The following is a 57671-nucleotide window of genomic DNA, read 5'->3' as shown; positions in this document are numbered from 1 at the left end:
AAAAAATGAAAAACAATATCCAACTACCACTTTAGAAGCTAATACCAAATTAACATCTAATACGAAAACGGGACTTTTTTAATACGACAAACAAAATACATATAATCACAAAACTATAGGGTTGAGAACAAAATACACCAATGAAAAAAAATTAATTATCCGTTTAAAAAAATGAAATATTAATACTTTATCGAATCGCAAAAAATATGGATGTTTATGTGAATCATGCAAGAATTTTTGATTTTTGATATAGATAATAAATTAACTATTAGTCCGTTTATAAATACTTAAATTTTACATTCTTTGCAGAACACAACTTGATTAAGATGCTATAATTAATCAATATATTACATTTAGCAATGTAATGGTGGCATTAATGTGAAATACAAACTTATGGATATTACATTAAAGATTCACTCAAGCATTACCCTAACAAAAGATAATTTGACGATATCCCAAACTAATTACAAGAAAAACCAGCATAAGGTAAAATCAAATCATATAGTGAACAGTTTAAATATTAGACTTAAAAACAATTTACTAATTCTCCTTCAATTGAAGTAAGAGTTCAATTGCAAAAATGTGGTTCCGTAGCTTCTAATATAAACATGAAGATTAACTTTGGCTATCTTTTCTAATCAATCATAACTAAAAAGGGATTATCAAAGAGCAAGCGGTTTCTAAGAATTGAATTGTTATTTCAACAAGGATTGATTTCGTTATTATATTGGATTCAGTCCCTTTAGTTTTAAAGTATCTACTGTATCGTAGTAGCGAGCATAATCATATTTTACTCGTTCCCCGTCTTCAATTTTAACAAAATTACGTTTATAAAAACATTTTATTTTTAATCCTCCAACAAGTCTTCATCACATCATATCCAATCAAAGATAGAAATAATAAATTTTACGTCCTACTATTTTACTTTAAACTTAGGAATATCGACTACTCATTTAGGGAACTGTTCCATTGCTCTAACATCCTATTAGATAAAGTTTTTTTCAACCTTACAATCTCTAACTTTATAATACTCAAATTTCCTTTTTCAAGTGAACTGCTCAACTCATTAATTAAATTAATGTTGTATTCGTTTTACCTCTTTAAACAAAGCTGCTACTCAATGAAAACTATAATTTCCATCTTGTTTTAATTTATCGAACTTATTACTTTCTTTGTGCTTCTTTATCTACTTTGAATTTAAAACAATAAAAGAATATACAACAAGACGAGCTAGCCATCCCAAGTTAAATGCTCAGGGAATAATCTGCTTTTCAAAAATCGAATTCCGTCTTTCTCCTTATCGCTTTCAATTGAAATTCTTTCAACTTTATTTAAACCAGCGCCCTCCGCACATAAATTTAATAATTTAAGTTCTCTCACTTCTATATGATTAGTCAATTTTAGAGATATTTTAACATATTTGATTCACTCTTCGACGAGCATTAGATTGAAGTAATAGTCCATTTATGCCTTCTCTATCAAAGAGATTAAACTATTTTTTATTAAAATAAACACAATACGTTTTCTTGATATATGAGACAACAAGCAGTAAAAAAGGCGATATAGAAACCTTACTCAACCAAAATCAGAGCCCCAAATATTAAAAATCACTTTGATGAAAAAATTGAAAAATCAGTGATAAAATTCCCATTAAATCATCTCTCTTATAGACAAGTAAAATTAAATAATTAGCTGTGTAAACAAGAGATATTAGTATTAGATATAATGTTTTTTCTATTTGGCTACGTCATAATCTTGCTAACTTTAAATAACGTTTAGTAACCCTAACAAAGAAATGACAGAGAAAAGGACTATCTTAACAGAACAACAAACTCGAGATCTAAAACTTAAGTAAAGAAAACAATATTACTAATAGTGCAATTAATACGGTATCCCTACCACGAACACAGGATACTTTCTATGTAAGTATCCAAGAAGAAGTAAAATAGATTCATACTAACCTAGACAAATAACAAACTTACTTAGATTGGTAGTTAATCTATCGTAACTATCATTGAATCCTTCAAGGAAAAATTGATGTTAAAGAACACTGATAGATATATTACTTGATAGAAAACAAATTTGAGCATAGAGTAACCTATGCTCAATAATCCGACATGCTCCTGTTTTAAATGAAAGCCTGTCAGATTAAGATTGCTCCTCTACATCTTAATTAATTATAATACATCAATACAGTTTAAGTCTTGGAACGATTTTTCTAAACGCTTAGACATAGACTCTTCTGATTTACGTAACCAAACACGTGGATCATAGAATTTTTTATTTGGTGAATCAGGACCTTCAGGGTTACCTAATTGACCTTGAAGATAAGCTTCATTAGCTTTATAGAAGTTTAAAATACCTTCCCATGCAGCCCATTGCGTATCAGTATCAATATTCATTTTCACTGCACCATAGCTAATTGCTTCGCGAATTTCTTCTGTTGAAGAACCAGAACCACCGTGGAATACAAAGTCTAATGATTTAGCTGGAAGATTACGTTCTTTAGACACAAACTCTTGTGAAGCACCTAAAATTGATGGTTTTAATTTTACATTACCCGGTTTATAAACACCATGTACGTTACCAAATGCAGCAGCAATAGTGAAGCGAGGGCTTACTGGATTTAACTGGTCATACACATAAAGTACATCTTCTGGTTGAGTATATAATTTAGATTCATCAACATCTGAGTTATCTACACCATCTTCTTCACCACCAGTGATACCAATTTCAATCTCTAATGTCATACCAATTTTTGACATACGAGCTAAATATTCACGACAAATTGCCATATTTTCTTGCATTGGCTCTTCGGAAAGATCAAGCATATGAGATGAGAATAAAGGACGACCAGTTTCAGCAAAATGTTTTTCACCTGCTTCTAATAATCCATCAATCCAAGGCAATAATTTCTTAGCCGCGTGGTCAGTATGAAGAATTACAGGCACACCATATTCTTCGGCTAATGTGTGGACGTGTTTTGCACCAGCGATGGCACCTAAAACATCAGGGCGAATACCACTTGTTGGTTTAATTCCTTTACCTGCATAGAATTGTGAACCACCATTTGAAAATTGAACAATTACTGGTGAGTTTACACGAGCAGCTGTTTCCAATACGGTATTTACACTATCAGTACCAACACAGTTTACCGCAGGAATTGCGAAGTTATTTGCTTTTGCATAAGCAAAAACTTTTTGAATATCATCTCCATATAGAACGCCTGGTTTTACGATGTCTAATAATTTTGCCATTTTTAATTTCCTATTTGTTGTTTAAACAATATATTAAGTACGAATTTTTCGTCCTTACATAATTCATTAATTATCCGTTAGCACGTTTCTCTAAAATTTCTACGGCTGGCAATACTTTGCCTTCAACAAACTCTAAGAATGCTCCACCGCCTGTTGAAATATAAGAAATTTTATCTTTGATACCAAATAGATCAATTGCAGCTAATGTATCGCCACCACCTGCAATAGAGAATGCACCATTCGCTGTTGCTTCCGCAATAGCATTGGCCACAATTTCAGTCCCTTTGCGGAAATTAGGGAACTCAAATACACCAACTGGTCCATTCCAAAGAATCGTTTTTGAATTACGAATAATCTCTGCCAATTCTTCTGCTGATTTATCCCCAATATCAAAAATAGATTCATCTGCTTGAACCTCTGAAACCGCTTTTTCAGTAGCAACTGCAGTTTCACTAAATTCAAGACCAACTCGAACATCTACTGGAACTGGAATATTCGTTACTTTAGACAAGCGTTGTGCTTCAGGAATTAAATCAGCTTCATAAAGCGACTTACCTACATTATGTCCCTGTGAAGCGACAAAAGTATTTGCAATTCCACCTCCAACAATTAATAAATCAGCAATTTTAGAAAGGGAATCCAATACAGTTAATTTAGTTGAAACCTTTGAACCACCAACGATTGCAAGCATTGGGCGTTGTGGCTCTTTTAATGCTTTACCTAATGCATCAAGTTCAGCTGCCAATAAAGGACCTGCACAAGCAATAGGAGCATATTCTGCAACCCCATGGGTTGAACCTTGTGCACGGTGAGCAGTACCAAAGGCATCCATTACAAACACATCGCAAAGTGCTGCATATTTTTTAGCTAATTCAGGATCATTTTTCTTTTCGCCTTTATTCACGCGAACATTTTCAAGTACCACAATTTCACCTTGATTAACCTCAACACCTTCAAGGTAATCACGTACTAAACGGACAGGGACATCTAACACTTCATTTAAATAATCAACAACAGGTTGTAACGAATCTTTTTCTTCAAATACCCCTTCTGTTGGACGCCCTAAATGAGAGGTGACCATTACTTTAGCCCCTTTCTCTAAAGCTAATTTTAATGTTGGAATAGTTGCACGAATACGTGCATCTGATGTAACCGTACCATCTTTTATTGGCACATTAAGATCTGCACGAATAAAAACACGTTTACCTGTTAAATCTAAGTCGGCCATTTTGATTACTGACATAATTTACCCTCTATTATTAATATATTAGTTAAAATCCTATAAATATAGTTGCATTATACTCATATATCATTATGTTGTAACTGGTTTAGATCAATTTCTATTTACAAATATTCCATCGATAAACTTATTCATTTACCAAAATCACTACACAAATCTATAATATTATATTAACGAGCGGGACAATCCATTACCTTCCAGTCTAACCCATAACAAATAAACAACTCATTGTGGCTCGCACCTAAATGATGATTTTTTAATTGAGGATTATTTTTCTTTAACCAAGAAAAAAGTGCATTACGAGAACCTAAATCTTCTGCTGGTAACACTAAAGTGCGGTATAATTCACGCTGTTTTTCAAAATATTGCTCTGCTTTCTCAAATGCACAAGCACCATGTTTCTCCCATTCCCCTTGTAACAAATTAGGACTTGGACTTTCAGATAAATATTTTTTCATAATATTGGCATCAACCATTGGCAAATCCCCCTGACAAAAGCGAGGATGCTCAGATACACTTTTTGCAAATTGATTCTGTGGCCATAAACCATGAATAATCCAACCAAAGTGTTTACCTTGTCCACATTGAGCCTCTAAAGAATTAGGTAAATTATTTCCAAAACGTTTTATTTGTGATTCACAAAAACCAGGAGACCAAGAAAGTGCCAAAGTATAATAATGCGTTTCTCCCGCTTTATTCTGACCAATAGGATCATTACGCATATTATAATCATAGTTACCAACTAAATCTTGACTAACTTGTTTAGGCATGGATTGAATATTACTATGCTGAGAGGTATTCTTAGACTCTTTTTTGGAAGACGTATTATTATCAGAAAGGTATTGCCATCCCATAAAACCAAGCAAGATAATCATTGATAATACGCTTGATAACGTAAATTTATTTTTTTTCATAGTAATCCTATTTTATTTTCTTATTTGATTTTAAATAAGTATTCTTTATAATCTCCGATTTCATATAATAATCAGAGGTAAATTATGGCACTTTTAATTACAGATAAATGTACAAATTGCGATATGTGCCTACCTGAATGTCCGAATGATGCCATCTCAATTGGTGATGAAATTTATGTTATCGATCCTATTCTTTGCACAGAATGTATCGGTCATTATGATACACCCACTTGCCAAAAAGTTTGCCCAATAAGTAATTGTATAAAACAAGATCCTTTGCATATTGAAACAGAAGAGCAATTATGGGAACGCTTTGTATTAATTCATCATCCAGACCAGCTCTAACAACATCTATTAACACTATAATAAAAAGCAAGTCTAACTTTCTAATGACCATTTCGATAATAAAACACCTGCAGCCACTGAAATATTTAGCCCGTGCTTTAATGGATTAGCATAAGATAAATGTACCCTATCATCTCCTTTTTTAAACAGACTATCCGTAGATATCTCACTCAAAATAAAAACAACTTTTGATTTTAAGGATAATTTATCAAAAGAGCTCACAGATTTATCTGTTGTTAAATGAATAACTTGATAACCTAAAGAACGTAATTTTTCTAGTGCTGTTTCAGTATTTACTATCTGTAATGGATGAATATATTCCATTCCGCCTTCTGCAACCCTCATTGCCGACGCTGAATTCAATAATTCAACATCATCAATAATAACACCACTTATTCCATAAAAGGCACAAGTACGCATAATACCGCCAATATTATGAGAATTACGGACGCCCTCAAGTAAAAGCAAACAATTTTTTTTACGAGGAATATCTAAATAACCATCTAATGTAAAAGGGTGGCGTTTTTTCACTAACATACAAATACCACCATGATGGGTCGTTCCACTGACTAAATTTAATTCTTGAGAATCAACCACATGATAAGCTTTTTTATTGGTCGCAAGATAACTAAACATATCACCAATACGATGAGCCATTTCTACGGTAGCCCAAACTCGCACGATACTTTCTGGACGCTTTTGAAATAATGTTAAACAAGCATTCTCGCCATATACTTTCATCTCTTCTGAGCGATTTTTCTTAATTTTTTCTGGAGCCCGAGGTGATAAAGGTCCAGTCTTTTTAACATAAGATTGATTATTATCACTATGACTTTTAACTATAACCTTAACTCGTCCCGTTCCACTTGCATTTTCCATTAAGCTCTCTGTAACTTGTAATTCCTTTTTCACTGGTTGATATTTTTGAGAGTTTTGATCGGATTTATAAGTATTTCTACGTTTATTAGACGGTGTTGCTGATGAAAAATTTCTATGATTTTCTTTTTGAGATTGCTCAGAAAAATGCGATCTTTTTGGAGATTGTTTATCCCCGACAGAACGCTCATTAAAAGATTTTTGATTATCTGTTTTTTGAAAACTTGTCTTTTTTGTATTCATTTTATAGCCATTTATATGTGTATAAGTAATAAAATAGCGGAAAAATAACCGCTCTTTATTAAAAGTTACACGCATTATAACGAAAATACACCTTTTTTCTACCAAGTTACGGGGTAAATATTGTAAACTACTACAATAATGGCTCTTGTAGAGTAAAAATATAGAGAACAAACTATGTCTATTGAGAAAAACACACAAGCACAGCAATTTTTAAAAAGTTTGCCATATTTTCCATTACAAGCTAAGCAAATAGAATTCATTTGCACTTCAACAGGCTTTAAAAAACAAATTATTGAATTGATTCGCCAAGCAAAATCTCGTATTTATATGACTCTTCTCTATTGGCAAAATGATGAAGCTGGTCAAGAAATTTTAGATGAGATATATCATGCAAAAATAAACACGCCTTCTCTCGATGTAAAAATATTTGTTGATTGGCATCGAGCACAACGTAATTTATTGGGTGCAGAAAAAAACGCTGAAACTAATGCAGATTGGTATTATGAACAACGTAACAAATTGAATGAATTGAGTGGTGAAAATATCTTTTTTGGTGTACCTATTAATACCAGGGAAATATTTGGAGTATTACATATTAAAGGTTTTGTATTTGATGATACTGTACTTTACAGTGGCGCAAGTATCAACAATGTCTATTTAAATCAAAACAATAAATATCGTTTTGATCGCTATCATAAAATTACCCATCCCGCCCTTGCTGAAAGTATGAGTAACTTTATTATTGAGTACTTATTTAACTCAGATGTTGTGCGACCATTAGATAATCAAATCAGAACTAAGACCAAAGAAATACGTTCAAATATTCGTGCATTTCGTAAATATTTAGCGAATAATGCAACCTATTCTGTTAATAATGCAATAACAGAAAAAGAACAACTAAGCATTTCACCATTGTTTGGTTTATCTAATAAAAATAATCAATTAAACACAGTCATAGAGAATTTGTTCGACTCTGTTCAAGAAAAACTTACAATTTGTACTCCTTATTTTAATTTTCCAAATAAATTGCAACAAAGTCTTGCTAACCTACTTGAATCAGGAAAAAAAGTAGAAATTATTGTTGGAGATAAAATAGCTAATGATTTTTATGTTTCGCCTTCTGAACCTTTTAAAATGGCAAGTGCCTTACCTTATTTATATGAAAGTAATTTACGTGCATTTAGTGAAAAATTTGATGCACAGATAAAACAACAACAATTAATAATTAGAACTTGGAAAGATGTAGATAATACTTATCACTTAAAAGGTGTGTGGGTTGATAACCATTATATATTACTCACAGGAAATAATCTTAATCCTCGAGCATGGCGACTAGATGCAGAAAATGGTTTATTCATTTATGATCCAAAACAAGAATTATTACAACCTGTCAACGAAGAGCTAGAAGCTATTCGGAAAAATACGGTTATTTTAGGTTGTTATACCGAAATAGAAGAATTATCACAATACCCAGAACCAGTTCAAAAATTATTGAAGAAATTTTCAAGATTAAAAGCCGATAAATTGGTAAAAATGATTTTGTAATAAAATAATAGAATAAACTTTAATTACTCAAAAATGAAAATCGAAGTTTGTATCGACAACATAGAGTCTTTATTCATTGCTCAACAAGCAGGAGCAGATCGTATTGAGCTTTGTGGTTCATTAGCGCTGGGTGGTGTTACCCCACCTTATTCACTCATTGAAAGTGCGGTCAAAAATTCCACTATTCCGATTAACCTAATGATTCGTCCTCGAGCTGGAGATTTTCTATTTAATCAATATGAAATAGATATGATGATTGCAGACATACAAATGGGCAAATCTTTAGGTGTAAGCGGAGTAGTAATTGGTACATTAACAAAAAATGCCGAAATAGATCTTGCTATATTAGAAAAGCTTATTGATTCTGCGTATAATCTAGACATCACCTTTCATCGAGCCTTTGATCTTTGTAAAAATCCCCATGTTGCATTAGAACAATTAATTCAATCAAGTTGTAAACGAATACTTACATCAGGACAAGCAAACAACGCCTATTCAGGTAGAGAAATGATTACTGCTCTTGTAAAACAAGCCGATAACCGTATTAGTATTATGGCAGGAGCAGGAATAAATATTAAAAATGCCCAATCTCTAGCTGTAGCAACAAACGTTCAAGAACTCCACCTTTCCGGCACGACTTATCGAAAGAGTTTAATGAAATGGCAATCTAATGCCGTAATGGGAAAAAATCAACATCAGGATCAACAAATAAACATCACCGATTTCAATAAAATTCAGCAAATAGTTCAATTATTTACACCGCACTTTTAGCACTTCTTATAAAAATCTATTACAATAGTAAAAATTCTTGTTAATAAAAGGGATAGATTATGATTATTGTAACAGGTGGTGCGGGATTTATTGGTAGTAATATTATTAAAGCACTTAATGAAATCGGTCGTAAAGATATTTTGGTAGTAGATAATCTAAAAGATGGAACTAAATTCATTAACCTAGTCGATCTTGATATTGCGGATTATTGTGACAAAGAAGATTTTATTGCCTCTATCGTAGCGGGTGATGATTTTGGGAAAATTGAAGCAATTTTCCACGAAGGCGCTTGTTCCGCAACAACAGAATGGGACGGTAAATATATTATGCATAACAACTATGAATATTCAAAAGAGTTATTGCACTATTGCTTAGATCGTCAAATTCCGTTTTTCTATGCCTCCTCTGCGGCGACCTATGGTGATAAAACAGAATTTGTGGAAGAACGTCAATTTGAAGGTCCGCTCAATGTTTATGGCTATTCCAAATTCTTATTTGATGAATATGTTCGCAAACTTTTACCAGAGGCACAATCCCCTATTTGTGGCTTTAAATATTTCAATGTATATGGGCCTCGTGAACAACATAAAGGAAGTATGGCAAGTGTTGCATTTCACTTAAATAACCAAATTCTAAAAGGTGAAAATCCTAAATTATTTGCTGGCAGTGAGCATTTTTTACGTGATTTTGTGTATGTGGGAGATGTAGCAAAAGTAAATATTTGGTGCTGGCAACAAGGCATTTCAGGCATCTATAACTGTGGTACAGGTAACGCTGAAAGTTTTGAAGAAGTAGCTAAAGCCGTATTGAAATATCATGGCAAAGGCGAAATTGAAACGATTCCATTCCCAGAACATTTAAAAAGTCGTTATCAGGAATATACTCAAGCCAACTTAACTAAATTGCGAGAAACTGGTTACAACGAACCTTTTAAAACCGTTGCAGAAGGTGTGGCTGAATATATGGTATGGTTAAATAAGAAATAAAGACACACAATAAAGCCATACTCATCGTAGTATGGCTTTATTATTTAAGTAAGACTTTCATTCTAAATCTTTTTAAAATTTAAAAACTTTGTATCCTTTCTTTTAGTGCGCTCTAAATTTTTATAAATTTATTCTTTTGGTAATCTTAAAAAAGAAATAACCAACCCGCCCCAAATAATAGTCAATGCAATTGACATCATAATGATTGCGCTAGTACTCATTATTTTTCTCCTTTATTAGCTGAATCTAAATACTTCCAAGGTAATCTTGATAACAGAAAAGCAATAACTAAAATACCAATAGCCATTCCCCACCCAAATGTATTTACAAACCAAGTAGGATAACCACCGTAACCTTCCGTCACGACTTTATGAACTTCCGTAAATAGCATATAAACAAGAACAATCGGTGTAACCGCACCAACAAGAACTCGCCATACCATTCCTAATTTAACAGAAGAAGTTTCATTGACGTGATCAGCTAATTTTGATAAAGACTCACTTAGTAAAATCGCATAAATTACAAATAATCCAACAGCAACAATACCAAAACTATTAACAAATTTATCCAATACATCAAGTACAGGTAGCCCAGTTGTTGTACCAAATAAAAGAATAGAAATAATTGCCATAGGAATACAAGTAAGAGCCGTAGCAACTTGACGTCTTATTCTTAATTTATCCTGTATTGAAGCAATAATAACCTCTAAGATCGACATTAATGAAGTAATACCAGCGAATAGCAATGATCCAAAAAATAAAATACCAACAAGTGCCCCGAAAGGTGCTTGATCAATAATTGCAGGGAAAGCGATAAACGCTAATCCAATACCAGACGTTGCAACTTCGCTGACCTCTTTGCCACCAGCTGTCGCCATAAAACCTAATGCGGCAAACACACCAATACCCGCAAGTAATTCAAAACTACTGTTTGCAAAACCAACTACCAATCCAGAACCAGTCAAATCACTATCTTTCTTTAAGTAGGATGAATAGGTGATCATAATTCCAAAGCAAATAGATAATGAGAAGAAAATCTGTCCATAAGCTGCAACCCAAACTGTCGGCTCTAATAATTTAGACCAATCTGGTGTAAACAATGCATCTAAGCCTTTTGCCGCACCAGGTAAAAATAATGCACTAATCACCAAGATAATAAACATTATTGTAAGTAAAGGCATAAAAAATGTCGCAGACTTACCAATTCCCTTTTGCACACCTAACGCAAGAATAACAAGTATAAATGCCCAAACACCGATCAATGGACCAACTATGTTACCAACAAAATCAAATCCTACTGAAGCACCTTCAGCCATTTGTAAAAAATCTTTAAAGAAGAAACTTGCAGGATCCGCTCCCCAAGCACTATTAAATGAAAAATAAGTATAAGATGCAGCCCAACCTAAAATAACCGCATAATATATAGCAATAATGATATTAATCATCACTTGCCACCAACCAAATGTTTCAAACCCTTTAGATAATTTGCGAAAAGCTAACGGAGGAGCTGCACGATATTTATGCCCAATGGCATAATCTAAAAATAACAGGGGAATACCAGCTGTTAAAAGTGCAATAAGATAAGGGAAAATAAATGCACCACCACCATTTTCATAAGTAATATAGGGAAAACGCCAAATATTCCCTAAACCCACTGCCGATCCTATGGCAGCAAAAATAAACGCTTTTCTACCAGAAAAGGTTTCTCGTTTATTTTTTATAGACTGTTTCATTGTGTTTACCTTTTGTTATAAATTTAAAGAGATTTAAAAATAACAAAAAACATAACTAACAGTCAATAGATGAAAAATCTAATAATTAGTATTAAATTAAAAATAAAAAGATAATAAATCCATATATAAAACAAAAAACAGAATTAAGCTTCAAAAACATAACCAAAATAACATTTATCACTATGATATCAAATAAACTTAATATTAAAAATATTTTACAAAAATGTAATATTTATACAAAAAAGCTATACCTTGAATATTCAAGATATAGCTTTTAATTCCGTCAGAAACAAAATTTACTTTTGCTCTAATAATATTTTGCTATCTTCAGCTAATTTAGGCGTACTATCTAATAATAAATCAACCTCTTGATCTTTAGCAAACATCGCTAATTTTACGCTTTCAAGACGAGTTTGTTGTGCCAGCTCTAGCTCACCATTTTTCTCGAATGCATAAATTGCCATTGTCGTATCATTACTTTGTAAACATTCTTTATTCGCAAGTACCTTCTTAAATAATTCACTCGCTTTTTCAAAATTACCTTTACGAATATATAAATAACCCAATGCACGATAAATACAACAACATTTACCATCATCATTTTTGACGCGTTTTTCTAATAATTTTAATAATTTCTTATTATCAGAGGCCTGCAGTCTCGTTAGTTGTAAGCATAAATCATTTTCAAGCTCACTACCTTTTTCTACTTTTTTCAAGGTTTCAATAACCAAGTCATAAGCACTATCATGGTCATCACTATCAATTAAACGACGAATCATACCAATTTTTACATACAAATCATTACGACGTTGACGAGGCTGATCTCCCCACCATTTTAATAATCCGTCTACGCCTTCTTCATTCATTTTTTCATCTAATAGCCCATCTTCCACTTGGCGTTGAAGAGTACTAAAATCTTGCGATGTATATAATCCTGATTTCTCAATACGATCTAGAATATCATCCAATGCTTGGTAAGCATGAGATTTGAGATAAATTTTGACTGCAAGCTTTAAAACTTCCTTATTCCGACTTGTCATTACTAACAAACTGTCAACGGCACTACGTGCGGCAGGTAATTTATTTTGTGCCAACAAGATTCTTGTACGAGCAATTTCAACAATTAAACTATCTTCTCCAGCAATTTCAGTCGCCTCAATTAAATAGCGATTGGCTGATAATTCATCACCTTGCTTTTGAGCAGCCGTTGCCGCTTTAATTAGATTAAGAACTGGCTCATTAGAATGTTTAGCACTCTTACCGATCAGTTTTTCTGCCTTTGAATAATCACCCTCATCCATTTTCATCAAACCTTGTAATGTCTGACGCTGAGCTTTCTCTCTTTTACGTTTTGAGAACCAAGTATAACTATTGCGACTTGCTCGTAGAAAACGAGTAATAATCCATTCAATACCATAGACTACAGCCATCAAACAAACAAAAATAACTACCAGCATAGTAATTGACAATTCATATCTATACCCAGCAGTTTCGATTAAAACATAACCTTGTTTACCAGACAAATAAGGTCCTGCGACTAAGCCAGCAAGTAACACTAGCATTAAAAATAGCACTCTTAACATACTCTATTTCTCCTATTGCTGTGTTTCATTTACTGTTTTAGGCGATATTTCAGAATTTTTTATAGTTTCAGATTCTTTTTTTAAGATCTCTGAGTTTTTCTCTGACAATAACTTATCTACTTTAATCTCAGGCTTATAAATTCCCTTTGATGATTTTCCAGACAATTTTTCCAAAACCGATAAACTGGTTAACTCTGTAGGTAAATCAACATAAATACTTTGTTCTGTAAGTTCATCAATTTCCTTTAAAAATACCTGTGTTGCTTCAGAATTAGTGTCAAAATAACTTCTTACCCAAGTTGCAACAAGATTTAGTGACTGCTTATATAAATCATTTTGTTGTCTAGGAATTGCCATAATTGCAATCTGTAAACGTAAACGAATATTTTCTCTTAAATAAATTTCTTGATTTGGAGCTAAAAGCTCTTTTACATCAGCATTCTTAGGCGTAATTCGAATAAAATGATTGAGGAATGAAGTCGCTGCTTTTGTCGCATTTTCTTTCCAATCATCAATAGATTCACTTATCTTACCATTATCTTCCGTTGAAAAATCTGTATTTAATATCACTAAATTATCAACTGCGTTAGCCAACTCTGATAAACGTTGCATTAACGCATTTTCATCAACAGAATTAATTGAAAGTAACTGTTTAATATCATCATTAATTGCTTTACGAACAGATATCATTTCTGGGTTAGATGATTTAGCTAATACTTTATCCGCTTCTTTTAATGAAGCTACGGAAGTATCAATATCATTATCTAATGCTAATTTTTGTAATGCGTGATTTAACAAAGAAACACTTTCAGATAATAAAATATCATTCGATTGTGTTGCAGCTTGAGCACCTGCTCCCAGCTGATTCAATTTAACTTGTAACGCTGAAATCGCTTGTTCTTTAACTGAAATATCTTTTTCTAAAAAAGAAATTTTTTCATTATTTTTATTTAAAATATCAGAAAGTGCGGTTAATTTAGAGGTAATATTTGCATAATCAGTGCTTGAATTTGATTGCGTAACGACATTTGTTTTATTTTGTATTTGTTGCTCAAGTTGTGTAAATTTACTTTGAAATTCAGCAATTTGTTTCTGTCCGCAGTAATAACCAACACCACCAATACCTAAAGCAATTAAAATAGCTAATATTGCCAGTGCTGTACCGCCTTTTTTAACAACAATCTTTTCTTCTGTTTTTTCTACAGATTTATCCATATTATCAGCTACCATATCTTTCTCATTGATGTCTTTTTCCTCCTTTGAACTCATTTGTTCTGAAGGATTTAAGGTTTCTTTCAGTTCCTCTGCACCTTTAATCTCTTTCTTGATATTTTCCACGTTAGGTTTTTCCTTGTTATTAATTACATTCTCTACATCAGAATGAATCACTCGCTTATTTTTTATTGACTGTGATTTTTTTGTCTGGTGATAATTTTTTTTCAATTTATTAGACTCACTTTCCGAATTTTTTGAAGGGAGTACATTATTCTCAACCATAATAATTGTTCCTTATGTTAATATTAATATAATAATTGCAATGTATGTAATAATGTCGAATTATCTGATTTATTAGAAATCACAGTGTCATTCCAACCATTACATTTAGCAACAGATGCAATTCTCTCACTTACAGTGATTAGTTGACAGTTTTTTAGCCAAAAATTTTCCTGTTCAAAAACAAAATACATCAAACAATTCAATGCTTCTAAGCTTGTAACTACTATTTTATCAATACCTGAACGTTGATATAAACTGATTTTTTCTCTATCATAATGAATAGGAATCCTTTGATAGCACTCAACAAAATTTACATTCGCTCCACGTAATTCGGCTTGCTCAGCAAATAAATCACGCCCACCATTTCCTCTAAGCACAAGTATATTTTTGTTCTCTATCTCCTGCATAGCTTGCATAGCCAACAAACCTTCAGTATTTTCTTCTAAAATTGGATATTGTACTTTTTGTGATATTTGTGAAGAAAAATACTCTGCTGTTCTATGCCCTACTGCAAAATAGTTGAGATCGGCTCGCCAAAGAAATCCTGTATTTCTTAATGCCATAGCAGCATACTGAACGGCATTTTTTGATACGGCGAAAACACAATCTGCAGAATCAAGTGCATTAAGTTGTAAAGGAAGACTATTTAGCTCTCGACCAGACTCAATGGAAAACAATGGTAGATGAATCGCAACAATGCCAATCTCATTTAACATATTAACCAACTGAATCCCTCGTTCATCGGGGCGAGTGACCAAAACTGTCATCAATAATAACCTTCTATGAATGATAAATTTCTCTTAAAATTTTATCTGCACCTTGCTCTAACAAACCTTTTGCAAGCTGAATTCCTAAATTTTCAGCATTAGAAACCGTACTTTTGCCTTCAACCTTAATAATATGCGAACCATCTAATTCCCCTACCAAAGCTCTCATATAAAGCTGATCATTTTCCTGAATCGCATATCCAGCTATGGGGACTTGGCAACCACCTTGTAAAAAATTATTCATTGCTCTCTCAGCAACAACACAATTTGTTGTTTCTTCATCAGATAAAGGGGCAAGTAGTGATTTAACTCTCAAATCATTTACCCTACATTCTATACCAATAGCACCTTGCCCAACGGCTGGCAATGAGATATCCACATCAATAAAAGAGGCAATTCTTGACTTTAATCCTAAACGGATCAGCCCTGCTCCAGCCAAAATGATAGCATCATAATCCCCACTATCTAATTTATTTAACCGAGTTCCTACGTTGCCACGTAAAGAGCGAATATCTAAATCTGGACGTAAATTTTTAAGCTGACACTGACGGCGTAAACTTGAAGTTCCTACAACACTACCTTGAGGTAATTCATCTAATGATCGGTATGAATTAGAAACAAATGCATCTCGAGGATCTTCTCGTTGACAAATAACTGATAGCTCCAACCCATCGGGAAAAACCATTGGAACATCTTTCATTGAATGAACGGCAATATCTGCTGTATGATTAAGTAAAGCCGTTTCTAGCTCTTTAACAAACAAACCTTTTCCACCTATTTTGGCTAAAGGAGTATCGAGAATAACATCTCCTTTTGTTACCATTGGAATTAGCTCAATAAGTAAATTAGGGTACAAATCTTGTAAGCGTTGTTTAATATAATTAGCCTGCCACAAAGCCAGTGGACTTTGGCGTGTTGCTATTTTTAAGGTATGTTTATTTTCCATAAAATAAGTATCTCTATTGTAACTGAGAGTTATCCTAACATTGTTAATTAAAAAAGTCAGTTTTCATTTAAAATTTTCACGTTTTTTTTGATTTATAATACTTCAAATGATAGAGTAATTGAGGTTAATTTTAGGTTGGAATATAGTTTGAAAAATAATCTAGACAATGCAAAAAAAAATGTAGAATACTTGGATAGATTACGCTTTAATCGTGCGATATCAAGTTCTTCTAAAGAGTTTCAACAAGTACTACAACTTATCACTTTATTACTACATATTAATCACCCATCTCTTGATGGCTATGTGGAAAATGTACCTTGTGGTATCGACAAGTTTCAACTGTCTATTTACCAACAGAAGTATCTACAAAATAATCTACCTGTAGATGTCTATTCGGAAATTCTACATAAACTAAATAGTAAACAAAAAAAGCCAACTATTTTAGGCGTTTATATTATGGGTAGTGTAGCTTCAATTAGCCAAACCCCTAGTTCTGATCTAGATATTTGGATATGTCATCCAAATAATTTATCTATAGCAAAGAAAAAGTTACTTTCTCAAAAAATGATGTTGCTACAAAAATGGGCAAATAATCTTGGTGTAGATATAACCCTTTACCTAATGACGCAACAACATTTTAAAAATTTTCGTAATACCGAGCCATTAACTATTAACAATAGTGGTTCTGCACAACATATGTTATTACTGGATGAATTCTATCGTTCTGCTATCCGTATCGCAGGTAAACCACTATTATGGCTACATCTAGATGTCGAAAATGAACAAGAATATGAACAAAGTGTTCAACAGCTCGTTGATAACAAGGTAATAAACTTAAATGATTGGGTGGATTTTGGGGGATTAGGTGCTTTTTCTGCTAACGAATATTTTGGCGCTAGCCTCTGGCAACTCTATAAAGGGATCGATGCACCTTACAAATCGGTTTTAAAAATTTTACTATTAGAAACCTATTCTTCGGAATATCCTAGAACCCATTTAATTGCTAAGGAATTTAAACAAAAATTACTACATAATAAATTCGACTTTCATTTTGATCCTTATCTCACTATGTTAGACAGGGTAAGTCAATACTTAACAAGTCTTAATGAAAAGAAACGATTAGATTTTATTAGACGTTGCTTCTATATGAAGGCAAATGAATTTGTAGAAAATACGGAAATAGAGCTAAAGTTAAATTGGCGATTTAACTATTTAAAAAAACTGACAAAAGAATGGGAATGGTCAGAAAAAACGATAGCTAATCTTAATCAACATAAACATTGGAAAATAAAGAAAGCGAAAGAAAGCCATAATAATTTAATCCAATATTTAATGTTTAGCTACCGTAATTTAATGTACTTTGCACGTAAACATAAACTAGATGCAAATATTGTCCCTCAAGATATATCCATATTGACTCGAAAGCTCTATACATCTTTTGAGGATCTTCCTGGAAAAGTTACTCTTCTAAATCAAGCCCTAGCAAGTGATTTATCCGAAGAACACCTTACCTTTATTGAAGTTCAAAATCATAAATCTTGTAAAGCGGGGTGGTATCTCATTAATCAGCAGCCTAATATTCAAGGTTTCCACCAACGACGTTATACCGAATATAGCGAAAATCTTAATAAGTTGGTCAATTGGGCTTATTTTAATGGATTACTAACTTCTCGTACTAATCTACACATTTCGAGCCAAACTGTCTCTTTGGAAAAATTGCGTCACTTTGTTGCAGACTTACGCTTATCCTTTCCTCTTCGTCGAATTTCAACATCTAATGAAGAACTCAATCAACAATGTGAGATTAAAAATCTTTCAGTTATTGTTAATTTAACGAAAGATCCAACTCAATATTTACAACAACCAAAATCAAATATTTTTGCAAGTGACCTATTTAGCTTTGGTCCAACAGAAGAAAGCCTTGTAGGAAGTATTGATTTAACATATCGTAATGTTTGGAATGAAATAAGAACTTTACACTTTGAAGGTGAAAATGCAATTCTTTTGGCATTAAAAGTGCTTTCTAACAAAATTTATCGTGGTTCCAAACGGCTCGAAACAGTGAATGTATTCTGCTACAGTCAATATTACCAAAATACACTACGCAACATTGTTTCTGCTTTAGTAAACAAGTGTATTAATATTCAGATAGGTACAGTAGATATACCTAAAAACAATTTATTACGTGTAGCTGGTAAAAACTGGCAATTTTTCTTTGAAGATAGAGGAATAAGCTTACAAGAAATTCATACTGTTCCTAATAAGAAAAATGAACTTGATGAGACATTACACACTCTTATTGAAGAAAAAGAATCTCAAATGATACAGAATAAAAGAAATTACCCTTATGAAATTGATGCTTTTGCTAGCGAAGGTTTTCTACAGTTTTTCTTTGAAGATAACGAAAAAGGCAAATTTAATGTCTATATCCTAGACGAAAATAATCATATTGAAGTTTACTATAATTGTGAAGGTAAAAAAGAACAAAAAATAGCAGAAATAAATCATATTTACCACTCTGCTAGCTTGGATGAAAATAATAATCCTTATAAAATAGTACAACATAATTTTAACTACCCACAATTTTATCAACTATTATCAAACAATGGTGAAAAAAGGATAGTACCTTTTCATAGTAAACTTGTTTCATCATAATTAAGGACTCAAATATGCAAGAAAAAACAAAAGTGCTTCTAATTGACGATCATCCACTTATGCGTCGTGGAATGAAACAATTATTAGAGTTAGATAATATTTTTGAAGTAATTGGCGATGCCGGCAATGGTAACGAAGGTGTGGATATTGCATTAAAGCTCGATCCAGATTTAATTATTCTCGATCTCAATATGAAAGAATTATCAGGATTAGATACATTAAAAGCATTACGTGCTGAAGGTATAAATTCTCGAATTGCCATTTTAACTGTCTCAGACTCTAAGAATGATATATTTTCGCTCATTGATGCCGGTGCAGATGGTTATTTGTTAAAAGACACTGATCCCGATATTCTTCTTTCACAAATTAAACAAATAGCAAAAGGAGAAATTGTTTTTAGCGATTCGGTAAAACAATCTCTAATGGAAAGACAATCTGCTGAAAACCCAATATATACCTTAACAGATAGAGAAATGGATGTATTAAGTTTAATTGCTACGGGGTTATCAAATAAACAGATAGCAGGAAAGCTTTTTATATCAGAAGAAACAGTAAAAGTACATATCCGCAACTTATTGAGAAAATTAAATGTACATTCTCGTGTTGCTGCAACTATCTTGTATCTCCAATATAATAGCAGTAGTATTGTTTAAAATAATTTCAAAAAATTTAAAAGTTACTCTTAATGAAAAGACAAACACAGTATTTTATTACTCTAAAAAATATTAAACATAATAACTAAAAAAGTCTACTTCTCTTTTTATGCTCGGTTTTTTATTAGAATCACTAAGTTATCTATTATGTCCTTGCATTCAAGACTTGATGAATGGTTTTAATTTATATACAAGCCCATAAAAAATTATGGGCTCTCTTGGGAATACCAAAGGAACGTGATTATGTCAAAAATTATAAATAAAAAAAATTCTATTATTCCTTGTATAGCACTGAGTTCCTTATTATTTCCATATAGTAAAGTCGCCCTTGCGGAACATACTGTCGATTTAAAAATAGTGGGTATAAAAGGCGTTAAGGCAATAGAAAGTGCCGATATCTATACAAAACAAATAGATAAAGAAGAAATGGATGGCTCAGAACGTTATCAACAATTAGTTAAAAATGCCATCGAAAAATCACTTCGCGTTTATGGTTATTATAGTGTTGCAATTAATTTTAGTTTACAACCTGCAACAGCTAAAAATAAACCTATTTTGGTGGCAACAGTTAATGCTGGAAAACAAACCCTGATTGAAAATGCCGAAATAGAAATAAAAGGTGAAGCTAAAACAGATCCTGAATTTCAATTATTGGAGAAAAAAGCGGCGAAAAAAGGGGATATGTTATATCACTCTATTTATGATCAATATAAAAATGATTTTAAAACACTCGCTTTATCCCGTGGTTATTTTGATTCATTTTTTGAAGTATCTCGTTTAGAAGTAAAACCTTCTACTTATCAAGCTTGGTGGAAACTAATATTCAATAGTGGACAACGTTATAAATTTGGTAAATTTACATTTAAAGATAGTCAAATTCGTGAAGATTACTTACGTAATATGATGCCGATGAAAACGGGCGATGATTATTTGATCAATAAATTATCAATGCTAACAAATGAATACAGCTCTTCAAATTGGTTCAATTCGGTATTATTACAACCACAAATAGATTCTGAAAATAAACTCGTTAATGTTGAAGTACTACTTTATCCACGGAAGAAAAATGCGATGAATATAGGAATCGGTTACACTTCCGATGTAGGTCCACGTTTCCAGTTAGGCTGGCGAAAACCTTGGATAAACGATAGAGGTCATAGTTTCAGAACTAATTTATTTTATTCTTCTCCAAGACAGAGTGTTGAAGCGACTTACAAAGTTCCATTATTAAAAAATCCACTAAAATATTATTATGAAATATCTGCTGGATTAGAAAATGAAACAGAGAATGATACAGACACAACGGCAATCACGTTGGCAGCCTTACGTTACTGGAATAGAGAGAAAGGTTGGCAACATTCTTTAGGAATAAAAGTTCGTTATGACGCCTATACACAAGCTGGATATACCAATAAATCCTTGCTAGTTTATCCGACTGCTTCAATAAATAGAACTAGATTACAAGGCGGGCTTTTCCCTCAATGGGGAGATAGTCAAAAACTAACAATAGATGTCGGCAATAAAATATGGGGTTCCGACACTAATTTTATAAAAATTCAAGCATCAACAGCTTGGCTTAGAACCTTTGAAAAAAATCATCGTGTTATTGCTCGTGCTGAAATAGGCTGGTTACACACTAAAAATATCAACAATATCCCACCATTATTACGCTTTTTTGCAGGGGGAGATCGTAGTGTAAGAGGCTATGGTTATAAAAAAATAGCACCTAAAAATAAGAATAATAAACTAGTTGGTGGCAATCGCTTACTCACAACAAGCTTAGAATATCAATATCAAATTTATGACCAATGGTGGTTAGCGACATTTGCAGATAGCGGATTTGCAGCAAACGATTTTAAGACATCAGAGCTGCGTTATGGAACTGGAGTAGGTATAAGATGGGCATCACCAGTCGGTGCAATTAAACTTGATATCGCAACACCTATCCGAGATAAAAATGGAAGTAAAAATATTCAATTCTATATTGGACTAGGATCGGAATTATAAATATTAGATGAAGAGATAAAGAGAATGACAGATAAAATAGACGATGTAGAAAATACAACAAATCAGAAAATAGCCCCCCCTAGAAAAAAAAATAGATGGAAAGTGATTTTCTATGTTGTAAGTGCGATTATAATTTTACCTATTTTGCTACTAATTATAATATCAACAACTAATTATGGTCAAAAAACAGCTATCCAAATTATAGATAAATTAATGGATAACTTAACGATTGAAATGGTAAGTGGCAATTTACAAGATGGCTTAACATTAGAAAAAATCCAATATCAATCAAAAGGTGTTAATACTTCTATTGATAAAACAGATATAAAATTAGATTTCTCTTGCTTATTAAAAGCAAAAATCTGCTTACAAAATTTCTCTATTGACAATCCGAAGATCGATATAGATACCACTTTACTGCCTATTTCAGAACAAACATCTGATAAAAACAATGATATTCACAAAATCCATTTACCTATTTCAATAGAAGCAGATAATATTAGTGTTAATAATCTAGAATTAATGATTGATAATAACAAAATTGATTTACAAAAATTCCAAACTTCTTTCAACTTAAATAATGACACGGGACTAACTTTACAAACAACACAGATTAACCAATTACTCATTCAAACTCAACAAATAGAAAAAGCCGTCTCTAAGTCTGAAATAGCTCAAAAACAACCTATTGATTGGGATAAATTAGAACAACAATTTACTCCGGCCCTATTAGGTAACTTAAAAGAAATTGAGCTACCCTTTGATATTCATATAAAAGGCATTCAGGGAACCGATTGGCAATATCAACAACTAACCAAGAAAAATGCCCAAAACATTCTAATAAGCAATTTCTTATTACAAGCGGATGCTACAGATTATGAGGTAGCACTAGAAAAATTTGATATTGATAGCTCATTAGGTCAAATAAATGCAAACGGAAAATTATCGTTAAAAGATAATTTTCCAATCGATCTTAATGTCCAAACAAATATTGATGAATTCAGCCAAAATAATCAGATACTATTACCTAAAACAAATGTAAATTTGATCGTATCAGGTTCACTTAAAGAACAAACCAAAATAGCTTTAACAACGGAAGGAATTACTAAAAGTACAATCAAAGGTGAGTTCTATTTAAATCAACCTAAAACACCATTAAATTTAAAATTGGTCACAGAATATCTACAATATCCTATTGATAAAAAAGCGATAGATCCACTAAAAATACAAAATATTGACATAGCTATTCAAGGTAATTTACTTGATTATCAAATCGCATTATTAACTAACATTGAAGGTATGAAAATACCAAAAACTGAAATTGATACCAGTATTGAGGGAACATTATCCTCTATTGATATACAACATCTCAATCTAAGCACATTGGAAGGTACTACGAATTTACAAGGAAAACTAAGCTGGCAAGATGAGATAAAGTGGCAATCATCATTAGATTTAAACAAGCTTAATTTTTCTACTTATCTATCACAATTTCCAGCTATTTTGTCAGGAAAAATACAATCGACTGGACAAATAAAAGACAATAAATATTTAATTAATATTCCCAATATAGATATTACTGGCACCATATCCAAACAGCCAGTATCTCTTAAAGGTAACGTCAATATTAGTTCAGAAAAATTGTTAGATATTCCTCATCTATTACTCAATTATGGTGAGAATAAAATTGCTATAGAAGGTTACTTAAGTGAGCAATCTGATCTTAATTTGGATATCAATGCCCCGAATTTATCAGGCTTACTACCTAATTTAACGGCAACATTATTTGGTAATGCGAAATTATCAGGGAACATTACCTCGCCCAATCTTAAAGCAGATCTTGTAGGTAGTAATATCAAATTCCAAGAGCTACGTTTAGCTAAAATGGATATAAAAGCAGACATACAATCTGATCAACTTATTCAAGGTTATATCAACCTTGATATGAAAGATTTCAGTTACAATGATATTAAACTAAATATCATCAAACTAACCGCGAAAGGAGATGAAAAAGATCATAAAGTTCAGCTTCAATCTCAAGGAAAACCTGTTGACCTTAATCTTGATTTATCTGGAAAATTTGACCGCACTTCTCAACAATGGCAAGGTATTCTAAGTGGAATCAATCTGTCTTCACCAATAGGAAAATGGACCACAAATAAAAATGTACATATTGGTTATGATAATAATACAACATCAGCAAGTATTAATGCACATTGTTGGCAAAATACAGATATTGATTTCTGCTTACCAGAAACATTTAATGTGGGTAAAAGCGGAAAAGTTCCTTTCGATATCAAAAGAATAAATCTTGATATCGTAAATAAACTTATTGAAAAAGAAACCTTAAAAGGAGAATTACAAAGTAAAGGAACGGTTGCTTGGTTCACAGATAAACCTTTGGCTCTCGAAATGCAAATAACGGGTAATAATTTATCTATAATGCAAAAAATTGATTACCGAAAATTTAAACTAGCTATCCCAAGGTTACAACTAAACGCGGGATTAAAAAACAATAACCTTGATATTAATTCAACAATTGATATTGAAAATCAAGGAAAAATTCTTGCGAATATCTTATTAAAAGACTTAGTTAATGAGAAAAAATTATCAGGTTCATTAAAAGTGGCAGGTGTTAATCTTAATTTAGCGAATCAATTACTATCAAGCAACGAACGCATTGATGGTAATGTCTTAGCTGATTTAACCCTCAATGGATCCCTTAAAAAACCATTACTAAATGGCTCTTTCAACGTTGACAATATCAAAGCAAAAATTAAAAATCTTCCTTTTGATATTAGTAACGGTAAAATTAATCTTGCATTTCAAGGAAATAAGTCCACATTAGATGGAAATATTCAAACAATCGACAGTCAATTAAATATAAAAGGTAATGCAAGCTGGAATAGCTTAGATGATTGGAAAACTGCATTAAAAATTAACGGCGATAAATTTAATGTAAAAATACCGTCTATCGCAAAATTAAAAATTACCCCAGATATTGAAATTACGGCAAATCCCAAAGTGCTTGAATTATCTGGATTAATAGATATACCTTGGGCAAGAATAGAAATAGAAGAATTGCCAGACAATGCTGTACCAATTAGTGAAGATGAAATTATTTTAGATGGACCAAATAAGAGCAAAGCACTCAAAATAGGGCGTGCCCCAATAGCTGCCAAAACTAAAAGTGGTATTGAAATACGTTCCAATCTTAAAATTAAAATTGGTAATGATGTAACCCTAAACGCTTATGGGCTAAATACTAAATTAAATGGTTTATTATCAGTACAACAAAGTAAAGGGAATTTGGGGTTATATGGTCAAATAAACCTTAAAGACGGACGGTATTCATCTTTTGGTCAAGATTTAATTATTAAAAAAGGGTTAATTAGTTTCTCTGGGGAAACAACGCAACCAATGCTAAATATCAAAGCAATTAGAAATCCAAGCTCAATGGAAAATCAAAATGTAACAGCAGGGGTCAATATTGTAGGTGTTGCAACAAGTCCCGAAGTAACGGTTTTTGCACAACCAAGTACCTCACAAGCTGAAGCATTATCCTACCTACTCACTGGACGTTCTTTAGAAAATAGTGGAGAAGCGGGTTCTGGCGGCTCAATTGGTGCAGCATTACTTGGGATAGGGCTATCTAAAAACGGAAAACTACTTGGTGGTATAGGAGAAGCCTTTGGAATTCAAGACTTAAATTTAGGTACTTCTGGAGCAGGGAATAGTTCTAAAGTTGAAGTAAGCGGTTACATTACCCCTAGATTACAGGCTAAATATGGTATAGGTTTATTTGACGGACTTGCTGAATTTACGCTACGTTATAGATTATTGCCACAACTTTATCTTCAATCTGTTTCAGGAGTAAACCAAGCTGTTGATTTACTTTATGAATTTGAATTCTAACTTTAATGGTGAAAATAGTTATGTTACAAGAAAAATCGTCGACAAAAACCACCGCTCTTTCTACTGAAAATAATATCAGGGAAATAGCGGCGATTGATCTTGGTTCAAATAGCTTTCATATGATTATAGCCAGAATAATCAATGGTTCGGTACAAATACTCTCGAGATTAAAACAAAAAGTACAACTTGCGAATGGTTTAGATGAACATAATGAACTTAGTCAAGAAGCTATTTCTCGAGGCGTGAATTGCCTTGATTTATTTGCAAAGCGACTACGAGGTTTTGATCCACAAAATATCAATGTTGTCGGTACCTATACCCTACGTCGAGCCACGAATAATCAAACGTTTCTCAAGCAAGCTCAACAAGTTTTTCCTTATCCAATTAATATCATTAGTGGCAAAGAGGAAGCTAAAACAATTTATGCCGGTGTTTCTCATACTCAACCAGAGCAAGGTCGGAAATTTGTTGTAGATATTGGTGGTGGCTCCACAGAAATGGTTATTGGCGATAATTTTCAACCTATTATTGCCGAAAGTCGCCATATGGGTTGTGTTAGTTTTGCCCAAAAATATTTCCCCAATGGTCAAATATCCCCAGAAAACTTCCAAAAAGCAAAACAAAGTGCATTAGATAAAATTGAAGATTTAGCCTTTGAATATAATCAGCTTGGCTGGCAATATGTGCTTGGTTCATCTGGAACAATTAAAACAGTTCACCAAGTAATAATAGCTAACTTAAGTGCCGATGGAATAATTACAGCACAGCACTTAGAAAAACTAGTCCAAAAAGTACTTGCGGTTTCTCATTTTAATCAACTTAACCTATCGGGATTAAATCCAGATCGTACTGATGTTTTTGTGCCTGGTCTTGCAATTCTAACCGCTATCTTTGAAACATTTAATATCCAAACAATGCGTTATTCTGATGGGGCATTAAGAGAGGGAATAATTTATAGTTTGGAAAAATCTTTTCAAGTTTGTGATATCAGACAACGTACTGCTACGGGGTTAATCAAACAATTTAATATTGATGAAATACAATCAAAACAAGTATTTCTTAGTACATTATTATTAGCAAAACAATGTTGGTATTGGGAAAATAAATCGCAAGAAAAAGAAATAAAAGAAATTTTATATTGGGCGGCGAAACTTCATGAGGTAGGAATTACCATCAACCATAACAACTTACAAAAACACTCTGCTTATATTCTTAAAAATATAGAATTACCTGGTTTTGATAATGACCAGCAACATTTATTGTCAACACTAACAAGATATCAAATACAATATTTTAAATTAAGCGATCTCCCAAACTTCACTCGCTATAAGCAAAAAGATATTCTTCAACTAATTTGTTTACTCCGTTTAGCCATTATTCTTAATAAGGCAAGACAAGCAACGGAACATACGAATAAAATCTCACTAAAAATTAACCGCACTTTAAATAAATGGTCGCTTATTTTTGAAAAAGATTATCTTGAGAAAAACCCATTAATCAAAAATGATCTTTCTGCAGAAAAAGACTTTTTAAATTCATTAAAATTGAAATTAAACTTTAAATAACAAGCTATATTTTGATCTGCCTTTAAAAACTAGATAGCTAAATAATTCAAAGACTGAGTTCAATATAATATTGAACTCAGTCTTTTTTTACTAATAAAGATAATTTTTATTATTTCTTCTTAGTCGGACGCTGCCAGCCTTGAATATGACGCTGTGGCACACGTGTAATCACTAACTCATTTTCAGCGATGTTCTTAGTAATCGTTGCTCCTGCCCCAATGGTCGCTCCATTAGCCACAGTTACTGGTGCGACTAATTGGGTATCCGATCCCACAAAGACATTATCGCCAATGACTGTTTTAAATTTATTCGCACCGTCATAATTACAAGTAATTACCCCAGCACCAATATTACAATCTTGACCAACTTCGGCATCGCCTACATAAGTCAGGTGGTTCACTTTAGAGCCTTTACCAATTTGTGATTTTTTAATTTCTACAAAGTTACCGACGTGTGTTTCTTCTGCTAACTCTGCCCCTGGACGTAAACGTGAGAATGGTCCAATAATCGCTTTTTTACCCACAATCGCATTTTCAATCACTGAATAAGGTTTAATTTCCACATCATCAGCAATTTCACAATTTGTTAAAACACAACCTGCCCCAATACGAACACGATTACCCAATGTTACTTTCCCTTCAATGATCACATTCACATCAATTTCCACATCTTTTCCATGAACTAATTCACCACGTAAATCAAAACGTTCAGGATCAGCAAGCATAACCCCTGCTAATAATAAATTTTTAGCTTGTTTACGTTGGTAATAACGTTCTAATGCAGCCATTTGTAAACGATTATTCGCGCCTTCGACTTCCATAACATCAAGGGCTTCTACGGCAACAACCTGACAATCATCTTGATTCGCTAAACCAATCACATCAGTCATATAGTATTCGCCTTGAGCATTATTATTATCAAGACGCGCTAACCATTTCTTAAAGCTTGCTCCATCAGAAACCATCACACCGGTATTCACTTCCGTAATCTTCAATTGTTCAGTATTCGCATCTTTTTGTTCAACAATTGCAACCACATTACCATTTTCACGAATGATACGACCATAACCTGTCGGATCATCAAGATTTACTGTTAATAACGCAATCCCTTTCTCTGGTTTTGCCGCAATTAACTTCTCAAGAGTTGCTTTGGTAATTAACGGACCATCTCCATAAAGCATTAAAATATTTTCATCATCTTGGAAAAATGGTGCTGCTTGTTGCATTGCATGACCTGTCCCTAATTGCTCCGTTTGTAGTACCCAATTTACTGGCTCATCTTGCAAACGGGCTTGCATAACATCACCACCATGCCCATAAATTAAGTGAATATTTTCCACATTTAATGTTTTAACGGTATCAATAACATGTTTTACCATCGGTTTGCCTGCAATAGTATGCAAGACTTTTGGTAAGTCAGAATACATACGAGTTCCTTTACCTGCGGCAAGAATAACTACACTTAATTTTGTCATAATGTTCTCTTTTATTATCAGTGATCAACTTGTTGCATTTTATAACAGAATAATCGTAAATAAAAATTACTCTGCACTTTTATTGATAAGTATAATATTATTATGGAATCGTTTTCCTAAAGAAAGGATAAATCAATGCAATCCCAGTATTATATTGGTGTAATGTCCGGCACTAGCCTAGATGGTGTCGATCTTACTTTAATGGATTTCAAAGGGAACAACCCTAAAATTATCGCAACAGATTTTGTTCCAATGCCTTTAAATTTACACAAAAAATTGACCGCACTTTTGCATTCAGGACAAACCAGCTTACAAAATCTAGGTGAAATAGATCATCAATTAGGCAATCTTTATGCTGAAAGTATCAACCAATTTTTGCGTAAACATTCGCTTACATCAACAGATATTCAAGCGACTGGCTGTCATGGGCAAACCATTTGGCATGCACCACAAGGGGATTATCCTTTTACGATGCAAATAGGCGATATGAATATTATTGCCGCCAAAACACAAATTACAACCATTGCCGATTTTCGCCGTAAAGATATGGCTTATGGTGGACAAGGTGCACCTTTAGTTCCTGCTTTTCATCAAGAACTATTTTCAAACCCAAATAGAATTACCGTAGTCCTGAATATCGGTGGTATTAGTAATATTTCCTGTCTAATCCCCAACCAACAAACAATTGGTTATGATACAGGTCCAGGAAATACCTTATTGGATAGTTGGATTAATAAACATTTAGGGCAACCCTACGACAAAAATGCACAATGGGCAAAAACAGGAAAGATAAATAATAACTTACTTCAAGTATTATTAGATGAACCTTATTTCTCAATACCAGCACCGAAAAGCACTGGACGAGAATTATTTAATTTAGCTTGGTTAGAAAAAAAGTTAAAAAATTTTACCGCACTTTTACCAGAAGATGTACAAGCAACATTAGTAGAATTAACGGTACAATGCACAGCACAACAACTGCAACATATCCAAAGCGAATTACCTTGCTTATTATTGGTTTGTGGCGGTGGCGCTAAAAATCCATTAATTATCGAAGGATTACAAGAATCCCTCCCACAATGGCAAGTAGCCACTACCACAGACTATGGTATAGATATAGATTATGTTGAAGCTGCGGCATTTGCATGGCTTGCTTACAAACGTATAAATAATCAATCTTCAAATTTACCGATGGTAACTGGTGCAAAAAATGCGGTCAGTTTAGGGGTAATTTACCCTAAATAAAAGGAAATCAAAATGGCAGAACAACATTTATTACACACCCTTTCACAACTAATTACGGAACAACGCAATCCCAACTCAATACATCTTGATCAGCTTTCTGCAATAGAAATCGTTACGTTAATGAATAACGAAGATAAACAAGTGCCTATTGCCATAGAAAAATGCTTACCACAAATTGCAGCATTAGTAGAAAAAGTAGTGTTAGCTTTCCAACAAGGTGGACGGCTAGTTTATATAGGAGCCGGAACAAGTGGACGTTTAGGGGTATTAGATGCATCTGAATGTCCGCCAACTTTTGGGGTTTCATCTGAAATGGTTAAAGGTATCATTGCGGGGGGAGAGCGAGCATTACGCTATCCTATTGAAGGAGCAGAAGACAACCCCAATGCCGCTGTGATTGATTTAGAATCTATTCAATTTTCAAAAAAAGATATTTTAGTAGGGATTGCCGCAAGCGGTCGAACCCCTTATGTCATTGGGGGCTTAAACTACGCTAAACAACTGGGTGCAACTACTGCTTCTATATCAAGTAATCCTCACTCCGCAATGTCACAAATTGCTGATATTATCATTGATACCATTGTAGGTGCAGAAGTATTAACTGGTTCGAGCCGCTTAAAATCAGGTACGGCACAAAAATTAGCCTTAAATATGATTACAACAGCCAGTATGGTACTAATGGGAAAATGCTACCAAAATCTGATGGTTGATGTTCAAGCCTCTAATAAAAAACTTGTTGCTCGTGCAATCCGTATTGTTATGCAAGCCACAGAATGCACAAGAGAACAGGCAGAACAAACCTTACAACAAGCAAATAACAATGCTAAATTGGCTATTTTAATGATATTAACTAATTCCGATAAAAATACGGCTGAAAAGCTTTTAGCTAAACATCAAGGGAAGTTAAATGAAATATTGAAAAGCTAAATTAGAAATAGAAAAGTGCGGTTGAATTTGACCACACTTTAATAAATATCTTAAATAAATATAGGCAATTCTATTTATTATCTGATTTTGTTTGTAATTTTAGTAGCTCAATAATTTCTCTTAGAGACTTTATTTCATTATCTTTTTGTTCAAGAATCTGCTCTTTATGAGAAATAATTAATTTTAATTTTTCATTTTCAATAGAGGCATCATTATTAGCGTAATAATTGGAGCTGAGTTGACTATTCTCACTAATTAAAAAACAGATATTTTTTTCTGAAGACTGGATTAATTCTATTAAATCAATATCAAGAATTTGAGCGATTTTTTCAAGTTTATCTAGATAAAGTTTTGTTTCTCCTCGCTCAATTTTTGCATAACCACTTGGCGACATATTTAATTTTTCAGCCATTTCTTCCTGAGACCATTGACGCACTTCTCGCATCAATCTAATTTTCTCATGTGTACCCATTGATTATCTCCACTAATTGAGTTTTTCTTGAAATAAAACGACAGAAAACTGTCTTTTTTTGATCTAGATAACATAACTACTCGTAATTAATATAGATCTGTATTTTATGCAAATTACATTTCTATTTTTACATAATTAAGGATTTTATTCTATGAAAAAATTGTTAATAGCCACTATTCTCTCAACAACGATCATATCTGCATCAGCAACAGAGCTCCCTGTTATTGACTCATACGGAATTTATTTTCAAGGTGATATAGGAGTCTCTAATATAAAATTTACTGATGAGGATTTTCCTAAACTACCTAAACAAAAAATATCTACACAAAGAATTAGTTTAGGATATTATTACAATAATTCTCGATTTTCATTGGACTATACTAATATTGAACAAATAAAATGGAAATATTTGCTTGGTAACCTAGATTTGAAAGTAAAATCATTTGGTTTTTCTATTTTCCGTGATTTTGAATTTTCCAGTAATCTTGTTCCTTATTTAGGTTTCAGATTATCCCTGAATAAGGCTAATATGCTTCATAGTTATTTCAATATCCCTTTTGTTGAAACCGAAACCTCAAGTGTTGGATACTGAGCCCTTGCTGGTCTTCAAGTTAAAATAAATGAAAATTTTAGTATTAATTTAGGTGCAGAATACAATGTTCTATTTAAAGATCTTCATCAATATGGTGGAAATGTAGGAATTAGATTTAATTTTTAATTAAATAATATTTAATTAAAAACGGCATTTTATAATTTGATAAAATGCCGTTTCTATTTTACTTAACTGGCACTTCCGCCAAAATCTTCGTCAATAATTTCCAATAAGTTTGCACCGCAGGGATATGTACTTTCTCATCAGGAGAGTGAGCATTGCGGATTGTTGGGCCGATTGAAACCACATCTAAATTCGGATAGATTTTTTTCAATAAACCACATTCAAGCCCTGCGTGAATTACTTTAATTTCAGGCGCATAGCCTAAAATCTCCGTATACACTGTCTTAGTCAATTCAAGAATTGGGCTATCGTTATGCGGTTCCCAACCAGGATATGCTCCTGAAAGAATCACTTTACTCCCAGAAATATTTGCCAATGATAGCAATAAGCTATCCACATATTCTCTACCGCTTTCGATTAATGAACGTAACAAAATCGTTGCATTAACTGAACTGTCTTGTGTCTCTAATACACCAACACTTAATGATGTTTCTACTACATTCTCTACCACATCACTATTACGAATAATACCATTTGGTAAGGCATTTAATGTATTAATTACCCTTGCTGTTGATTCTTTATCAAAGATATTTTGAGGTAAATCTTTACTTACCACAGAGAATGTCAAATTTGGTTCAGCAATTGCTAATTCGGCTTTTAATAATACTTCAAAATTTTTGACCGCACTTTCTAGTATTGATGCATCACCATTGAAACAAATTGTGACAAATGCTTCTCTTGGAATCGCATTACGAACCGAGCCACCAGAAATTTCAGCTAGTGTGAAAGTAAAATCTGATTGGGATTGTTGTAAATTTGCAAGGAAACGTACAATCGTCTTAATTGCATTAGCACGTCCTGTATGAATATCACAACCAGAATGCCCACCACGTAAACCTTTTAATATAATCTGATAGCTATGTTTATAAGTATTGTGAATACGATTAACCGGAATTTCAAAATCAGCATTTTCACCGCCTGCACAGCCGATATAAATTTCGCCATCTTCTTCCGTATCCGTATTAATCATAATATTTGATTTTAGCCAATTTGGACGTAAACCTAATGCTCCCTCCATACCGCTTTCTTCTGTCATAGTAAGCAATACTTCAAGTTCTGGATGAGGGATATTATCACTATCTAATACGGCTAAAGTTGAGGCCATACCAATACCATTATCCGCTCCTAATGTAGTGCCCTTTGCCGTTACCCATTCACCATCAATGTAAGGTTGAATAGGATCTTTTGCAAAATCATGTTTTGTCCCTTCATTAGCTTGTGGCACCATATCCAAATGTGCTTGTAATGCGATAGATTGGCGATTTTCCATGCCTTTTGTTGCTGGTTTACGAATTAATACATTACCTACTTCATCTCTTTCTACATAAAATCCCTTTTGTTTTGCCCAATTTACAATAAATGTAGCAATTTGTTCTTCTTGATAAGAGGGATGAGGAATTGCACAAATTTGATCGAACCATTGCCATAACAATTTAGGTTCTAATGTTTTTATTTCTGACATTTTATTACCTTTATTTATAAATAAATCGTTTGAAAATCATAGCATAAAAATGGGTTTTAGGTTATCCTAACGCAATTTTTATTTATTCGGTCTCTTTAGAGTCACAAAAATTTTACAAATAGGGTGAATTATGAGTGAAAAATATGTTGTAACTTGGGATATGTTCCAAATGCACGCACGTAAATTATCAGAACGTTTGCTTCCAGCCTCACAATGGAAAGGCATTATTGCAGTAAGTCGTGGTGGCTTATTTCCTGCAGCAGTGCTAGCAAGAGAATTGAATATTCGCCATGTTGAAACTGTCTGTATCGCAAGTTATGAGCATAATCAACAGGGTGATTTAAATATTATACATGCCGCAGAAGTAGAAAATGGCGGTGAAGGTTTTATCGTTATTGATGACTTAGTAGATACCGGAAATACCGCTAAAGCCGTTCGTGAATTATATCCTAATGCACGCTTTGTAACCGTATTTGCTAAACCAGCTGGTGCTTCATTAGTTGATGAATATGTAATTGATATTCCACAAAATACTTGGATTGAACAGCCTTGGGATATGGGAATTTGCTTTGTTCCACCATTAGCAAGAAAATAATCAACAATACATAAAAAAATAGCCCTTTTATCTGGGCTATTTTTGTATTATTTATTTGCTAATAAATGACTTTTTAAAATCTCCATAATCTCATCTAACATAGCATAACGTTTTTTATACATTGACCGTTTTTTACTAGGAATGCCATCTAAGGTTTTCTGTCCTATATCTAAAGGTAAGTCCCAATATTTTTCCAATTTACCGCCACTTTCGCTAAAAAGTGTATCGTAATTCACTAGATAACGACTACTACGCACAAATCGAGATTTATTTTGATATTTTTGTGGAATACCAAACAACTTTTCATACCCTAATACCATGGTTAATGCTTTCATAATTTCAATCATCAAATAAGCAGGACGCAAACCATGACATTGTTTAGTTAATGCTTTAACAATCTCTTTTGAGCCTTCACAATTCGGCCCTTGAATCACACCAATCAATAAACTATCTTCCACTTTTCCAAAAGTTAATAAATAGATTAATTCTTGGCTTGGTTTATGTACTAACTCCAAAGACCAATAACCTTCCATTGGCTGATATTCATTAATCTTTAAAATTAGCTCAAAATTTTCGATAACTTCACCAAAATTTACTGATTTTTCCCATAATTGAGCAAGTTTTAATTCCTTAAATTTCTTTGGCAAAAAAGTTAAATTTTCACAAATGATGTTTAACTTTTGCGTACCATGAAAACGCTTATCTAAAAAACGATGTGCCACAGGGTAGCTGTACATAGGATGATTATTTAATAAATCAATTAAATAATCATGTTGATTAATAAATTTTTCAAATTTTTGAATATTGAAGTAGTTTAATAACATTCTTAATTTAAAACGAAAACGTTTTAAGCGATAAGATTTATTTTCTCTATCAGGATAAACTAATAAAGGATTAGGCCATTGGTATATATTTTTACTCATAATTCTTATTTTAATAAAAAAGATAGCGCATTATAGACTAAATCTAGATTTTTTCTCGTTCATTTTTCATTTATAAGGTATCCTTAAGCAAATAATTTTATATTGTAGGTTTCTAAAATGACAGATATCACACTGAACTACCAAAAAACGCATTTTCTAATGAGTGCACCGAATATTAAAGTATTACCTGAAGATACTGGGATTGAAATTGCTTTTGCTGGGCGATCAAATGCGGGAAAATCAACCGCACTTAATACATTAACCAATCAAAAAAACTTAGCAAGAACATCAAAAACACCAGGACGAACACAATTAATCAATTTATTTGAAGTTGAGCCAAATTGTAAACTCGTAGATTTACCAGGTTATGGTTATGCGGCAGTACCTGAAAAAGTAAAAATTCAATGGCAAAAATCTTTAGGAGAATACTTACAAAAACGTGAATGCTTAGGGGGGGTTGTGATTTTAATGGATATTCGCCACCCACTAAAAGACCTCGATCAACAAATGATTGAATGGGCAGTTTCTGCTAATTTACCTATTTTATTATTACTAACTAAAGCCGACAAACTCAGTCAAAGTGAAAGAAGTAAACAAATTAAAATGGTGAGAGAAGCTATTTTACCTTTCCAAGGAGATATTCAAGTTGAAGCATTTTCAGCATTAAATAAATTTGGTGTAGATAAACTCTCGAATAAACTTAATGAATGGTTTTCACCAATATTTGAATAATATTTGCGATGTTGATCGTAACAAAAAGCAAAATAAATTCTGTTTATTTTGCTTTATACAACCAATCTAAGTTTATCATTACTTATTAGGTAAGTAGTCTGATAGCTCTGGATTAATTTCTGTTTGTGCTACATTATTAGCATAGTTACAAAGTGTTGCCAACGCAATCCCCATAATCACATCTAATACATTTTGATCGCTATAACCAACAGATTTAAATGCGGTTAACTCTGCATCTGATACTTGACCACGCTTATCTATAAGTTGCATAGTAAATACGGCTAATGCTTGGTATTTTAAATTACCCTCAATAGCAGTGCGATTACGTAATGCTTCTAATATTGGAGCAGGCATTTTTAATCGTAGTTTTGCTATTTTTGAATGCCCCGCAACACAAAAATCACAACCATTATGTACAGCCGCGGTAATTTGTACAACTTCAATTTCTTCAGCTGTTAATGAATTTGTACCATTCATTTTCCCTATTTCTTGATAAAATGCCAATGCTTGTGGTGAATTAGCCAACACACCAATCAAATTGGGGATAAACCCATTATTGCGTTGAACAGCTTCCATTCTCGCTTTTGCTTCTTCTGGTGCACTACTAATTGAATGAACGGTCAAACGAGCCATAAATACTCCTATAATGTAAAAAATTTAATAAACGTTTTTGCAAGATAATTAAAACAATGGAGGAATGCAATAAAATTTTTCAATTTAAACAAATAAACACTCGCTTATATCTTATACATAAATCTTGATATAAAGACTCTCACTACATAAATAAAACAATAAAGTTTGATAATTTTGTAAATTTGCGATCTCGATCGCAATAAAAAGCAAAATAAATTCTGTTTATTTTGCTTTTTTTATAATCTCTTAAATTGAAAAAGGAGATTATTATGTCGTTAGCTGTTGTTTATAGTCGTGCTTCTATGGGAGTGCAAGCACCATTAGTTACTATTGAAGTCCATATTAGCAATGGTAAGCCAGCATTTACCCTTGTAGGTTTACCAGAAAAAACAGTTACGGAAGCACAAGGGCGTGTGCGAAGTGCATTATTAAATGCACAGTTTAAATATCCTGCAAAACGAATTACCGTTAATCTTGCACCAGCTGATTTACCAAAAGAAGGGGGGCGTTTTGATTTGCCTATCGCCATTGGCATATTGGCCGCTTCAGGACAATTAGAGAGTAAATATTTACAACATTTTGAGTTATTAGGTGAATTAGCTTTAACAGGGGGATTACGAGGCGTTCAAGGAATTATTCCTGCTATTTTAGCTGCTAAAAAACAAAAACGCCGTTTAATTATTGCGAAACAAAATGCGAATGAAGCAGCCTTAGTCGTTGATCAAGAAACCTATTTTGCTGAAACCTTGTTAGACGTGGTTAATTTTCTTAATGAACGACATCAATTGCCCTTAGCCAGCGCAATTGTATCAAATAATAACCATCAGCAATTAAACCCAATACAACGAGATCTTACTGATATTATAGGTCAACAACACGCTAAGCGAGCATTAACCATTGCAGCAACAGGACAACATAATCTATTATTTCTAGGTCCACCTGGAACAGGAAAAACAATGTTAGCGAGTCGTTTAACAGATTTACTCCCTGAAATGACCACACAAGAAGCCATAGAAACCGCTTCCGTTACTAGTCTTATTCATAATGAATTAAATTTTCATAATTGGAAAAAGCGTCCTTTTCGTTCACCACATCATAGTGCCTCTTTACCTGCTTTAGTGGGCGGTGGTACGATCCCCAAACCGGGGGAAATATCCTTAGCACATAATGGTATTTTATTTTTAGATGAACTGCCAGAGTTTGATCGCAAGGTACTAGATGCTTTAAGACAGCCTTTAGAAAGTGGCGAAATCATTATTTCTCGAGCCAATGCTAAAATCTTATTTCCGGCTAAATTTCAATTAGTTGCAGCGATGAACCCAAGTCCAACAGGTCATTATTCTGGTATTCATAACCGCACTTCACCCCAGCAAGTAATGCGATATTTAAACCGTTTATCAGGTCCTTTTCTTGATCGTTTCGATTTATCTATTGAAGTGCCTTTACTACCCAAAGGAACATTACAAAATACGAATGAGCGTGGAGAAACTAGCGAAGAAGTGAGAAATAAAGTGTTAAAAATACGGGAAATTCAACTTACAAGAGCAGGGAAAGTTAATGCTTATTTAACGAGCAAAGAAATCGAAAAATATTGTCGGTTATCAAAAGATAATGCTTTCTTTCTAGAAAATGCTTTGACTAAGTTAGGCTTATCGGTTCGCGCTTATCATCGCATATTAAAAGTCGCTCGTACTATCGCTGATCTAGCAGAAGAAAAAGATATAGCTCAACCTCATATTGCCGAAGCATTAGGATATCGGGCAATGGATCGATTATTACAGAAATTATCTAATAACCTTTAGTCGAATTACTCAGGAATACCTCGCAATAAAGAAATCCTTTTAAAAGGTTCAACAGAGGTTGGAGCGGGTTTGCCGTCAAATAAAAAGATAAATGGTTTGATTGGTACCACTTTTTCATTTCGCCATAGGTTCCCAATACCGATTAATTGAATATCTTTAGGAAGATTTTTTAAACCAGATTGTAAAACGGCAATGGTATTTTTTCTAGGATGACCAATAACGATTGCCATGCCATATTTTTGTGCATATCTGATAGCACTTTGAAACTGATGACTCACATCGGAAAATTCGTTACTATCATCTAAAAATATATGTCTATCTAAACTCGGAATCCCCTGTTCCTTAGCGATTTTACCCGCCACAGAACGACCAATTGTTCGACTATCCAAGAAAAATAAATTTTGTTGTTTTAACTCTTTCATTAACTTATGCATTAAATCTGCATCGGCAGTTGCAGCACTGCCCATATGATTATTTAACCCAATGGCATCAGGAATAATTTTTTTTGCAGTTTGTATCCGATTATTGACCTGCCCCTGATCCATTCCTAGCTTTAATGCACCTGTTTCAATGCTATGATGTCCCAAAGCTTGCATCGGTAAGTGAATTAAAATATCACGATTTTGTTGCTTCGCTTTATGATTAATGTCTTTAGCATTAGGGGCTGAAGGAATAATGGCAACAGAAATCGCTTTAGGTAAAGCTAAAATAGCGGCATCTTCTTTAGAGCGATATCCCATATCATCAATAACAATGGCTAATTGTGCCGCTTGAGCATTAATGATCATCGTATAAAGTGCGGTCAAAATTATTAATTTTTTTACCGCAGTTTTCATAAAATTAAATATTTCCATTATCTTATCCAACTTACTGGATTCATTGGCATACCTTTACGGCGAATTTCAAAATATAACCCTGAACTTGATTGACTTCCAGATGATCCTACTTCAGCAATTTTTTCTCCAGCGTGCACATATTGACCTTCTTTAACCGAAATTTCTTGATTAAAGCCATATAAGCTTAAATCATTATCTCCGTGTTTAATAATCACCATTAAACCATATCCTTGCAGAAAATTAGCTAAAATTACTCGCCCATCAGCAATAGCCTTAACTGTACTACCAGCATTCGCTTTAATAAAAATTCCTTTCCATTTTAATTCGCCCATTTGAGTTGAGCCGAAAGAATTTAAGATTTTACCTGATACTGGATATTGATACTGCCTCTTCGGTTTCCCTAATCCTTTCGTGCTTGCCATTAATTGTTTTTCTTGAGCAGTAGGTTTATACGGCTGGCGATTTTTTTTCTCTTCTTCCTGTTTTTTCTTTGTATATGCTTCTCTTTCTCTTTTTTCTTGATCTTTTGCTAATTGTTCCGCTTGTTGAATTTTCTTAAGTAACGCATTTTCATTCGCTTTGAGTGATTCAAGCTTATTCTCATCTCTTGCTAATGTTCGATTCAGTTTTTTTAACGTTATTTGATGCTCTGTTTTAATTTTTTGTAAATCTTGTTGCTGTTTCTTTTGCTCATCTAATTGTGCTTTTTGTTGTTGCTGTTGTTGCAAAATTTCCTTTTTATTTTCCAATAACTGAACTTGTGTTTTTTCAATATCCTTAATTAAATCCAAACGAACAAGATTAAGATGATTATAATAAGCTTTCATTCTTTCCGCTTTTTGTGCATCTTCAGAAAATAATCGCTCTAAAACAGATGGATTAAGTCCTGAACGGTACATCATATCAAGTTGTTTTGATAATTTTGCTTTTTGTTGTTTTTCTCTTTTTTCTAAAGCCTTTATCTGTTTTTCTGTTTCCGAAATAATGCGTCGTGTTTCTTTCAAATCACTTTCTGTTGCCGATAATTGATTAATAACATTTTTTATTTGTATTTCTTGAGTTTTTAAAGTGGATTGTAATTGGTCTTGCTGACGTTTTTGCTCTGCAATTTTTTGTTCTTGCTCTTGGATCTGATTGCGAATTTTAGATAAATCACTAGCGATAGCACCCTGTAAACAAAGCCCTATTGTAAAAAAAATGAAAACCAATAAATTGAATTTTTTCAACACAAAACAGAAACGCATAAAATATCCCTTATCAAAAATCATCGTAAATATATCATTATTTTCTTTTATCCTTAAATTTTACTTAAAATTTTTTCAAAGCAATTTTGCGAAAGATCAGTAAAGCAATGGTTTCTACTTTCAAAAAGGATAAAATTTTGCTATAAAGTGAGTAATTTTTTATTACACAATTATTAGGAGATCTTTTTATGGAATTAGTTTTTATTCGTCACGGATTTAGTGAATGGAATGCCAAAAACCTATTTACTGGTTGGCGTGATGTTAATTTAACAGAACGTGGTGTTGAAGAAGCAAAAGCTGCGGGTAAAAAATTATTAGATGCTGGTTATGAATTTGATATCGCTTTCACTTCTGTGTTAACTCGTGCTATCAAAACTTGTAATATTGTCTTAGAAGAATCTAATCAACTTTGGATCCCTCAAGTGAAAAACTGGCGTTTAAATGAACGTCATTATGGTGGCTTACAAGGTTTAGACAAAAAAGCCGCAGCGGAAGAACACGGCGATGAGCAAGTTCACATTTGGCGTCGTTCTTATGATGTATTGCCACCATTATTAGATCCAAAAGATCCTAATTCTGCTCATAATGACCGTCGTTATGCACATCTACCGTCAGATGTTGTTCCAGATGGCGAAAACTTAAAAGTAACCTTAGAACGTGTATTACCATTCTGGGAAGATCAAATTGCACCAGCTTTATTATCAGGCAAACGTGTTCTTGTTACCGCTCACGGTAATTCATTACGTGCATTAGCAAAACATATTATGAATATTTCTGATGCTGATATTATGGATTTTGAAATCCCAACTGGTCAGCCATTAGTATTAAAATTAGATGATAAATTAAACTTTGTTGAAAAATTCTATCTTTAATCAATACTAAAAATTAACAAAAAAATAACCGCACTTTTAACAAGCTATCAAAGCTTAAAAGTGCGGTGTTTTTTTATTCAGAATAATTTTCAAACCAACTTTCTAAAATTAAGCAAGCTGAAATACCATCTACTTTACCTTTTTCTAAAGCTCGATAGCCACCACGCTGAAAAATCTCTGCCCTTGCTTCTGTTGTAGTTAAACGCTCATCTTGTAATTCAACTTTTATACCAAAACGTCCATACAATCTATTAGCAAATTTTCTCGCTCTTACCGTAATATCTTGCTCTGTTCCATTCATATTCAATGGTAAACCAACAACAATGACATCAGGTTTCCAATCTTTTAAACATTTTTCAATATTACTCCAATTAGGGATACCATCAACGGCTTTAAATGCGGGTAAGGATTGTGCTGTCCCCGTTATACTTTGCCCCACTGCACAACCGATACTTTTCACCCCAAAATCAAAGGCAATAACCGTAATACTCATTAACTATGCCCTATTTGATGGGAAAAATTAGCAGATTCAATACCTAACAACTGATTAGCTGCAAACCAACGCTCATCATAGGAAATGTCAAAAAGAATATGTTCTGTCGCAGGTACAATTAACCAATCTCCATTGATAATTTCCATTTCTAATTGATTAGGAGACCAACTTGCACAACCTAGTGCCATAATATACTTATCAGGTGAATTGACTGTACCAAAACTATTAATAACATCTGCAGAAGTCGTTAAATAAATATCCTCTGTTACTTTATAGCTATGCTCAAAATCATTATTCGTTTTACTATGTAAAATAAAACCACGTTCAAGATTAACGGGACCACCAGCAAGAATTAATTGATCTGGGAAATAGCGGTCATTTGCCATCATAAAATTCATTTTTGCACAAAGCTCTGCCAAACTAAGATCGGTTGGCTGCGTTAACACTAAGCCCATTGTTCCCTGATCATTATGCTCGCAAATATACACGACGGAGCGTCGAAAAAAATCGTCCTCTAAATGAGGCATTGCAATTAAAAAATGATGTTGCAGTTCCATTTTATTCCCTAAGATAAATTAAGTTAAATCCCCAAAACAAACTTGTAATGCAGTAATTGCAGTTAATGCCGCTGTTTCCGTTCTTAATATACGTTTTCCTAATAATACTTCTGTAAAACCCTGTTGTTCAGTTTGAGCTATTTCCTGTGGCGATAAGCCCCCTTCAGATCCAATCAGCAAACGAACACCTTCTTTAGGAATATGAGGCAAGGTTTTAATGGAATATCTTGCTCTTGGATGTAGATTTAATTTTAGCGCCTTATCTTGTTCAGCACACCAATCTTGCAATTTCATCATCGGGCGAATTTCAGGAATGACATTACGTCCACATTGCTCACAAGCAGAAATAACAATCTTTTTCCATTGCTGAATTTTCTTATCCATTCTTTCCGTGTCTAATTTTACACCACAACGTTCTGACCAAAGCGGTGTAATTATATTTACGCCTAACTCAACAGATTTTTGAATGGTAAATTCCATACGATCGCCACGAGAAATAACCTGTCCTAAATGAATAGATAATGGACTTTCTCGATCATCAAATTGCCGAGATAAAATCTCCACTTCAACATTTTTTTTACTAGATTGAGTAATTACCGCATTATAAATATGGTTACTTCCATCAAATAATTCAAGTTGTTGTCCGGCTTGCATACGTAAAACACGCCCCACGTGGTTAGCTCCATCTTCACTAAGTTGACAATCTTTTACGTTCATTAATGGTTCTGGATGATAAATTCTTGGTATTCTCATTTATTTTATCTATATTCATTATTTTTACTTATCATATCAGATAATAAAAAAACAATGAAAAATATCGCCGCACTTATTTTATACGCCAGTAAACATACCTAAAACTATATTTGATAATCATTATCAAATATAGTAATCTAATTATGTTATATGTAATATTTTTTTATTAAGAGGACTGTTATGTTAAAAGAATCTTTTTTTGAGAAGCTAACATCTTATATGGGAAATAAAAAAAGTTTACTGATTACGTCATTGTTGCTTTCCGCTATATCCTCTATCCTAGGATTATTACCTTTTATATTCCTTTGGCTGATAATAAAAGAATTATTCAAAACTCAACCTGTCTTTGATGATGTCTTTGTGTATGCTTGGTCAACCTTAGGAACCGCTATCCTTTCAATGATTTTATATTTTTTATCATTAACTTGCTCTCATTTAGCTGCTTTTCGAGTGGAAGTAGGTATGCGTAAAGTGGGAATGCGTAAAATTATTAATATGCCTCTTGGCTTTTTTGATAGCCGTGAAACCGGAAAAATACGAAAAATTATTGATGATAATACAAGTCAAACTCATCTATTTTTAGCTCATCAACTACCTGATTTAGCTTCTTCTATTATTTCTCCCATAATTATTCTTATCCTTATGTTTGTAATAGACTGGAAAATGGGATTAATATCACTTATTCCTATTTTATTAGGTGTTATTACAATGAGTTTTATGATGACAGAAGAAGGAGAAAATTTTAGAAAAAAATATATGGATCACCTTGAAAATATGAGTAGTGAGGCAGTGGAATATGTTAGGGGGATGCCTGTAGTAAAAACATTTGGGCAAAGTGTGTACGCATTTACACGTTTTGTGGATAGCATTGTTAAATATAAAGAAATTGTTTCGGCTTATACAATTATGTGGCAAAAACCAATGGCATTTTATATGATTGTGATGCACAGTGCCGCATTTTTCCTCATTCCTTTCTCTATTTTTTCAATTAATGAAAATAACTTAATGCTCATTTTGAATAATTTTATTTTTTATTTGTTAATTGCACCTAATTTTACATTATTATTTATGCGTAGTATGTATTTTCAAAATGCAATGAGCTTAGCAAAGCAGTCTTTAGAACGTTTTGATAATATACTTGATTATCCACAAATGGTCTTTCCAACAAATAATATTACCCCAAGCCAATTTGATATTGAATTTAAAAACGTTTCTTTCTCTTATAAAGATACCGATCATAATGCTATTGAAGACATTAGTTTTAGAATTAAAGAAGGGGAAACTCTCGCTTTAGTTGGTTCATCAGGAGGTGGAAAGACAACAATTGCCCGATTACTCGCAAGATTTTGGGATATTCAATCTGGTGAAATCCTTATTGGTGGACACAATATCACAACACTCTCTAAAAAAGTTCTTATGGAAAACATCGCTTTAGTTTTTCAAAATACAAAACTTTTCAACTTATCCATAAAAGAAAATATCATCTACGGTAAACCTAACGCCTCTAAGGAAGAAATAGCAAGATCCATAGATTTATCACAAAGCAGAGATATTATTGAAAAATGCCCTGATGGATTAAATACACGCATTGGTAAAAATGGAATATACCTATCTGGCGGAGAACAGCAACGTATTGCATTAGCTCGAGCTATTTTAAAAGATGCCCCTATCATTATTTTAGATGAAGCAACCTCATTTGCAGACCCTGAAAATGAATACCTAATTCAACAAGCCTTATTTGAATTAAGTAAAAATAAAACAACGTTAATGATAGCACATCGTTTAAATACAGTACAAAAAGCAGACAAAATTTTAGTCCTTGATAAAGGAAAAATTATCCAAGAAGGGACACATGATGAATTAATTTCTCGGGAAGGATTATATAAAACCATGTGGATGGAATATCAACAATCAATTGATTGGAAATTGGAAAATACTGGAGATGAAAAATGATTAAATTTTTTCAACGCTATTTTGCTTTAAGTGAGTCTGGAGCAAAAGACTTACGTACTGCTATTTTCTCACATACATTATTAAACCTAAGTATTATGTTACCAGTCATGCTGGCATTTATATTTTTAGAAGAATATTTAAATATTTTAGAAAAAAATATCTCTACTGATGATAACTCTTTATGGTTCTATTTAATTTTCTCTATTTTTTCATTCATAATAATGTACGCGATAGCTTATATTGATTATGCAAAGCTTTATACAAAAATATACACCGAAAGTTCTAAACGTCGTATCAAATTAGCAGAAACATTACGTGAATTACCGATGTCATTTTTTAGTAAAAAAGACACTGCTGATTTAAGTGCAGTTATCATGGAAGATACTGAGCAGATTGAGGGATTATTTTCACATGCTGTACCTCAAATTTTTGCCGCAATAATTAGTATGACATTAATTAGCTTCGCAATGTTTCTTTATGATTGGCGTATGAGCCTAGCAATGTTTTGGGTTGTACCTATTAGTTTTTTAGTTTTTTATTTATCCAAAAAAAGAATGGAGAATGGTCATTACGAGGTTTATAACCAAAAAAGAATTGTTACTGAAACAATCCAAGAAGGGATAGAAATGATACAGGAGATTAAAGGGTATAACCAAGAATCTACTTACATGCAATCTCTAGACAAAGAGCTCGATAATTTTGAAAATAAATTAATTAAAGGTGAATTAATGGGGGGAGCATTACTAAACTCTTCCTATGTAGTTCTTAAACTGGGGTTACCAAGCATCATCTTTGTTGGAGCATTTTTATTCATTGAGAACAAAATAACCCTATTTTCTTATTTGGTTTTTCTAATAATTATTGGGCGAATTTATGATCCATTTATTGAAACAATGAATAACTTTGCCGCTTTGTTGTACTTAAAAGTACGCATTAATCGTATAAAAGAAATGGATTCAATGTCTCGTCAAACTGGCTTAAAAGAATTTTCACCTGATAATTTTGATATTAAATTTAAGAATGTAGATTTTTCCTATCAAGAAAATCAAAAAACACTAAAAAACATTAATTTTACCGCTAAACAAGGCGAAATAACCGCATTGATTGGTACATCTGGTAGCGGTAAAAGCACTATTGCTAAACTAGCTACAAGATTTTGGGATATAGATAAAGGACAAATTTTATTGGGAAATCAAGACATAAAAGAAATTTCTCCAGAAATCTTACTAAAATATTTTTCTATTGTTTTTCAAGATGTCGTGTTATTTAATACAAGTATAATGGAAAATATTCGTCTTGGTCGAAAAAACGCCACTGATGATGAAGTGAAGGAAGCCGCCCGTTTGGCTCAATGTACCGAATTTATAAATAAATTACCTAAAGGATATGAAACAGTCATAGGAGAAAATGGTGAAAAACTATCAGGAGGAGAACGTCAGAGAATTTCCATTGCTAGAGCATTATTAAAAGATGCCCCCATTATTTTATTAGACGAGGCAACAGCAAATTTAGACGCAAGAAATGAGAGAAAAATTCAACAGGCAATTAGTGAGTTAATAAAAAATAAAACAGTATTGATTATTGCACATCGAATGCGAACTATCATTAATGCAGATAGAATTATTTCCCTAGAGGCGGGAAGAATAGTCGAGAATGATACACCACAAGTATTGAGAACCCAAAATGGTATTTTTGCCTCTATGATAAATAAACAGCAAACATTTAATAAAATATCTATTAACTAACGTTGTAAATAAAACCGATTACTTCAGAAAATATTTTCTGAATAACCTAAAGAGCGGTCAAAAATCTGTTAAAATAAACCTATAAAATATTATTTATCAGATGAGAAAAGGCTGTGGAGAACTGGCAAAGGGGATTTGTTTTACATCGTAGAGATTATAGTGAAACAAGTTTATTAGTGGATCTGTTTACAGAAGAAACAGGACGCTTAACTGTACTTGCCAAAGGGGCGAGATCAAAACGTTCTCCCTTAAAAAGTTTACTACAACCTTTTACGCCATTATTACTACGGTGGTCTGGTCGTGGGGAATTAAAAATCTTAACCAAAGCAGAAGCGGCGGCAATTACTCTCCCCTTACAAACCACCGCACTTTATAGTGGTTTTTATATCAACGAATTAATTACTCGCTTATTACCAGTAGAAACAGCTTATCCTTCTCTTTTTCAAGAATACTTACGTTGTCTAACAGGGTTAGCAATCTCTCCTAATACATTAGAAACAAGTTTACGCACGTTTGAATTTCAGCTATTGCACACTATTGGTTATGGCGTTGATTTTTTACATTGTGCAGGTTCAGGTAAGCCCGTAGATGAAACAATGACTTATCGTTATCGAGAAGAAAAGGGCTTTATAGCCTCTTTAATCAAAGATAATTTAACATTTTATGGACGAGAATTAATTGCCTTTGAAAAACGAGAGTTTACGGACAAAGCCATCTTACAAGCAGCAAAACGTTTTATTCGTATTGCATTCAAACCCTACTTGGGTGGCAAACCGCTAAAAAGTAGGGAATTATTTAGTCAACATATTTTATATCAAAATAAATAAGATAATCGCCAATGGTTTTACTTTATACCCCTAAAAAACAGCAACAAAAAACAAATTTAATCGCCGATATTATTGATTTAGACTATCAAGGATTAGGCATTGCAAAAATAAATGGTAAAACGTGGTTTATTGAAAATGCTTTACCTCAAGAAAAGGTCGAATTTTCGATTATTGAAGAAAAACGCCAATATGGTCGTGGGAAAGTAAAAAAATGGCTGAAATTAAGCGAACAGCGACAATCCCCTAAATGCAGTTATTATCAATCTTGCGGAGGCTGCCAAAGTCAGCATATTCCGTTAAGTTTACAAAGAGAAGCAAAACAAAAAGCCTTATTTCAACGTTTAAGTAAATTGCAATCCAATATTGAATTTATGCCAATGATGATAGGAGAGCAATGGCAATATCGTCGTCGTATTAAATTAAGTATTTGCTATGACACAAAAAAGAAGATAGTAAATATTGGTTTTCGGCAAAAAAGCTCACAGCAAATCATACCCATAAATCATTGTGATGTGATCGAAATAGAAATTAATGAAATACTGCCAAAATTGACCGCACTTTTGCAGCAATGGTCATTACCAAAAACATTAGGGCATATAGAATTAGTTGCCGCAGATAATGGACTAGCAATACTTTTACGCATTACTGAAAATTTAACAAAAAACGACCGTACTTTGTTAATAAATTTTGCGAAACAACAAAATTTAATGCTATTTATACAAGATAATTACCAAATACATCATTTATGTGGTGAATATCCTTATTATCAACTTGATGATGGTATAAAATTACACTTTGATATTCGAGATTTTATTCAAGTAAATAAAGCACTTAATCAAAAAATGGTAAAAACCGCACTAAACTGGTTGGATCTAAACCAAGAAGATAATGTGTTAGATTTATTTTGTGGAATGGGGAATTTCACTTTATCATTAAGTAAAAAAGTAAAAAGTGCGGTAGGAATTGAAGGTGTTTCAGATATGGTTATGAAAGCAGAAAAGAATGCAGAACAAAACCATTGCGATAATGTCAAATTCTATCAAGGAAACTTAGATCAACCCTTTAATCAACAACAATGGGGACAACAACATTTTAATAAGATTCTTCTTGATCCACCACGAACAGGGGCGGCTTTTGCATTACAGGCTTTATGCCAATTACAAGCAGAAAAGATTTTATACGTATCTTGTAATCCTGCTACATTGGTTCGTGATACAGAAATTTTATTAAACTTTGGCTATCAATTGAAAAAAGTAGCAATGATTGATATGTTTCCAAATACTAGTCACTTAGAAAGCATTAGTTTATTTGAACGACAATAATAGGAAGTAAGTTATGGTTGCGGTACGAGGTTCACATTTACTCAATCTTGAAGATTTTGTAATCGAAAATTGGTGCGAAAATTTAGGATTATCTGCTGAAGCACAAACACATATTATCCAAGCTTGGCATTATTCAAAAGATAAAATAACCACCTCAAAAGAGATAGATGAAAACAAAGCTATCTATTTAATGCACACCAGTATCGAAATGGTAGAAATTCTACACGCCTTAAATATGGACGCAGACAGTTTATTAACGGCGATGCTTTACCCTATTGTCTATCAAAAATTAGTTGACCTTGAAACAATTAGTGAAAATTTTGGCAATAAAATCAGCAAATTAGTCAAGGTCGTTATTGAAATGGATAATATCCGCCAATTAAATTCTAGTCGTTCAAGTAATAGCACACAAATTGATAATATTCGTCGTATGCTACTGGCTATGGTTGACGATTTCCGTTGCGTTATTATCAAATTAGCTGAACGTATCACTTTTTTACGTAGTACCGAAAAGAATACCTCTGAAGAAGAGCTTGTACTTGCAGCTAAAGAATGTGCCAATATTTATGCACCTTTAGCTAACCGACTAGGTATTGGGCAATTAAAATGGGAATTAGAAGATTATTGCTTTCGCATTTTACACCCAGAAACCTATCACTCTATTGCAAAATTACTACAAGAACGTCGTTTGGACAGAGAACAATATATTGCAGATTTTGTTACTGAACTTAAAGGCTATTTAAAAGAAACTATCGAAAAAGTAGATGTATATGGCCGTCCAAAGCATATTTATAGTATTTGGCGGAAAATGCAAAAGAAACACATTGAATTTAATGCACTTTATGATGTTCGAGCTGTGCGAATTATTGTTCAAGAATTACAAGATTGCTATGCCGCATTAGGAATTGTACATACTCATTTTAAACATTTACCTAAAGAATTTGATGATTATGTTGCTAATCCTAAACCAAATGGCTATCAATCCATTCATACCGTTGTTTTAGGCAAAGGTGGTAAACCTGTTGAAGTACAAATTAGAACTCAACAAATGCACGATGATGCGGAGCTTGGTGTGGCAGCACATTGGAAATACAAAGAAGGGGCTGTCGGTGGTCGCTCTGGCTATGAAGAAAAAATAGCTTGGTTACGTAAACTTCTTGCTTGGCAAGATGACATCACTGATTCAGGTGAAGTATTGGCTGAACTACGTAGCCAAGTTTTTGATGATCGGGTCTATGTTTTTACACCAAAAGGAGAAGTGGTTGATTTACCAACAGGCTCAACACCACTTGATTTTGCTTATGCTATTCACAGTGAAATAGGACATCGTTGTATTGGAGCGAAAGTATCAGGACGTATCGTACCTTTTACTTATCAATTACAAATGGGCGATCAAATCGAAGTTATTACTCAAAAAAATACGGTTCCAAGTCGGGATTGGGTCAATCCTAATCTAGGTTTTACTCATACAGCTAAAGCAAGAGCAAAAATTAATGCTTGGTTTAAAAAACAAGATCGTGAAAAAAATATTCCTGCTGGTAAAGAACAATTAGAACAAGAAATTACGAGATTAGGGATTAATTTAAAACAAATAGAAAAATTAGTTTTACCACGCTATAACTTAAAAATAATGGATGATCTCTATGCAGGAATCGGCGCTGGCGATATTCGCCTTAATCATCTTATTAATTTCTTACAAAGTAAACTATTTAAAACCGATGCAAAACAGGTTGATGATGAAATATTACGCCAAGTATCTAATAGAAATACGGCTAGTTCTCAATCTAAAGATCATAAAAAAGACTATATCATTGTTGAAGGCGTCGGTAATTTAATGCACTATATGGCACGTTGTTGCCAGCCTATTCCTGGAGATGATATCGCTGGATATATTACAATGGGAAGAGGCATTTCTATTCATCGCAAAGATTGTGAACAATTTTTAGAATTACAAGAAGCTCACCCTGAACGTGTTGTCGAAGCAATCTGGGGTGAACATTATGCCTGTGGTTTTCGAATTAATATTCGTATTACCGCCAATGATCGTCATGGCTTGTTGAGAGATATTACAACTGTTCTCGCGAATGAAAAAATCAGTGTCTTAAGCGTTTCTAGCCGCTCAGATACTAAACGCCAATTAGCCAACATAGATATGGAAATTGAATTACATAATGTTCAAACCTTAAGTAAAATACTTGCAAGACTGGTAAAATTAGATGATGTTATTGATGCAAAACGCTTATAATAATATACGATTAACTAATATTAACTATGAGAATAGACAATGTATAAAACAACTGGATTAACCCATCTCATTAAATCAACAGGCTATTCATTACAAGGCTTGAAAAGTGCGGTTAAAAATGAAACCGCTTTTCGCCACGAATTATTTTTATCGATTATTCTTATCCCTTTAGCTTTTTGGTTAGGAAACAATAAAATAGAAATAGCCTTAATGATTGGCTCTATTTTATTAGTATTACTCACTGAATTACTCAATAGTGCCATTGAAGCCGTTGTTGACCGAGTAGGAACGGAATACCACGAACTTTCAGGCAGGGCAAAAGATTTGGGATCTGCTGCTGTATTTATCGCATTAACAACAGTTGTGGTAACTTGGGGAATAGTTTTGTTTGTGTAATTGATAAAATTTACGGCAGGTAGATAAAATAAATGGTGGGTTTATCCCACCATTTGTTTCTTACCAATACTTAGCAATTTCTTCTCGAATTGCATTAGCTGTCTCTTTACCAGTACTACCTACCAATGCTCGACCAGCAATAAAGGCTTTTGTATTCTTAATCTCTTTGAATAAATGAATATCCTGAGGAATAATACCGCCAGTAATAGATAATTCTAATCCTATTTCAGATAACGTTTTCATTTTTTCAATATCTTCGGCTACCCAGCCTTTTCCAGCCAATTCAGCATCTCTTGAACGATGATAAATAGCTTGTTTCACACCTAATTCAACCCATTCTTTTGCATCTTCAAATGTCCAATTTCCATAAATTTCAATTTGAATTTCTTTTTTCACCTTTAAAGTTGGATTAGCCGCATTAAATTCATCCGCAACTTTCTTACAAGCCGCTTTTGTTGCAGGATGAGCAGCAGCAGAAACGGTAAGCCAGTCTGCACCAGATTCAAATGCCATTTTTGCAAGAATAGCACCTCCATCAGTTGTTTTTAAATCACATACAATTATATGATTAGGATGTAATGCTCGAAGTGTTTTAACTGCTTTCATTCCTTCTGCACAAGCAAGAATTGTTCCAACTTCAATAATTTCAACGACATCTTCTGCCTGCTTTGCATCGGCGACTGCTTTTTCGAGAGTTAATGAATCTAACGCAATTTGAAGTAAAGGTTTTGTCATAATCTATTCCTTAATTAAAAATTTACTATTATTTATAAAGCTGAACTAATCATTTCATAGACATCTTCCGCCGTTTTGCAACAACGAACTTTGTCCAAGTCCACACCAATATCACTTTCAGGATCATCAAGAACTTGAGTAATTTCCATCAATCCTTGCATATGCTGATCTGAATCACTACCTGCAAGTGTTAAAAATACATCAACAGGCTCATCTTCGCCGTCAAAATAAACAGGTTCTTTTAATGTTACAAGTGCAAATGCTGTTTTTATTACACCTTCTTCTGGACGAGCATGAGGCATCGCTAACCCTGGAGCTAAGATAATATAAGGACCTAATTCCTTAATATGTGTAACAATATTGTCATAGTATCTAGGCTCTATTGCACCAGAAGAAACAAGCATATCGGTACCAATTTTAATTGCTTCCTGCCAATTTTCAGCCGATTGCTGTAATTTAATGGAATGATTTTCCATAAGAGATTGTTTCAAATTCATAAGGCTCCTTATTTAATTAAAGGGTGGTTATTTGATCAATGTGTTATCTATTAACCACCGATACCCATAACATTTATTTTTCTTGATACTTACGAATTAAATTAATTAATTCATCACCAAAAGAATTAGGATTTAACATATTCTGTACACCAAGAACTGACTTCCCTTCTCCAACTTCAATTTCATTTGCTAGATGTTTAGAAGAAACAATAATATCAATCTCACTAAGCTTTCCTTTATAATCAGTTACTGCACAAGAATCCATTACATTTGGAATACCACGTTTATCTAAATAACCTTTAATTTTCATTTTCATCATCATTGATGAGCCTTGTCCAGAACCACAGACTGCTAATATACGAACAGGTCTTACATCCACATTTTCAATATTCTCTACATTAGAAACTGTCACCTCTTCAACAGGATTTGTTTCTACATCATCTAAATCATAGCCATCCATTTGCTCAAGCGTTTTACCTGCTGCTTTTGCAGCTATTTCATCTTGACGAAGTTTTTTAGAGGCAAATCCCATATAAACTATTGCGAAAGCCAAGATAACAAAGAAGAAACCCGGAATACTCACAATACCTTGTAAAATAGGAGGGAAAAATAATGCCCAGTCTGCCATTCCCATCCAACCATTAAACATGGTACCTTGACTTTCCAATAATTGAATTACCCAAGCAGACCCCAATACTTCGATAATACCCATGACAAAACAAATTTTCATCACTGCTTTCCAACCACCAAATTGGTTTGCAAATACACCAATAGTTGCATTAGAGAAGAACATTGGAATAAACCCAGGAATAATCAATACTGGAGCATTAATACCAAGTAAAAATCCTACAGCTACAAACTGACCAATTGCCCCCCACATAAAGCCAAATACCATTGCATTTGGTGAGAATGCATAAATAGCAGCACAGTCAATTGCTAATACAGAATTCGGAATAAGCTTTTCTGAGATACCTTTAAATGCCTCAGAAAGCTCCGCAACAAACATACGAACCCCAGTAACAATGATTTGGATTGCTACTGCAAATTTAAGTCCCATTTCTAGAATATACATAAACCAATGACTTTTACCCGCCATTTGTTGTAAGTTATCTAAACCAAATGAAAGCAAAATAATACCAAAAAATACAGTCATAACTAATGCTGTTGCTGAAATACTATCATGAAAAATATGCAACCACTTAGGTAAATTCATATTATCAACGGAGTCATTTCTATCACCAAGTTTTGGTGCTAATTTAACAGCAATCCAAGAAGCAATTTGTTGTTGATGACCAATAGAAAAACCTGCACCACCTGTTACTGCTTGGGTAGGTTTATACATAATATTAGAAGAAATCCCCCAATATAGTGCCATAAGTACAGCGGTATAAATAACTGTTTCCCACATTGAGGCACCAATTATCATATAAAACACAGCAACCAATCCTGCCTGCTGGAACATAATATGTCCCGTTAACATGATGGTTCTTATACCCGTAAAACGCCTAAAAATAACCAATAAAATATTTAAAAATAACGCTAATACCACAGCATAACCAACCCAACTATAATTATCAGCCATCGTTTGAATTGTTGCTTGCATACTGGTATAAGGATCAATTACTGCACCAGTTAAATTGTGAAATTTTGAAAGATTTTCAATAATAGGTTTAAATCCACTAACTAATGTTCCCGCCCCAATTTGAACCATCATAAATCCAACAATAGTTTTAATTGTTCCCTTAACAATAGTAGTCGTATCCTTTTTTAATAAAATATAACCAAGACAAGCTACTATACCCAATAAAAATGGTGCTTTTGATAACACTTGCGCATTAAAGCCTAGAAATAAATTGTAAAGCATTTCCATAAGAACCTCTGTTGTTCTACATTTAGTTAATTTAAATTAAAAACCTTACTGATAAACATCAATATAGTAAGGCAATATTACATCTCGTCGCATAATACCAACAAAAAAAGATTAAAAAAGATTTATTTTGATTATTTGTGACACTCTTCACAATTTATTTTATGGATAAGTTATTATAAATAACTCACAAAAATAAAATACAAAAAAATAATATGCATTAAAAATCAATAAATTAAAATAAAAAAACTGACTTTAATCAAAAATTTCACAAAAAACACTTTATTATTTTTATTGATCATAATATGATTACAAATGATTAATTAAACATCGTCATAATCATACTAGGAGTAAACAATGAGTAAAGTTTCAGAAATTACACGCGAGAGTTGGATCCTTTCTACATTTCCAGAGTGGGGAACATGGCTAAATGAAGAAATAGAAGAAGAAAAAGTACCTGAAAATAATTTTGCAATGTGGTGGCTAGGTTGTGTTGGTGTTTGGATAAAAACACCAGCTTCCGCAAACATTTGCATGGATCTATGGTGTGGACGTGGAAAAGCAACTAAAAAAGTAAAAGATATGGTTCGCGGCCACCAGATGGCAAATATGGCTGGAGTTAGAAAACTACAGCCAAACTTAAGAAATGCTGTAGGTGTTCTTGATCCATTTGCAATCAATGAAGTCGATGCGATTGTTGCAACACATTACCATAATGATCATATTGATGTTAATGTGGCTGCTGCGGTAATCAATAACCCAAAATTAGATCATGTAAAATTCATTGGGCCACAATATTGTGTTGATATGTGGACAAAATGGGGGGTACCAACAGATCGTTGTGTTGTTGTAAAACCAGGTGATTCAATAAAAATTAAAGACTTAGAGCTAATTGCATTAGATTCATTTGATAGAACCTGCTTGGTCACATTACCAGCCAGAGGAGCAGAAGAAAATGGAGGGGAATTAAATGGTATTTGCCCAAGCGATGAAGAAATGGGATTAAAAGCAGTAAACTATTTAATAAAAACACCTGGTGGCAATATTTATCACTCAGGTGATTCGCACTATTCTATTTATTACGCAAAACATGGTAAAGATTATGATATTGATGTTGCATTAGGTAGCTATGGCGAAAATCCTGTTGGTATTGCAGATAAAATGACCTCTGTTGATATTCTCCGTATGGCAGAATGCTTAAAAACTAAAATAGTGATTCCTGTCCATCATGATATTTGGACTAATTTTATGGCAAGTACTAATGAAATTCTTGAATTATATCGGATGCGTAAAGATCGACTACAATACAAATTCCATCCATTTATTTGGGAGGTTGGCGGTAAATATGTTTATCCAAGAGATAAAGATTTAATCGAATATCATCACCCTAGAGGGTTTGATGATTGCTTTGAGCAAGAACCAAATGTGCCATTCAAATCAATATTGTAAAAATTTATACCGCACTCTCATAGTGCGGTATATTTTCAGTGTTCATTTATTTTAACTTGGACAAATATTGTAGTATATTTTATAGACCATAAAAACTACAGTTTTAAAGGATAAATTATGAATGAACAAATTAGGCATGCTAACTTATTGAAGTTATTGGAACAGAAAGGAATACTATCTGTTCCAGAGCTTGTCGACTTTTTAAAAGTTTCACCCGCTACAGTAAGACGAGATATAACCAAACTAAGTACAGAGGGAAAACTAAAAAAAATCAGAAATGGCATTGAAACAATTTCCTATTTTTTTAACGAAACCCAATCTAACAAATTAAAAAAAATAGATAACTTAAAAATAAGCAATCTAGATGAAAAAACAAGAATAGCGAACAAGGCGGCTACACTATGTAAAGATGGAGAAAGTGTTATTTTAACCTGTGGAACAACGATGATGGTACTTGGTCGAACTTTATGTAAAAGGAATCTTCAAGTAATAACTAATTTTCTACCATTAGCAAATTATCTCATCGAAAATGATCATGAATCAGTTGTTATTACAGGAGGACAATACAATAAAAATCAAGCAATCACATTATATTCTAATAATCTTAATGATGCTTTTTATGCTGATATTGTATTCACCAGTGGAAAAGGATTAACTACTCAAGGACTATATAAAACAGACGTATTAATCGCTAATTCAGAACAACAGATTTTGCCAAAAACATCAAAGTTGGTAGTTTTACTTGATAGTTCAAAATTAGATAAGGCAGTTGGCATGCTATTTACAGAATTAAAGAACATCAGTTTACTAATAACTGGCAAAGAAGCTAATCCACATATTATTAATAAATTGAGAGCAAGTGGATTAAATATTATTCTTGCTTAATTTGTAATTAAGGAAATATAAATGAGAAAACATAAACTGGGCATTTATGAAAAAGCCTTACCCAAAAATATCAGTTGGCAAGATAGATTGTCTATTGCCAAAGCCTGTGGCTTTGATTTTGTTGAAATCTCCATTGATGAAACCGATGAACGTTTATCTCGTTTAGATTGGACAAAAAAAGAAAGACTAAAATTGGTTAAATCAGTAATTAATACTGGTGTAACTATTCCCTCAATGTGTCTATCTGGACATCGTCGTTTTCCTTTTGGTAGCAAAGATGAAGCGATTCGCCAAAAAGCCTATGAAATCATGGAAAAAGCAATTCAATTAGCGGTTGATTTAGGTATTAGAACCATTCAATTAGCTGGCTATGATGTTTATTACGAAGAGCAAGATGAGATAACAGTTAAACGTTTTCAAGAAGGACTTGAATGGGCAGTTGAATTGGCGGCAAGTAA

At 33.1% G+C, this 57671-nt stretch carries 48 protein-coding genes; 25 read left to right on the top strand and 23 right to left on the bottom strand.

Annotation, left to right across the window (positions count from 1 at the left end):
* Nucleotides 1–2177: 2177 nt before the first annotated feature.
* The 3 genes from fbaA to EV697_RS06260 all read right to left on the bottom strand — a co-directional run bounded on the left by fbaA (nucleotide 2178) and on the right by EV697_RS06260 (nucleotide 5411).
* Nucleotides 2178–3257: a class II fructose-bisphosphate aldolase gene (gene fbaA, locus EV697_RS06270; RefSeq protein WP_132023789.1), complete on the bottom strand. Its 1080-nt coding sequence runs from the start codon at nucleotides 3255–3257 to the stop codon at nucleotides 2178–2180.
* 70 nt (nucleotides 3258–3327) lie between these two features.
* A complete protein-coding gene (locus EV697_RS06265; protein WP_132023787.1) occupies nucleotides 3328–4500 on the bottom strand; it encodes a phosphoglycerate kinase in 1173 nt (390 codons plus the stop codon).
* A gap of 167 nt (nucleotides 4501–4667) precedes the next feature.
* Nucleotides 4668–5411 (bottom strand): ribonuclease T2 family protein, encoded by a 744-nt coding sequence (locus EV697_RS06260; RefSeq protein WP_132023785.1) that lies wholly within the window; start codon nucleotides 5409–5411, stop codon nucleotides 4668–4670.
* An 84-nt stretch (nucleotides 5412–5495) separates the two neighbouring features.
* On the opposite strand from EV697_RS06260, the gene EV697_RS06255 reads away from it, so the two are divergent.
* Nucleotides 5496–5756, top strand: coding sequence for a YfhL family 4Fe-4S dicluster ferredoxin (locus EV697_RS06255; protein ID WP_132023783.1), 261 nt, complete (start codon nucleotides 5496–5498; stop codon nucleotides 5754–5756).
* Nucleotides 5757–5789: 33 nt separating this feature from the next.
* On the opposite strand, the gene EV697_RS06250 is transcribed toward EV697_RS06255, so the two are convergent.
* A complete protein-coding gene (locus EV697_RS06250; protein WP_132023781.1) occupies nucleotides 5790–6875 on the bottom strand; it encodes a TrmH family RNA methyltransferase in 1086 nt (361 codons plus the stop codon).
* A 174-nt stretch (nucleotides 6876–7049) separates the two neighbouring features.
* On the opposite strand from EV697_RS06250, the gene pssA reads away from it, so the two are divergent.
* From pssA to rfaD, 3 genes are read left to right on the top strand one after another with little or no spacing between them, the layout of a single operon-like run.
* A complete protein-coding gene (gene pssA, locus EV697_RS06245) occupies nucleotides 7050–8420 on the top strand; it encodes a CDP-diacylglycerol--serine O-phosphatidyltransferase (RefSeq protein ID WP_132023779.1) in 1371 nt (456 codons plus the stop codon).
* A 33-nt stretch (nucleotides 8421–8453) separates the two neighbouring features.
* Nucleotides 8454–9191 (top strand): copper homeostasis protein CutC, encoded by a 738-nt coding sequence (locus EV697_RS06240; RefSeq protein ID WP_132023777.1) that lies wholly within the window; start codon nucleotides 8454–8456, stop codon nucleotides 9189–9191.
* Nucleotides 9192–9250: 59 nt separating this feature from the next.
* On the top strand, nucleotides 9251–10177 hold the full coding sequence (rfaD, locus tag EV697_RS06235; RefSeq protein WP_132023775.1) for an ADP-glyceromanno-heptose 6-epimerase: 927 nt from the start codon (nucleotides 9251–9253) through the stop codon (nucleotides 10175–10177).
* A gap of 128 nt (nucleotides 10178–10305) precedes the next feature.
* Here the strand turns inward: rfaD and EV697_RS06230 are convergent, their stop codons facing one another.
* From EV697_RS06230 to hemC, 6 genes are all read right to left on the bottom strand, one after another.
* Nucleotides 10306–10398 carry a methionine/alanine import family NSS transporter small subunit gene (locus EV697_RS06230; RefSeq protein WP_132023773.1) on the bottom strand — a complete coding sequence of 31 codons (93 nt, stop codon included), beginning with the start codon at nucleotides 10396–10398 and terminating at the stop codon, nucleotides 10306–10308.
* A complete protein-coding gene (locus tag EV697_RS06225) occupies nucleotides 10398–11909 on the bottom strand; it encodes a sodium-dependent transporter (protein WP_132023771.1) in 1512 nt (503 codons plus the stop codon). Before EV697_RS06225 ends, EV697_RS06230 begins: the two co-directional genes overlap by 1 nt.
* Before the next feature lie 296 nt (nucleotides 11910–12205).
* The gene (locus EV697_RS06220) at nucleotides 12206–13492 is read right to left on the bottom strand and encodes a heme biosynthesis protein HemY (RefSeq protein ID WP_132023769.1); all 1287 of its coding nucleotides are present in this window, start codon (nucleotides 13490–13492) and stop codon (nucleotides 12206–12208) included.
* Nucleotides 13493–13504: 12 nt separating this feature from the next.
* Complete coding sequence (locus EV697_RS06215) at nucleotides 13505–14761, bottom strand: uroporphyrinogen-III C-methyltransferase (protein WP_132024106.1); 1257 nt, start codon at nucleotides 14759–14761, stop codon at nucleotides 13505–13507.
* A gap of 251 nt (nucleotides 14762–15012) precedes the next feature.
* Nucleotides 15013–15756, bottom strand: coding sequence for a uroporphyrinogen-III synthase (locus EV697_RS06210; protein ID WP_132023767.1), 744 nt, complete (start codon nucleotides 15754–15756; stop codon nucleotides 15013–15015).
* A 13-nt stretch (nucleotides 15757–15769) separates the two neighbouring features.
* Nucleotides 15770–16702, bottom strand: a complete 933-nt coding sequence (gene hemC / locus EV697_RS06205) for a hydroxymethylbilane synthase (protein WP_132023765.1) — start codon at nucleotides 16700–16702, stop codon at nucleotides 15770–15772.
* 147 nt (nucleotides 16703–16849) lie between these two features.
* On the opposite strand from hemC, the gene EV697_RS06200 reads away from it, so the two are divergent.
* The 5 genes from EV697_RS06200 to ppx all read left to right on the top strand — a co-directional run bounded on the left by EV697_RS06200 (nucleotide 16850) and on the right by ppx (nucleotide 27497).
* Nucleotides 16850–19357 (top strand): class I adenylate cyclase, encoded by a 2508-nt coding sequence (locus EV697_RS06200; RefSeq protein WP_132023763.1) that lies wholly within the window; start codon nucleotides 16850–16852, stop codon nucleotides 19355–19357.
* A gap of 14 nt (nucleotides 19358–19371) precedes the next feature.
* Entirely contained in the window at nucleotides 19372–20010 is a 639-nt protein-coding gene (locus EV697_RS06195) for a response regulator (protein WP_132023761.1), read from the top strand.
* A 243-nt stretch (nucleotides 20011–20253) separates the two neighbouring features.
* Entirely contained in the window at nucleotides 20254–22017 is a 1764-nt protein-coding gene (gene tamA / locus EV697_RS06190; RefSeq protein WP_132023759.1) for an autotransporter assembly complex protein TamA, read from the top strand.
* A 24-nt stretch (nucleotides 22018–22041) separates the two neighbouring features.
* Nucleotides 22042–25932, top strand: a complete 3891-nt coding sequence (gene tamB / locus EV697_RS06185; RefSeq protein WP_132023757.1) for an autotransporter assembly complex protein TamB — start codon at nucleotides 22042–22044, stop codon at nucleotides 25930–25932.
* Nucleotides 25933–25952: 20 nt separating this feature from the next.
* Nucleotides 25953–27497 carry an exopolyphosphatase gene (gene ppx, locus EV697_RS06180; protein WP_132023755.1) on the top strand — a complete coding sequence of 515 codons (1545 nt, stop codon included), beginning with the start codon at nucleotides 25953–25955 and terminating at the stop codon, nucleotides 27495–27497.
* Nucleotides 27498–27606: 109 nt separating this feature from the next.
* Here the strand turns inward: ppx and glmU are convergent, their stop codons facing one another.
* The gene (gene glmU, locus EV697_RS06175; RefSeq protein ID WP_132023753.1) at nucleotides 27607–28971 is read right to left on the bottom strand and encodes a bifunctional UDP-N-acetylglucosamine diphosphorylase/glucosamine-1-phosphate N-acetyltransferase GlmU; all 1365 of its coding nucleotides are present in this window, start codon (nucleotides 28969–28971) and stop codon (nucleotides 27607–27609) included.
* Between the two features lie 135 nt (nucleotides 28972–29106).
* Here glmU and EV697_RS06170 point away from each other — a divergent pair, with 135 nt between their 5' ends.
* Nucleotides 29107–30216, top strand: coding sequence for an anhydro-N-acetylmuramic acid kinase (locus tag EV697_RS06170; protein ID WP_132023751.1), 1110 nt, complete (start codon nucleotides 29107–29109; stop codon nucleotides 30214–30216).
* Between the two features lie 12 nt (nucleotides 30217–30228).
* A complete protein-coding gene (murQ, locus tag EV697_RS06165) occupies nucleotides 30229–31143 on the top strand; it encodes an N-acetylmuramic acid 6-phosphate etherase (protein ID WP_132023749.1) in 915 nt (304 codons plus the stop codon).
* A 70-nt stretch (nucleotides 31144–31213) separates the two neighbouring features.
* Here murQ and EV697_RS06160 read toward each other — a convergent pair whose 3' ends face one another.
* Nucleotides 31214–31615 (bottom strand): helix-turn-helix domain-containing protein, encoded by a 402-nt coding sequence (locus EV697_RS06160; RefSeq protein WP_132023748.1) that lies wholly within the window; start codon nucleotides 31613–31615, stop codon nucleotides 31214–31216.
* A 151-nt stretch (nucleotides 31616–31766) separates the two neighbouring features.
* Here EV697_RS06160 and EV697_RS06155 point away from each other — a divergent pair, with 151 nt between their 5' ends.
* Nucleotides 31767–32207 (top strand): opacity family porin, encoded by a 441-nt coding sequence (locus EV697_RS06155; protein ID WP_132023746.1) that lies wholly within the window; start codon nucleotides 31767–31769, stop codon nucleotides 32205–32207.
* 184 nt (nucleotides 32208–32391) lie between these two features.
* Here EV697_RS06155 and EV697_RS06145 read toward each other — a convergent pair whose 3' ends face one another.
* Nucleotides 32392–33852, bottom strand: coding sequence for an aminoacyl-histidine dipeptidase (locus EV697_RS06145; RefSeq protein WP_132023744.1), 1461 nt, complete (start codon nucleotides 33850–33852; stop codon nucleotides 32392–32394).
* Between the two features lie 130 nt (nucleotides 33853–33982).
* On the opposite strand from EV697_RS06145, the gene gpt reads away from it, so the two are divergent.
* Nucleotides 33983–34447 carry a xanthine phosphoribosyltransferase gene (gene gpt, locus EV697_RS06140; RefSeq protein WP_132023742.1) on the top strand — a complete coding sequence of 155 codons (465 nt, stop codon included), beginning with the start codon at nucleotides 33983–33985 and terminating at the stop codon, nucleotides 34445–34447.
* A 47-nt stretch (nucleotides 34448–34494) separates the two neighbouring features.
* Here the strand turns inward: gpt and EV697_RS06135 are convergent, their stop codons facing one another.
* The gene (locus tag EV697_RS06135) at nucleotides 34495–35370 is read right to left on the bottom strand and encodes a VirK/YbjX family protein (RefSeq protein WP_132023740.1); all 876 of its coding nucleotides are present in this window, start codon (nucleotides 35368–35370) and stop codon (nucleotides 34495–34497) included.
* Nucleotides 35371–35487: 117 nt separating this feature from the next.
* On the opposite strand from EV697_RS06135, the gene yihA reads away from it, so the two are divergent.
* Nucleotides 35488–36102, top strand: a complete 615-nt coding sequence (yihA, locus tag EV697_RS06130; RefSeq protein ID WP_132023739.1) for a ribosome biogenesis GTP-binding protein YihA/YsxC — start codon at nucleotides 35488–35490, stop codon at nucleotides 36100–36102.
* A gap of 78 nt (nucleotides 36103–36180) precedes the next feature.
* Here yihA and EV697_RS06125 read toward each other — a convergent pair whose 3' ends face one another.
* Nucleotides 36181–36735 (bottom strand): carboxymuconolactone decarboxylase family protein, encoded by a 555-nt coding sequence (locus EV697_RS06125; RefSeq protein WP_132023737.1) that lies wholly within the window; start codon nucleotides 36733–36735, stop codon nucleotides 36181–36183.
* Between the two features lie 269 nt (nucleotides 36736–37004).
* Between EV697_RS06125 and EV697_RS06120 the strand changes: the two genes are divergently transcribed.
* Nucleotides 37005–38537: a YifB family Mg chelatase-like AAA ATPase gene (locus tag EV697_RS06120; protein ID WP_132023735.1), complete on the top strand. Its 1533-nt coding sequence runs from the start codon at nucleotides 37005–37007 to the stop codon at nucleotides 38535–38537.
* Between the two features lie 5 nt (nucleotides 38538–38542).
* Here the strand turns inward: EV697_RS06120 and EV697_RS06115 are convergent, their stop codons facing one another.
* Both EV697_RS06115 and envC read right to left on the bottom strand, forming a co-directional pair.
* Nucleotides 38543–39373 (bottom strand): divergent polysaccharide deacetylase family protein, encoded by an 831-nt coding sequence (locus tag EV697_RS06115; protein WP_418883944.1) that lies wholly within the window; start codon nucleotides 39371–39373, stop codon nucleotides 38543–38545.
* A 17-nt stretch (nucleotides 39374–39390) separates the two neighbouring features.
* Nucleotides 39391–40617 carry a murein hydrolase activator EnvC gene (gene envC, locus EV697_RS06110; protein ID WP_132023731.1) on the bottom strand — a complete coding sequence of 409 codons (1227 nt, stop codon included), beginning with the start codon at nucleotides 40615–40617 and terminating at the stop codon, nucleotides 39391–39393.
* Between the two features lie 188 nt (nucleotides 40618–40805).
* Here envC and EV697_RS06105 point away from each other — a divergent pair, with 188 nt between their 5' ends.
* Nucleotides 40806–41489 carry a 2,3-diphosphoglycerate-dependent phosphoglycerate mutase gene (locus EV697_RS06105; protein ID WP_132023729.1) on the top strand — a complete coding sequence of 228 codons (684 nt, stop codon included), beginning with the start codon at nucleotides 40806–40808 and terminating at the stop codon, nucleotides 41487–41489.
* A gap of 73 nt (nucleotides 41490–41562) precedes the next feature.
* Here EV697_RS06105 and ruvX read toward each other — a convergent pair whose 3' ends face one another.
* From ruvX to rsmE, 3 genes are read right to left on the bottom strand one after another with little or no spacing between them, the layout of a single operon-like run.
* Nucleotides 41563–41982: a Holliday junction resolvase RuvX gene (ruvX, locus tag EV697_RS06100; protein WP_132023727.1), complete on the bottom strand. Its 420-nt coding sequence runs from the start codon at nucleotides 41980–41982 to the stop codon at nucleotides 41563–41565.
* Nucleotides 41982–42539 (bottom strand): YqgE/AlgH family protein, encoded by a 558-nt coding sequence (locus EV697_RS06095; protein WP_132023725.1) that lies wholly within the window; start codon nucleotides 42537–42539, stop codon nucleotides 41982–41984. Before EV697_RS06095 ends, ruvX begins: the two co-directional genes overlap by 1 nt.
* 18 nt (nucleotides 42540–42557) lie before the next feature.
* Nucleotides 42558–43292, bottom strand: coding sequence for a 16S rRNA (uracil(1498)-N(3))-methyltransferase (rsmE, locus tag EV697_RS06090; protein WP_132023723.1), 735 nt, complete (start codon nucleotides 43290–43292; stop codon nucleotides 42558–42560).
* Nucleotides 43293–43472: 180 nt separating this feature from the next.
* On the opposite strand from rsmE, the gene EV697_RS06085 reads away from it, so the two are divergent.
* The 6 genes from EV697_RS06085 (at nucleotide 43473) to EV697_RS06060 (ending at nucleotide 51780) form a co-directional block, all read left to right on the top strand.
* Entirely contained in the window at nucleotides 43473–45245 is a 1773-nt protein-coding gene (locus EV697_RS06085; RefSeq protein ID WP_207904097.1) for an ABC transporter ATP-binding protein, read from the top strand.
* A complete protein-coding gene (locus EV697_RS06080) occupies nucleotides 45242–46990 on the top strand; it encodes an ABC transporter ATP-binding protein (protein WP_132023721.1) in 1749 nt (582 codons plus the stop codon). Before EV697_RS06085 ends, EV697_RS06080 begins: the two co-directional genes overlap by 4 nt.
* Before the next feature lie 113 nt (nucleotides 46991–47103).
* A complete protein-coding gene (gene recO, locus EV697_RS06075; protein ID WP_132023719.1) occupies nucleotides 47104–47817 on the top strand; it encodes a DNA repair protein RecO in 714 nt (237 codons plus the stop codon).
* An 11-nt stretch (nucleotides 47818–47828) separates the two neighbouring features.
* Nucleotides 47829–49139 (top strand): 23S rRNA (uracil(1939)-C(5))-methyltransferase RlmD, encoded by a 1311-nt coding sequence (rlmD, locus tag EV697_RS06070; protein ID WP_132023717.1) that lies wholly within the window; start codon nucleotides 47829–47831, stop codon nucleotides 49137–49139.
* Nucleotides 49140–49152: 13 nt separating this feature from the next.
* Nucleotides 49153–51384, top strand: coding sequence for a GTP diphosphokinase (gene relA / locus EV697_RS06065; protein ID WP_132023715.1), 2232 nt, complete (start codon nucleotides 49153–49155; stop codon nucleotides 51382–51384).
* A gap of 39 nt (nucleotides 51385–51423) precedes the next feature.
* Nucleotides 51424–51780: a diacylglycerol kinase gene (locus EV697_RS06060; protein ID WP_132023713.1), complete on the top strand. Its 357-nt coding sequence runs from the start codon at nucleotides 51424–51426 to the stop codon at nucleotides 51778–51780.
* A 60-nt stretch (nucleotides 51781–51840) separates the two neighbouring features.
* On the opposite strand, the gene EV697_RS06055 is transcribed toward EV697_RS06060, so the two are convergent.
* From EV697_RS06055 to EV697_RS06045, 3 genes are all read right to left on the bottom strand, one after another.
* Nucleotides 51841–52515 carry a 3-keto-L-gulonate-6-phosphate decarboxylase UlaD gene (locus tag EV697_RS06055; RefSeq protein WP_132023711.1) on the bottom strand — a complete coding sequence of 225 codons (675 nt, stop codon included), beginning with the start codon at nucleotides 52513–52515 and terminating at the stop codon, nucleotides 51841–51843.
* A gap of 32 nt (nucleotides 52516–52547) precedes the next feature.
* Nucleotides 52548–53012 (bottom strand): PTS sugar transporter subunit IIA, encoded by a 465-nt coding sequence (locus EV697_RS06050; protein ID WP_132023709.1) that lies wholly within the window; start codon nucleotides 53010–53012, stop codon nucleotides 52548–52550.
* A 73-nt stretch (nucleotides 53013–53085) separates the two neighbouring features.
* Nucleotides 53086–54882, bottom strand: a complete 1797-nt coding sequence (locus EV697_RS06045) for a PTS ascorbate-specific subunit IIBC (protein WP_132023707.1) — start codon at nucleotides 54880–54882, stop codon at nucleotides 53086–53088.
* 354 nt (nucleotides 54883–55236) lie between these two features.
* On the opposite strand from EV697_RS06045, the gene ulaG reads away from it, so the two are divergent.
* The 3 genes from ulaG to EV697_RS06030 form a co-directional block, all read left to right on the top strand.
* On the top strand, nucleotides 55237–56328 hold the full coding sequence (ulaG, locus tag EV697_RS06040) for an L-ascorbate 6-phosphate lactonase (protein ID WP_132023705.1): 1092 nt from the start codon (nucleotides 55237–55239) through the stop codon (nucleotides 56326–56328).
* Nucleotides 56329–56445: 117 nt separating this feature from the next.
* Nucleotides 56446–57213 carry an HTH-type transcriptional regulator UlaR gene (gene ulaR, locus EV697_RS06035; RefSeq protein WP_132023703.1) on the top strand — a complete coding sequence of 256 codons (768 nt, stop codon included), beginning with the start codon at nucleotides 56446–56448 and terminating at the stop codon, nucleotides 57211–57213.
* A gap of 21 nt (nucleotides 57214–57234) precedes the next feature.
* Nucleotides 57235–57671 (top strand): L-ribulose-5-phosphate 3-epimerase (locus EV697_RS06030; RefSeq protein ID WP_132023701.1); only part of this gene is annotated, 437 nt, incomplete at its 3' end.

The sequence above is a fragment of the Bisgaardia hudsonensis genome (assembly GCF_004345785.1).
GTDB lineage: Bacteria > Pseudomonadota > Gammaproteobacteria > Enterobacterales > Pasteurellaceae > Bisgaardia > Bisgaardia hudsonensis.
The sequence above is the reverse complement of the archived record's forward strand: the minus strand, read 5'-3'. Positions and strand labels throughout refer to the sequence as shown.

Coding starts and splice junctions, on each gene's coding strand:
- fbaA (WP_132023789.1), bottom strand. CDS start 3,257: ATGGCAAAATTATTAGACATCGTAAAACCAGGCGTTCTATATGGAGAT.
- EV697_RS06265 (WP_132023787.1), bottom strand. CDS start 4,500: ATGTCAGTAATCAAAATGGCCGACTTAGATTTAACAGGTAAACGTGTT.
- EV697_RS06260 (WP_132023785.1), bottom strand. CDS start 5,411: ATGAAAAAAAATAAATTTACGTTATCAAGCGTATTATCAATGATTATC.
- EV697_RS06255 (WP_132023783.1), top strand. CDS start 5,496: ATGGCACTTTTAATTACAGATAAATGTACAAATTGCGATATGTGCCTA.
- EV697_RS06250 (WP_132023781.1), bottom strand. CDS start 6,875: ATGAATACAAAAAAGACAAGTTTTCAAAAAACAGATAATCAAAAATCT.
- pssA (WP_132023779.1), top strand. CDS start 7,050: ATGTCTATTGAGAAAAACACACAAGCACAGCAATTTTTAAAAAGTTTG.
- EV697_RS06240 (WP_132023777.1), top strand. CDS start 8,454: ATGAAAATCGAAGTTTGTATCGACAACATAGAGTCTTTATTCATTGCT.
- rfaD (WP_132023775.1), top strand. CDS start 9,251: ATGATTATTGTAACAGGTGGTGCGGGATTTATTGGTAGTAATATTATT.
- EV697_RS06230 (WP_132023773.1), bottom strand. CDS start 10,398: ATGAGTACTAGCGCAATCATTATGATGTCAATTGCATTGACTATTATT.
- EV697_RS06225 (WP_132023771.1), bottom strand. CDS start 11,909: ATGAAACAGTCTATAAAAAATAAACGAGAAACCTTTTCTGGTAGAAAA.
- EV697_RS06220 (WP_132023769.1), bottom strand. CDS start 13,492: ATGTTAAGAGTGCTATTTTTAATGCTAGTGTTACTTGCTGGCTTAGTC.
- EV697_RS06215 (WP_132024106.1), bottom strand. CDS start 14,761: ATGAGTTCAAAGGAGGAAAAAGACATCAATGAGAAAGATATGGTAGCT.
- EV697_RS06210 (WP_132023767.1), bottom strand. CDS start 15,756: ATGACAGTTTTGGTCACTCGCCCCGATGAACGAGGGATTCAGTTGGTT.
- hemC (WP_132023765.1), bottom strand. CDS start 16,702: ATGGAAAATAAACATACCTTAAAAATAGCAACACGCCAAAGTCCACTG.
- EV697_RS06195 (WP_132023761.1), top strand. CDS start 19,372: ATGCAAGAAAAAACAAAAGTGCTTCTAATTGACGATCATCCACTTATG.
- tamA (WP_132023759.1), top strand. CDS start 20,254: ATGTCAAAAATTATAAATAAAAAAAATTCTATTATTCCTTGTATAGCA.
- tamB (WP_132023757.1), top strand. CDS start 22,042: ATGACAGATAAAATAGACGATGTAGAAAATACAACAAATCAGAAAATA.
- ppx (WP_132023755.1), top strand. CDS start 25,953: ATGTTACAAGAAAAATCGTCGACAAAAACCACCGCTCTTTCTACTGAA.
- glmU (WP_132023753.1), bottom strand. CDS start 28,971: ATGACAAAATTAAGTGTAGTTATTCTTGCCGCAGGTAAAGGAACTCGT.
- EV697_RS06170 (WP_132023751.1), top strand. CDS start 29,107: ATGCAATCCCAGTATTATATTGGTGTAATGTCCGGCACTAGCCTAGAT.
- murQ (WP_132023749.1), top strand. CDS start 30,229: ATGGCAGAACAACATTTATTACACACCCTTTCACAACTAATTACGGAA.
- EV697_RS06160 (WP_132023748.1), bottom strand. CDS start 31,615: ATGGGTACACATGAGAAAATTAGATTGATGCGAGAAGTGCGTCAATGG.
- EV697_RS06155 (WP_132023746.1), top strand. CDS start 31,767: ATGAAAAAATTGTTAATAGCCACTATTCTCTCAACAACGATCATATCT.
- EV697_RS06145 (WP_132023744.1), bottom strand. CDS start 33,852: ATGTCAGAAATAAAAACATTAGAACCTAAATTGTTATGGCAATGGTTC.
- gpt (WP_132023742.1), top strand. CDS start 33,983: ATGAGTGAAAAATATGTTGTAACTTGGGATATGTTCCAAATGCACGCA.
- EV697_RS06135 (WP_132023740.1), bottom strand. CDS start 35,370: ATGAGTAAAAATATATACCAATGGCCTAATCCTTTATTAGTTTATCCT.
- yihA (WP_132023739.1), top strand. CDS start 35,488: ATGACAGATATCACACTGAACTACCAAAAAACGCATTTTCTAATGAGT.
- EV697_RS06125 (WP_132023737.1), bottom strand. CDS start 36,735: ATGGCTCGTTTGACCGTTCATTCAATTAGTAGTGCACCAGAAGAAGCA.
- EV697_RS06120 (WP_132023735.1), top strand. CDS start 37,005: ATGTCGTTAGCTGTTGTTTATAGTCGTGCTTCTATGGGAGTGCAAGCA.
- EV697_RS06115 (WP_418883944.1), bottom strand. CDS start 39,373: ATGAAAACTGCGGTAAAAAAATTAATAATTTTGACCGCACTTTATACG.
- envC (WP_132023731.1), bottom strand. CDS start 40,617: ATGCGTTTCTGTTTTGTGTTGAAAAAATTCAATTTATTGGTTTTCATT.
- EV697_RS06105 (WP_132023729.1), top strand. CDS start 40,806: ATGGAATTAGTTTTTATTCGTCACGGATTTAGTGAATGGAATGCCAAA.
- ruvX (WP_132023727.1), bottom strand. CDS start 41,982: ATGAGTATTACGGTTATTGCCTTTGATTTTGGGGTGAAAAGTATCGGT.
- EV697_RS06095 (WP_132023725.1), bottom strand. CDS start 42,539: ATGGAACTGCAACATCATTTTTTAATTGCAATGCCTCATTTAGAGGAC.
- rsmE (WP_132023723.1), bottom strand. CDS start 43,292: ATGAGAATACCAAGAATTTATCATCCAGAACCATTAATGAACGTAAAA.
- EV697_RS06085 (WP_207904097.1), top strand. CDS start 43,473: ATGTTAAAAGAATCTTTTTTTGAGAAGCTAACATCTTATATGGGAAAT.
- EV697_RS06080 (WP_132023721.1), top strand. CDS start 45,242: ATGATTAAATTTTTTCAACGCTATTTTGCTTTAAGTGAGTCTGGAGCA.
- rlmD (WP_132023717.1), top strand. CDS start 47,829: ATGGTTTTACTTTATACCCCTAAAAAACAGCAACAAAAAACAAATTTA.
- relA (WP_132023715.1), top strand. CDS start 49,153: ATGGTTGCGGTACGAGGTTCACATTTACTCAATCTTGAAGATTTTGTA.
- EV697_RS06060 (WP_132023713.1), top strand. CDS start 51,424: ATGTATAAAACAACTGGATTAACCCATCTCATTAAATCAACAGGCTAT.
- EV697_RS06055 (WP_132023711.1), bottom strand. CDS start 52,515: ATGACAAAACCTTTACTTCAAATTGCGTTAGATTCATTAACTCTCGAA.
- EV697_RS06050 (WP_132023709.1), bottom strand. CDS start 53,012: ATGAATTTGAAACAATCTCTTATGGAAAATCATTCCATTAAATTACAG.
- EV697_RS06045 (WP_132023707.1), bottom strand. CDS start 54,882: ATGGAAATGCTTTACAATTTATTTCTAGGCTTTAATGCGCAAGTGTTA.
- ulaG (WP_132023705.1), top strand. CDS start 55,237: ATGAGTAAAGTTTCAGAAATTACACGCGAGAGTTGGATCCTTTCTACA.
- ulaR (WP_132023703.1), top strand. CDS start 56,446: ATGAATGAACAAATTAGGCATGCTAACTTATTGAAGTTATTGGAACAG.